Annotated in this window: 53 protein-coding genes, 3 tRNA genes and 4 other annotated features (1 of these 60 running past the window's edge); of the genes, 7 read left to right on the plus strand and 49 right to left on the minus strand. The window is 30.9% G+C overall.

The features are described from left to right. Positions 1-269: 269 nt before the first annotated feature. Genes RIN63_RS07585 through RIN63_RS07600 form a run of 4 tightly spaced genes read right to left on the minus strand, consistent with a single transcriptional unit; the run spans position 270 to position 4,873 of the window. Positions 270-1,181 carry a bifunctional enoyl-CoA hydratase/phosphate acetyltransferase gene (locus RIN63_RS07585; protein ID WP_310444113.1) on the minus strand — a complete coding sequence of 304 codons (912 nt, stop codon included), beginning with the start codon at positions 1,179-1,181 and terminating at the stop codon, positions 270-272. Positions 1,182-1,207: 26 nt separating this feature from the next. After that, the gene (locus RIN63_RS07590; RefSeq protein WP_310444114.1) at positions 1,208-2,335 is read right to left on the minus strand and encodes a tetratricopeptide repeat protein; all 1,128 of its coding nucleotides are present in this window, start codon (positions 2,333-2,335) and stop codon (positions 1,208-1,210) included. A gap of 15 nt (positions 2,336-2,350) precedes the next feature. Continuing rightward, on the minus strand, positions 2,351-3,103 hold the full coding sequence (locus RIN63_RS07595) for a hypothetical protein (RefSeq protein WP_310444115.1): 753 nt from the start codon (positions 3,101-3,103) through the stop codon (positions 2,351-2,353). Further along, positions 3,104-4,873, minus strand: a complete 1,770-nt coding sequence (locus RIN63_RS07600) for a DUF4080 domain-containing protein (RefSeq protein WP_310444116.1) — start codon at positions 4,871-4,873, stop codon at positions 3,104-3,106. It lies immediately after the preceding gene. 153 nt (positions 4,874-5,026) lie between these two features. On the opposite strand from RIN63_RS07600, the gene RIN63_RS07605 reads away from it, so the two are divergent. Then, positions 5,027-5,221, plus strand: coding sequence for a hypothetical protein (locus tag RIN63_RS07605; RefSeq protein WP_310444117.1), 195 nt, complete (start codon positions 5,027-5,029; stop codon positions 5,219-5,221). 14 nt (positions 5,222-5,235) lie between these two features. Here RIN63_RS07605 and RIN63_RS07610 read toward each other — a convergent pair whose 3' ends face one another. The 16 genes from RIN63_RS07610 to pepV all read right to left on the minus strand — a co-directional run bounded on the left by RIN63_RS07610 (position 5,236) and on the right by pepV (position 25,191). Continuing rightward, the gene (locus tag RIN63_RS07610) at positions 5,236-6,195 is read right to left on the minus strand and encodes a hypothetical protein (RefSeq protein WP_310444118.1); all 960 of its coding nucleotides are present in this window, start codon (positions 6,193-6,195) and stop codon (positions 5,236-5,238) included. 4 nt (positions 6,196-6,199) lie between these two features. Further along, positions 6,200-7,900, minus strand: a complete 1,701-nt coding sequence (gene argS / locus RIN63_RS07615) for an arginine--tRNA ligase (RefSeq protein WP_310444119.1) — start codon at positions 7,898-7,900, stop codon at positions 6,200-6,202. A gap of 41 nt (positions 7,901-7,941) precedes the next feature. Beyond that, positions 7,942-8,146, minus strand: a binding site (T-box leader). A gap of 144 nt (positions 8,147-8,290) precedes the next feature. Continuing rightward, entirely contained in the window at positions 8,291-8,899 is a 609-nt protein-coding gene (locus tag RIN63_RS07620) for a hypothetical protein (protein WP_310444120.1), read from the minus strand. 113 nt (positions 8,900-9,012) lie between these two features. Beyond that, the gene (locus RIN63_RS07625) at positions 9,013-10,230 is read right to left on the minus strand and encodes a MerR family transcriptional regulator (RefSeq protein ID WP_310444121.1); all 1,218 of its coding nucleotides are present in this window, start codon (positions 10,228-10,230) and stop codon (positions 9,013-9,015) included. Between the two features lie 237 nt (positions 10,231-10,467). Beyond that, positions 10,468-12,846 (minus strand): endonuclease MutS2, encoded by a 2,379-nt coding sequence (locus RIN63_RS07630; protein ID WP_310444122.1) that lies wholly within the window; start codon positions 12,844-12,846, stop codon positions 10,468-10,470. Between the two features lie 13 nt (positions 12,847-12,859). Further along, a complete protein-coding gene (locus tag RIN63_RS07635; protein WP_310444123.1) occupies positions 12,860-15,274 on the minus strand; it encodes a DUF3656 domain-containing protein in 2,415 nt (804 codons plus the stop codon). Between the two features lie 4 nt (positions 15,275-15,278). Continuing rightward, positions 15,279-15,848 carry a cell division protein ZapA gene (zapA, locus tag RIN63_RS07640; protein ID WP_310444124.1) on the minus strand — a complete coding sequence of 190 codons (570 nt, stop codon included), beginning with the start codon at positions 15,846-15,848 and terminating at the stop codon, positions 15,279-15,281. A 101-nt stretch (positions 15,849-15,949) separates the two neighbouring features. After that, the gene (gene pheT, locus RIN63_RS07645) at positions 15,950-18,343 is read right to left on the minus strand and encodes a phenylalanine--tRNA ligase subunit beta (protein WP_310444125.1); all 2,394 of its coding nucleotides are present in this window, start codon (positions 18,341-18,343) and stop codon (positions 15,950-15,952) included. A gap of 20 nt (positions 18,344-18,363) precedes the next feature. Further along, positions 18,364-19,386, minus strand: a complete 1,023-nt coding sequence (gene pheS / locus RIN63_RS07650; protein WP_310444683.1) for a phenylalanine--tRNA ligase subunit alpha — start codon at positions 19,384-19,386, stop codon at positions 18,364-18,366. Positions 19,387-19,503: 117 nt separating this feature from the next. Further along, entirely contained in the window at positions 19,504-20,307 is an 804-nt protein-coding gene (gene rlmB, locus RIN63_RS07655; protein WP_310444126.1) for a 23S rRNA (guanosine(2251)-2'-O)-methyltransferase RlmB, read from the minus strand. A 1-nt stretch (position 20,308) separates the two neighbouring features. Then, the gene (locus tag RIN63_RS07660; RefSeq protein ID WP_310444127.1) at positions 20,309-20,965 is read right to left on the minus strand and encodes a TrkA family potassium uptake protein; all 657 of its coding nucleotides are present in this window, start codon (positions 20,963-20,965) and stop codon (positions 20,309-20,311) included. Between the two features lie 15 nt (positions 20,966-20,980). Next, the gene (locus RIN63_RS07665) at positions 20,981-22,324 is read right to left on the minus strand and encodes a TrkH family potassium uptake protein (RefSeq protein WP_310444128.1); all 1,344 of its coding nucleotides are present in this window, start codon (positions 22,322-22,324) and stop codon (positions 20,981-20,983) included. Between the two features lie 129 nt (positions 22,325-22,453). Beyond that, a complete protein-coding gene (rplT, locus tag RIN63_RS07670) occupies positions 22,454-22,804 on the minus strand; it encodes a 50S ribosomal protein L20 (RefSeq protein WP_310444129.1) in 351 nt (116 codons plus the stop codon). A gap of 32 nt (positions 22,805-22,836) precedes the next feature. Then, positions 22,837-23,028, minus strand: a complete 192-nt coding sequence (gene rpmI, locus RIN63_RS07675; RefSeq protein ID WP_310444130.1) for a 50S ribosomal protein L35 — start codon at positions 23,026-23,028, stop codon at positions 22,837-22,839. Between the two features lie 16 nt (positions 23,029-23,044). Continuing rightward, positions 23,045-23,584: a translation initiation factor IF-3 gene (gene infC / locus RIN63_RS07680; protein WP_310444685.1), complete on the minus strand. Its 540-nt coding sequence runs from the start codon at positions 23,582-23,584 to the stop codon at positions 23,045-23,047. Then, positions 23,577-23,715: a sequence feature (ribosomal protein L20 leader region), on the minus strand. Its footprint overlaps the gene before it by 8 nt. Before the next feature lie 78 nt (positions 23,716-23,793). Next, a complete protein-coding gene (pepV, locus tag RIN63_RS07685) occupies positions 23,794-25,191 on the minus strand; it encodes a dipeptidase PepV (RefSeq protein WP_310444131.1) in 1,398 nt (465 codons plus the stop codon). Positions 25,192-25,328: 137 nt separating this feature from the next. Between pepV and ftsH the strand changes: the two genes are divergently transcribed. Further along, positions 25,329-26,885, plus strand: a complete 1,557-nt coding sequence (ftsH, locus tag RIN63_RS07690) for an ATP-dependent zinc metalloprotease FtsH (protein ID WP_310444132.1) — start codon at positions 25,329-25,331, stop codon at positions 26,883-26,885. 51 nt (positions 26,886-26,936) lie between these two features. Here the strand turns inward: ftsH and thrS are convergent, their stop codons facing one another. The 5 genes from thrS to RIN63_RS07715 all read right to left on the minus strand — a co-directional run bounded on the left by thrS (position 26,937) and on the right by RIN63_RS07715 (position 32,864). After that, positions 26,937-28,847 (minus strand): threonine--tRNA ligase, encoded by a 1,911-nt coding sequence (gene thrS / locus RIN63_RS07695; RefSeq protein ID WP_310444133.1) that lies wholly within the window; start codon positions 28,845-28,847, stop codon positions 26,937-26,939. Between the two features lie 63 nt (positions 28,848-28,910). Next, positions 28,911-29,107 (minus strand) — a binding site (T-box leader). A 71-nt stretch (positions 29,108-29,178) separates the two neighbouring features. Next, on the minus strand, positions 29,179-30,492 hold the full coding sequence (gene hisS, locus RIN63_RS07700; protein ID WP_310444134.1) for a histidine--tRNA ligase: 1,314 nt from the start codon (positions 30,490-30,492) through the stop codon (positions 29,179-29,181). Between the two features lie 108 nt (positions 30,493-30,600). Next, positions 30,601-31,452, minus strand: coding sequence for a putative sporulation protein YtxC (locus tag RIN63_RS07705; RefSeq protein ID WP_310444135.1), 852 nt, complete (start codon positions 31,450-31,452; stop codon positions 30,601-30,603). 66 nt (positions 31,453-31,518) lie between these two features. After that, positions 31,519-32,259 (minus strand): DUF6873 family GME fold protein, encoded by a 741-nt coding sequence (locus RIN63_RS07710; RefSeq protein WP_310444137.1) that lies wholly within the window; start codon positions 32,257-32,259, stop codon positions 31,519-31,521. Between the two features lie 59 nt (positions 32,260-32,318). After that, positions 32,319-32,864, minus strand: a complete 546-nt coding sequence (locus tag RIN63_RS07715; RefSeq protein WP_310444138.1) for a GNAT family N-acetyltransferase — start codon at positions 32,862-32,864, stop codon at positions 32,319-32,321. Positions 32,865-33,187: 323 nt separating this feature from the next. Here RIN63_RS07715 and RIN63_RS07720 point away from each other — a divergent pair, with 323 nt between their 5' ends. Then, complete coding sequence (locus RIN63_RS07720) at positions 33,188-33,397, plus strand: hypothetical protein (RefSeq protein WP_310444139.1); 210 nt, start codon at positions 33,188-33,190, stop codon at positions 33,395-33,397. Between the two features lie 12 nt (positions 33,398-33,409). After that, the gene (locus RIN63_RS07725) at positions 33,410-33,724 is read left to right on the plus strand and encodes a spore coat protein (RefSeq protein ID WP_310444140.1); all 315 of its coding nucleotides are present in this window, start codon (positions 33,410-33,412) and stop codon (positions 33,722-33,724) included. A 152-nt stretch (positions 33,725-33,876) separates the two neighbouring features. On the opposite strand, the gene RIN63_RS07730 is transcribed toward RIN63_RS07725, so the two are convergent. From RIN63_RS07730 to RIN63_RS07795, 14 genes are all read right to left on the minus strand, one after another. Continuing rightward, positions 33,877-34,200, minus strand: coding sequence for a putative ABC transporter permease (locus tag RIN63_RS07730; protein WP_399324572.1), 324 nt, complete (start codon positions 34,198-34,200; stop codon positions 33,877-33,879). A gap of 449 nt (positions 34,201-34,649) precedes the next feature. Beyond that, positions 34,650-35,012, minus strand: coding sequence for a hypothetical protein (locus RIN63_RS07735; protein WP_310444142.1), 363 nt, complete (start codon positions 35,010-35,012; stop codon positions 34,650-34,652). Between the two features lie 503 nt (positions 35,013-35,515). Continuing rightward, positions 35,516-35,589, minus strand: a tRNA-Cys gene (locus tag RIN63_RS07740). 18 nt (positions 35,590-35,607) lie between these two features. Beyond that, positions 35,608-35,682, minus strand: a tRNA-Gly gene (locus RIN63_RS07745). Between the two features lie 13 nt (positions 35,683-35,695). After that, a tRNA-Phe gene (locus tag RIN63_RS07750) sits at positions 35,696-35,771 on the minus strand. A gap of 90 nt (positions 35,772-35,861) precedes the next feature. Beyond that, the gene (hslO, locus tag RIN63_RS07755) at positions 35,862-36,737 is read right to left on the minus strand and encodes an Hsp33 family molecular chaperone HslO (protein ID WP_310444143.1); all 876 of its coding nucleotides are present in this window, start codon (positions 36,735-36,737) and stop codon (positions 35,862-35,864) included. Positions 36,738-36,761: 24 nt separating this feature from the next. Continuing rightward, entirely contained in the window at positions 36,762-37,523 is a 762-nt protein-coding gene (locus tag RIN63_RS07760) for a methyltransferase domain-containing protein (RefSeq protein ID WP_310444686.1), read from the minus strand. Position 37,524: 1 nt separating this feature from the next. After that, positions 37,525-37,710: a small, acid-soluble spore protein, alpha/beta type gene (locus RIN63_RS07765; RefSeq protein ID WP_310444144.1), complete on the minus strand. Its 186-nt coding sequence runs from the start codon at positions 37,708-37,710 to the stop codon at positions 37,525-37,527. 49 nt (positions 37,711-37,759) lie between these two features. Beyond that, the gene (locus RIN63_RS07770) at positions 37,760-38,668 is read right to left on the minus strand and encodes a type II CAAX endopeptidase family protein (protein ID WP_310444145.1); all 909 of its coding nucleotides are present in this window, start codon (positions 38,666-38,668) and stop codon (positions 37,760-37,762) included. 71 nt (positions 38,669-38,739) lie between these two features. Further along, a complete protein-coding gene (gene hpt / locus RIN63_RS07775) occupies positions 38,740-39,264 on the minus strand; it encodes a hypoxanthine phosphoribosyltransferase (protein WP_310444146.1) in 525 nt (174 codons plus the stop codon). 164 nt (positions 39,265-39,428) lie between these two features. Then, positions 39,429-40,103, minus strand: coding sequence for a single-stranded DNA-binding protein (locus tag RIN63_RS07780; RefSeq protein ID WP_310444147.1), 675 nt, complete (start codon positions 40,101-40,103; stop codon positions 39,429-39,431). A gap of 204 nt (positions 40,104-40,307) precedes the next feature. After that, complete coding sequence (locus RIN63_RS07785; protein WP_310444148.1) at positions 40,308-40,940, minus strand: hypothetical protein; 633 nt, start codon at positions 40,938-40,940, stop codon at positions 40,308-40,310. Positions 40,941-40,960: 20 nt separating this feature from the next. Then, positions 40,961-41,731: a polysaccharide deacetylase family protein gene (locus RIN63_RS07790; protein WP_310444149.1), complete on the minus strand. Its 771-nt coding sequence runs from the start codon at positions 41,729-41,731 to the stop codon at positions 40,961-40,963. 173 nt (positions 41,732-41,904) lie between these two features. Continuing rightward, complete coding sequence (locus RIN63_RS07795; protein WP_310444150.1) at positions 41,905-42,999, minus strand: polysaccharide deacetylase family protein; 1,095 nt, start codon at positions 42,997-42,999, stop codon at positions 41,905-41,907. Between the two features lie 203 nt (positions 43,000-43,202). Between RIN63_RS07795 and RIN63_RS07800 the strand changes: the two genes are divergently transcribed. Together RIN63_RS07800 and RIN63_RS07805 are read left to right on the plus strand one after the other, a co-directional pair. Next, on the plus strand, positions 43,203-43,415 hold the full coding sequence (locus RIN63_RS07800; protein WP_310444151.1) for an alpha/beta-type small acid-soluble spore protein: 213 nt from the start codon (positions 43,203-43,205) through the stop codon (positions 43,413-43,415). Between the two features lie 100 nt (positions 43,416-43,515). Next, positions 43,516-44,064: a DUF4364 family protein gene (locus RIN63_RS07805; RefSeq protein WP_310444152.1), complete on the plus strand. Its 549-nt coding sequence runs from the start codon at positions 43,516-43,518 to the stop codon at positions 44,062-44,064. On the opposite strand, the gene RIN63_RS07810 is transcribed toward RIN63_RS07805, so the two are convergent. The 4 genes from RIN63_RS07810 to pgsA form a co-directional block, all read right to left on the minus strand. Further along, on the minus strand, positions 44,056-44,985 hold the full coding sequence (locus RIN63_RS07810; RefSeq protein WP_310444153.1) for a hypothetical protein: 930 nt from the start codon (positions 44,983-44,985) through the stop codon (positions 44,056-44,058). The two genes, RIN63_RS07805 and RIN63_RS07810, sit on opposite strands and share 9 nt — an antisense overlap. A gap of 76 nt (positions 44,986-45,061) precedes the next feature. Then, the gene (locus RIN63_RS07815) at positions 45,062-46,354 is read right to left on the minus strand and encodes a folylpolyglutamate synthase/dihydrofolate synthase family protein (protein ID WP_310444154.1); all 1,293 of its coding nucleotides are present in this window, start codon (positions 46,352-46,354) and stop codon (positions 45,062-45,064) included. Positions 46,355-46,368: 14 nt separating this feature from the next. Next, positions 46,369-49,020, minus strand: coding sequence for a valine--tRNA ligase (locus tag RIN63_RS07820; RefSeq protein WP_310444155.1), 2,652 nt, complete (start codon positions 49,018-49,020; stop codon positions 46,369-46,371). Between the two features lie 45 nt (positions 49,021-49,065). Then, positions 49,066-49,279 (minus strand) — a binding site (T-box leader). Between the two features lie 34 nt (positions 49,280-49,313). Further along, the gene (gene pgsA / locus RIN63_RS07825; protein ID WP_310444156.1) at positions 49,314-49,862 is read right to left on the minus strand and encodes a CDP-diacylglycerol--glycerol-3-phosphate 3-phosphatidyltransferase; all 549 of its coding nucleotides are present in this window, start codon (positions 49,860-49,862) and stop codon (positions 49,314-49,316) included. Between the two features lie 105 nt (positions 49,863-49,967). Between pgsA and RIN63_RS07830 the strand changes: the two genes are divergently transcribed. After that, entirely contained in the window at positions 49,968-50,969 is a 1,002-nt protein-coding gene (locus RIN63_RS07830) for an ABC transporter substrate-binding protein (RefSeq protein ID WP_310444157.1), read from the plus strand. A 67-nt stretch (positions 50,970-51,036) separates the two neighbouring features. Here the strand turns inward: RIN63_RS07830 and RIN63_RS07835 are convergent, their stop codons facing one another. The 6 genes from RIN63_RS07835 to RIN63_RS07860 form a co-directional block, all read right to left on the minus strand. Next, positions 51,037-52,674, minus strand: a complete 1,638-nt coding sequence (locus RIN63_RS07835) for an ABC transporter ATP-binding protein (RefSeq protein ID WP_310444158.1) — start codon at positions 52,672-52,674, stop codon at positions 51,037-51,039. Between the two features lie 2 nt (positions 52,675-52,676). Next, positions 52,677-53,888, minus strand: coding sequence for an ABC transporter permease subunit (locus tag RIN63_RS07840; protein WP_310444159.1), 1,212 nt, complete (start codon positions 53,886-53,888; stop codon positions 52,677-52,679). Beyond that, positions 53,872-54,795, minus strand: a complete 924-nt coding sequence (locus tag RIN63_RS07845) for an ABC transporter ATP-binding protein (RefSeq protein WP_310444160.1) — start codon at positions 54,793-54,795, stop codon at positions 53,872-53,874. Before RIN63_RS07845 ends, RIN63_RS07840 begins: the two co-directional genes overlap by 17 nt. A gap of 9 nt (positions 54,796-54,804) precedes the next feature. Then, a complete protein-coding gene (locus RIN63_RS07850) occupies positions 54,805-56,046 on the minus strand; it encodes a hypothetical protein (protein ID WP_310444161.1) in 1,242 nt (413 codons plus the stop codon). Between the two features lie 490 nt (positions 56,047-56,536). Further along, positions 56,537-56,722 carry a hypothetical protein gene (locus RIN63_RS07855; RefSeq protein WP_310444162.1) on the minus strand — a complete coding sequence of 62 codons (186 nt, stop codon included), beginning with the start codon at positions 56,720-56,722 and terminating at the stop codon, positions 56,537-56,539. 167 nt (positions 56,723-56,889) lie between these two features. Further along, positions 56,890-57,671, minus strand: partial view of a radical SAM/SPASM domain-containing protein gene (locus RIN63_RS07860; protein ID WP_310444163.1) — the 3' portion only. 538 nt of this gene lie beyond the right edge of the window; 782 of the gene's 1,320 nt are visible here — the last part of the coding sequence; its start codon lies beyond the right edge, outside the window; it ends in the stop codon at positions 56,890-56,892.

The following is a 57,671-nucleotide window of genomic DNA, read 5'->3' on the forward strand; positions in this document are numbered from 1 at the left end:
TTTGCTGTCAACTGTTTTTTTAAACTTTTTTTAAATCGTTTTTGATTTAAGTTTGTTTAATGTCTCAGCCGACTTTTACTATAATACTCTCTTTTCTTACTAAAGTCAACTGTTTTTTTGAACTTTTTAAAATCTTTAATCTGATTTGTTTTGCTCAATGTCGCAGCCGACTTTTATTATAATACATGTTTTTTAATACAAAGTCAATACCTTTTTCAAAAAAGTTTACAGCTTTAATCCACCATTCACTTTACACTACTAGTTATTCATTATCTTACATTTGCTGCTACTGCACTTCCTAGGGCTATAGAATATAGTTTTGTTTCATGATCATCTGCTCTTGATACTAAAACTATAGGAGCTTTAGCACCCATTACTATTCCTGCAGATTTACCCTCAGCAAAATAAGTAATACTCTTACCAATTCCATTACCCATTTCAATATTTGGAACTAAAAGAATATCTGCATCTCCTGCTACTGGAGATTTATATCCCTTAATTGCAGCAGAGGCAGAAGATACTGCTAAGTCTAATGCCATTGGTCCATCAACTATAGTTCCTTCAGAGAATTTGCCATTTTCACTCATAATCTTTAATTCATTTGCTTCTACTGTGGCTATCATCTTTGGGTCTACCTTTTCCTTAGCTGCCAAACAAGCTACTTTAACTTCTTCTCTTCCTAATGACTTTACTACTATAACAGCATTCTCTATAATCTTAACCTTATCTTCTAATGTTGGTTGTAAATTCATCCCACCATCTGTTAAACATATTAACTTCTCATAGTTAGGTATCTGATATACCATTACATGAGACAGTAGGGAGTCAGTCCTAAGTCCCCATTCCTTATTCAATACTGCTTTTAATAGTATAGATGTATCTACTAATCCTTTCATTATAAAATTAGCTTCTCCATTAGAAACCATTTTAACCCCAATTTCTGCTGCCAAATTTAGGTCTTTTTCATCTATTATTTTGAATTCACTAATATCCAATCCTTTTTCACGAGCAATTGCAATAGTCTTTTCCTTGTCTCCAATAAGTATAGGCTCTGATATTCCCAACTTACAGCTCTCCACCACTGCTTCAAGCACTTCTTCATCATGAGAAGCTACTACTGCTAGTTTCATTTTTCCTTTGTTTTTTAATTCTAGTAATTCTTCCAATCTTTTAATTGTCATAATTGTCCCTCCAAATAATAATATTATTATAATAATTCCTCTAATCTTTCCTTTTGAATGATCATGTTCTCATCCTGTGGATTTAAGGTGACTGCTTTACTTATATCTATATAAGCATTCTTTAATTGCCCTAACTGCATATATCCTAGTCCTCTATTAAATAAAAGCTTATAATCATCGGTAATATTCTCAATTCCTTCAGTAAATACATCAATTGCTTTATCTATATCCCCTATTGAATAGAGGCAAATACCCAACTCATTATAAATATCAGATACTTCTTTATTAAGTTCCAATGCCTCATAGAAATAATCAATAGCAATCTCGTAATCAGCAAGACCTTTATAACAAGCACCTATAAAATACTTAAGTTCCCACCATTTATTGTAACTAGGCAATAGTTTTAAAAATACTTCCAAAGCTTTGTCAAATTGACCATGAGATAAATAAGTAAGCCCCGACTCTATTGCTACATCATTTTCTATAAGATCGATCTCTTCTCTTATTTCTTGTAGTCTAAGCTCGTCCTTATCTAAAGTCAAATACTTTGTCCATATAAGTTTTGCTTTCAAATATTGCTCAAAAAACCTATAATGATAGCCTAACTTATAGTAAGCCAATGGATAGCTATTATCTAAATCTAATATAGTTTCTAATTCCCCAGTGGATTTATTCAAAAATTCAATGGCCTCTTCCTCTTCTTCCTTCTCAAAATATTGCTTTGCTATTTCTTCTAACGCAAGAGAATAATTAAATATTCCATTAATATTCTCAGGATTAATAAATTTTAGTGCTCTAAACAAAACAGCACCATTATCATAATCATTATTATCTAATAGCCTAATCCCTTGATAAAATATATATTCTTCAACATTATGGGTGAACGCCATAAGTATATCCTTATACTCTTCTATATGAAGAAAGTCTTCGTCTACACCCATCAAATAAATAATCCCATCTATTATATGAGTTAAATTGATTTCGTCTTCTAGATTCCCTTCTTTTATTTCACTAACAAGGACATCAGTTAATATAGGTAAAGGAATAAGCTTATCTCTAGGATATCCTTTAATATCTACTACTGCTTCCTCCTTTAATTCAACAAAAGTAACTTTATCTGTTTTCTTTTTAAAATAATCATTAATAATATCCATATATCCACCTTCTATTTAAAATTTATTCATATACATTCTTTTTCTTCTAGTACTAGTACTTAAAAGCTTATACAAATGCCCTCTATAAATCATTAGGAAAGAAAATATTCCTTGCCCTAATAAATACTTTATAATGCCTACTATATCTAAACTAAATGCTGTAAATATATGAGTAGCAAATAAATCCGTTATAATGCTGCCAGTCAGAAAAAACAAAGCTATATATAGTACTACATTGGGTATCAACCAGTTTAACCAATTTTCCTTCATAAAATCAACTGCATACATTATACTATCCATAGGTTCTAAAGTCTTTAAATACAGCGTCTCTGGCAAAGCATTCAGTATAACTAATACTGAGATACTAACGATTATACTTAGGTAAACGCCATTTGGTCCTAAAATTCTAGTAACAGTATCTAATAAGAAGCTTCCTATCCAAGCAAAGAAAAATATCGTATATATCTTTCTAAGAAAATATTTAAATCCATCTTTAAAATCTTGAAATGTTATTTTATTATAATTTATTATATTAAATAGTAGATATAAATAGTTGGAAATCATACTTGCACTAAATATAGCTAAAATGATTCCAGCAAATATGGATAATACCCCTGTAAACAAAGTCAAGACAACTCTATATATAACAAGATTTATTGCTATATATACGATTCCAGTAAGAATAATAGGCAAATTACTTAATAGACTAGTGATTGTCTTCTTTATAGTTTTTTTATTGATTAATAAAAAATCTTGTAAAATTTCCAATTAAATCAGCTCCTTTATTATATGGCTAATATCATAGGTCTTACATCTATTTATTACTCCCTTTTGATAATGGAATAATATATTTACTTGATTATCTTCATCCTTATAATTATAGCCATTATTAATTATTTTAAAAATGTCAACTTCAAATGTTCCAAAAGCTACATTCTTAATTACTTTTTTAGTTGGTATGTCTTCGTACTCTTTCAAATATTCTCTAATTACTCTTTCATCCTTTAATATTTCATGAATACTCTTTTGATCTAAATCTCCTTCAACAGGCTTCATACCTATAGGCATTTTAGAATCTTTATTGTTTTTAATAAAATCAAACCTTAACAGTTCAATAAATACATTAAGATCATGAAACTCTTTATGTTTATAAAACTCTATTAATATTTCATATAATCTATTTCTACTGTTGGAAACTTTATTATATTCATTTGCTTCCCAGAACAAAGAGAAATCCTCATAGAAATCAAATGCATTGTCATAATGATTAATGACTATATATTCTAAAGAATTTTCAAAATACCCTTCATTATAATATTTATCTACTAAATCTTCTATAGATTTTAATTTAAGTATATCCATATATTTTATAAAATCATTCTCTAATATCTCATATGGTGGCTTATCTAAATACATAAATCCATATTTGTCTTGATCTTTTCTTAGGCCCGAACCCTTTAGTAATTTTAAAAATCCTAATTGTATCTTCTCAGGTCTAATTTCATATACATCATTAAATGATTTCTTAAATGAACTATATCCTTCGTAAGGAAGTCCAGCAATTAGGTCTAAATGTTGATGAATGTTTTTATATGATTTTATCTCCTTAGTGATTTCTCTTAGTTTATTAAAATCAGTAATTCTCCCAATTGCCTCTATTGTGTCCACATTAGTTGACTGCACACCTACTTCAAATTGAAATAGGCCTTCCTTTACAGTGGATAAGAAGTCCATCATCTCTCGATCCAGTAAATGTGCTGTGACCTCGAAATGAAAATTAATATTTTCTGGATTCTTATCTATAATAAAATTCATTATCTCTATTGCATATTCCTTATTTGCGTTGAAGGTTCTATCTACAAATTTGACCTGCCTTACTTTAGCTTCTATTAAATTGTTTAACTCTTCCTTTACTCTCTCTATTTCAAAATACCTTACCCCTTTAATGGTTGATGATAAACAAAATTCACAATTGAAGGGACATCCCCTAGAGCTTTCAAAGTATATTATTTTGTTTTCAAATTCATTACCTAAGTCTTTATAGGGTGATGGTAGTATATTTAAGTCCTTAATCAAAGGTCTTGGAGAGTTTTTAATAATTCTATTCTCTTGATTATAAATTAATCCCTTTATATTAGCATAATCTTCATTATTATCCATCAGATTCCCTATTAATTCCCTAAAGGTCTCTTCTCCCTCACCATATACTATAAAATCAACAAAGGGATTGTCCTCAATAATCTTCTCCCCATCAAAAGAAACTTCTGGTCCACCTAGCATTATCTTTATCTTAGGATTCACAATTTTTAAGGTTTGTGCTATCTCTAAAGTCTCTGATAAATTCCATATGTAAGTAGAGAACCCTATAATATCTGGATTGCTCTTATATAAATCTGAAACTATAGAATCTAAGCTTTGATTTATTGTATATTCTTTTATTTCTGCTTCAATTATATCAGAAACAAATTCCTTTAAATATCTAATGGCTAAACAAGAGTGAATAAATTTGGAATTCAATGTAGTTAATATTACATTCATCTATATACCTTCCTTTTTTTGTATTAAATACATTATAACACTACTTTTTAGTCTTATACACCATAAAATAAGTAAATATTTAGATTAACCATTGAACTTTTGACAAAATTCTTATAGAATAGATTGTATAATACAAGAGGAAGGAGATAATCCATGAGAGAGTTTGATAAGATTTCTATTCAAGAAATGTCTAAGGATGATATGCTTTTAATTATTGAGGCCTTGGAGTATACAGGCAACAATACTAAAATAGATGATTTTTTAGCTTTAAAAGATAGTATAGTTGAGGAGCTAAGTTCTTTGGCGGAAATTGGCGAAAAAGATTTCCTAGAATATTTAAAGAAATAGACCCATATAAGGGTCTATCTTTTAAATAAGTACATACCAGTTTTTGTCTGGACTAGAGAAGTAAGGCTATTGCCCTTTACTTCTTTTTTTATTACTTTTGTATCACCAAGTAAGGAATGAAAAAATATCTCACCCTCAGTATAAGAAAAAACATCTGGCAAAATATATTCCTTTATTACCAATTGAGCAGGGTCTATTCTAGACTTTCGTAGTCTTAAAACATAATTTCCAAGATTAGTATAAAACTTCGGAATATCATATTCTCGATTTTGCAAATACATAAAATCATATAGGATGCTACCTATAAAAGTCTCTAGCTCTACCTTGTTCAACACATCTATGCAATCTTCTAAATATACAAATCTATTGCTTTTAATTCCATTTAGAGTATTTAACAAATGTATTCTTTCTTTTTCAAATTCTATTTTAAATTTTCCTGGATAATCTAATATTTCAATTCTATAATACTTTTTATATTTATCTATAAACTCTCTTTGAGAAAAGCCAATAGCATTTTCCTTAAGCTTGTCTATTATATTTTCTTCCTTATTAAGGACTAAATATAGTAAGTATCCAGTATATATTGAATCAAAAAGACTTTGCAAATTCCCTGTTGAAAACATTACATTTTTTATTACTTCTTCCTCAATTACCCTATATTCCTGATTTACTAATACCAATGGTATTATCCTACTAATGATTGAATCATCTTTTTCTTTCCAATATATATCGGGATTTACTCTTCCTTGTGTATTCAGCAAGGAAGAGTTCTCACCATTCCTGTAACTTACCCATAGCTTTAATTCTTCTACAAATCTAGTATAGTCTATCCTAATTCCATGTTCATCTACCATAGGCATTAATGCCTTTATTGCAATTACAGTTAATTGTGATATATAACTATATCTCTTATTTCTATTAAAGTCTTCTTTAAATACATTTAACAACAATTGTTCTAGATCTATTATTTCCATATATCTACATTCTTTCTGGTGCTTTCATCCCAAGTAAGTCTAATCCTGTCTTTAAAACAGTTTTAGCTGCAAAGGATAACATAAGTCTTGCTTTCTTTAATTCTACATCCTCTACAATTATTTGGCATGCATTATAGAATTTATTATAAGCCTTTGCTATTTCAATTATATGTCTAGTAATAAAATACGGTTCATTCTTTTCCATAGAATCTACTACTACCCTTGGGAAATCATATAAAAGTCTAGAAATATTTATCTCTTCTTCAGTACTTAAAAGGCTATAGTCCACATTGTCATCTATATTAAACTCTCCTCTTTCAAGAAGTGAATTTATCCTTGCATGAGTATATTGAACATAAGGACCAGTTTCACCTTCAAAACTTAAGGTCTTATCCCAAGAGAATACATAATCTTTAATTCTTTGATTAAATAATTCTTGGAATATTACTGCACCTATACCGACTTGTTTTGCTACTTCATCTTTATTTTCTAGTTTTGGATTTCTTTCATTTATTATATTGAGGGTATTATTGACTGCCTTATTTAGGACATCCTCCAGGAATACAACTCTTCCTTTTCTAGTAGATAAAGTCCCATCTTCTAGACTTACCATTCCAAATGGAATATGGATACAATCTTTTGCCCATTCATGCCCCATAAGTTCTATTACTTTCATCCAAGCTTTAAAATGAAGATTTTGTTGAGAAGCTACTACATATATGTTTTTATAGAAATCATATGTTTTCTTCCTGTAGAAAGCAGCTGCAATATCCCTTGTAGTATATAATGTAGATCCATCACTCTTCATTATAAGCGCTGGTGGCATTCCATGCTCTTCCAAATCTACTAAATATGCACCATCTGATTCTTTTAACAGATTTTTTGATTTTAATTCTTCGATTACTGCAGGCATTTTGTCAGAATAAAAGGATTCACCAGCATAGGAATCAAATTTAATATTCAACATATCATATACCTTATTGAATTCTTGTAAGCTTATCTCTCTAATCCATTCCCATAATGCTACTGCTTCTTCATTGCCATTTTCTAATTCCTTAAACCAGTATCTAGCTTCATCTCTTAGTTCTTCCTTTTCTTCAGCTTCTGCATTAAATCTAACATATAGTTTTAATAGTTCATTTATAGGATCAGCTTCTATTGCTTTCCTATCGCCCCATTTCTTATATGCAGAAATAAGCATACCAAATTGAGTACCATAATCCCCTAAGTGATTAATAGCAACTGTATCAAATCCAAGGAAAGTATATATCTTATATAAGGCATTTCCTATAACAGTTGTTCTAATATGCCCTATATGGAAGGGCTTTGCGATATTTGGTGATGAATACTCAACTATAACAGTTTTACCATTTCCCATATCAGAAGAACCGTACTTAGTCTGTTTTTCCTTAATCTCATTTAAAGTACTTTCAGTAAGTTTATCTTTATTAATAAAGAAATTTAGATATGGTCCATTATTTTCTATCTTTTCAAAGTACTTATTATCCCCAAATTTTCCTGCTAACTCCTCAGCAATAACTGGTGGTGCCTTTCTAAAAGCTTTTGCTAACCTAAATACCGGAAAAGCGTAATCACCCATATCATATGATGGCGGCACTTCTATTAAAGAAGATATTTCTTCTTCTGTAAGAGCATCTACTTCAGACTGAATTAATTTAACAACTTCTTCTCTAAAATTTAACATCTTCCCAACCTCCTTAAAATAGTAAAGCTCCCGTCTCTAAAATAAGAGACGAGAGCTAACCCGTGATACCACTCTTGTTGGCATAATATATGCCCACTCGAAATTTTAACGCTACTAGCGTAATATCCTACTCATTTCAGATATATTCTCCTGAGTTCTCTTCAAATATTTCCTATGTACTGGCTTCCACCAACCCAGCTCGCTTTTCCACGGTAAATACCTTACTCTCTCAATCTACGAATTGTTATATAATTATTACTATATAATATACAATATTAGATAGATAAATACAAGGTTTATTTAAAAATATTCTATTAATATATACTTTTTAATACTATTGCTATTCACTCACATCCCAAAACAACAATTTCCCTTATTTAATTTACCTAACTAATTGTCATATTGGTGATTATTAAGTCTTTTGTTATGAATCACTGTAAATACTATTCGACCTACACCCATACATAGAATTGTCATAGCATTAAATGCAACTATTATAGACTTGTATTCTTCAGGCATACCGATTAAGAACAGCATATAAAAAAGTCCAACAAACAATCCAAATACAAAATAGAGTGGTCTCAAGATTGCTTTTGATTTTGCTATTACTTCCATATCGCTCACTAAATAAACATTACCTATAATAAGATAACTTACAGCTTCACCTAAGTGTAATGTTAAAAATTGATGCAAAAATAAACCAATATAATAGTTTTGATTTATCCTTTGCAAAATAAGAAATGTAAGCATAGCAAAAATTAAATTAATCCCAATTCCTCCAGATGCAATAAAAATATTTTGTTTTCGATTTAGTAATCTTGCCTTTTCCATATCAACAGGTAGAGGCGTAGAGAAAAATAAATATGGCTTTACAGTTACCTGCCACCAGTTCTTCTTACATCCATATTTGTAATAAAGAAGTGCATGACCAATCTCGTGCAGATAAATCACTAAATACAATGCTAAATAACTTATAAAAATGCTAATTGACATTTTCAAACAATCTCCTCCCTTAGACTCCTCTACAACATCCTAAATAATAGTCAATAGCCCATGTCAATATCTTTTCTCATTCTTTTTATTTGTACATATAATTAAAGATAGGGTCAACCCTATCTTTTTCCATAATAAAAATAATAGTATACTTCTTCACCTTTTACAAAATAATCCTCGTATCTTCCACCCTTCTCTAAAGATCTGGATTGTTTATCATAAATAGGCTTATAGTCTAGATTTTTTATTTTTTCTTTTATATTATTTAGAATAAACTCTTTTTTGTATTTATCATCTATTTTACTATTTACACTGAAATTTTTAAATATTATATAAGAACCTATTAAACAGGCAATCTTTTTAACATAATTATCTATTTTGTTTAATAAGAAATGCTCATTATAGAATGCATAATTACTGCTTCCAGAAATATCAACAAGAACATCTATTGATTTATCTTGTATAGGAATTTTGGTAAAATCAGAACATATGAAAATTATATTCTTATTGCATTCTATAGTCTCCAGCATCCCTTTCAAAAACTTATGTCTGCCTAAATCATTATCAATAGCTATATAAATTGAATCCTCAGGCAGTTCATTATAAATATTTCTTAAGAAAAAACCAACACCAGATCCCAATTCTAATATTGTTTTATTTTTAAAATCATCAAAATCTATTTTTTTACAAACCAACTCTAAATTTTTATACATATTATCTAAATATTCAATATCCGTTGAGCTTATATATTCTTCTATATAATTAGAGTCAAATTGAAATCCATTATGATTTAACTCATCGTTAATTATCAATATCCCATCTTCAATATTATACTCCACTCCACACTTGCATTTTAAAACCCCATCAATTACTTTATTTTTATCTATATTTCCTTTTAAGAGAATTAAATCATCTTTGCATTGCAAACATTTAAATATATTCAAATTTCTAAAATCAATACCAATTTTATTTCTAGGTTTTTCTTTACAATTGTTTAACTCCTGTATTTCAAATTTAAGATTATCTCTAATTTCTTTAAGATTACCTATTTCCTGTTCTATACTCTTATATTTATTATCAAAAAATGTTTTATAATATTGATTTTGTTCATATGGAGTGAGATTTCCAAACCTTCGAAATATGAGTATAGCCTTTATTTCATTTAATGTAAATCTCATATCTTTTAGGTTCAAAATATCTTCTAGATCTGATTTGCATCTATCATCAAAATGATATTGTCCTCCCTGCATTTCAGGTATAATCAATCCCAACTCCATATAATGCCTAACAGTATCTATTGTAAGATTGTTACTTTCAGCGAATTTTCCTATTCTCACTAAATCACCACCTAATATTATAATAATATCATAAAATGGCAATTTATGTATCCCTAGTTTTGATATGAAAAAATGTATCAAAATACTATTTATAGATCCTTTAGCTTATCTGCCAACAATATTTATTGTATAGATAGATGAGCTATTTCAAAAGATAGTGTCTAAATAAAAAGATGCGCTTCATAACTGATTTATCAGTTATGAAACGCATCTTTTTTAAGACTTTTTATAAATCACTTATTTAACTTCAACTATTGTAACTCCGTCTCCGCCTTCACCATATACACCTAACCTAGATGTTCTAACATGCTTATGTCCTCTTAGATAACCTTTTATTCCATCTCTTAGGACTCCCGTTCCTTTGCCATGGATTATATTTATTTGCTTTAATCCAGCAATATATGCATTATCCAAGTATTTATCCAATTCAAGGAAAGCTTCATCTAGGTTTTTTCCTCTTAAATCAATTTCTGTACTTATGTCCTTAGATTTGGAGCTCATTATTGTTTTGTTAGATCCGCGAACTCTCTCCTCTTCATCTGAATTTGCTCGCCTTAAGGTAGTTATATGAGCTGTTATTTTCATTATACCTACCTGAATTCTAACATTCCCATTATCATCAGGGTCTTCAAGAACTGTTCCCTTTTGACCAAAAGTCAATACCTCTACAGTTTCACCAGCCTTAAGATTCTTCGGTGGTTTTTTGGCTTTTACATTTAAAACATTAGCAGATACTTCTCCCTCTGCTATATTTAATTTGGCCTTTAACTTATCCTGTGCTTCCTGAATCTTTTTATTTCTATCCTTTTCAATTTCAGATGATATTTCTCTTAGTTCGCCTACTAAAGAGTCAGCATCTTCTTTTGCTACTCTTAGGATGTTTCTTGCATCTTCCTTAGCTTTTTGAAGAATCTTGTCTCTCATTTCCTTTGTTTTATCTTTTTCTACAGCTAAGTCTTCCTTTAGTCTTGCAACTTCTAGTCTATACTTTTCAGCCTCAGCTCTATTTTCCTCAGTAGCTAATCTATCCTTTTCCATAGCCTGTAGTACATCTTCAAATTCTACATTTTCATTGGAAATTAACTCCCTAGCATAGTCTATAATATATTCCTGTAATCCAAGCCTCTTAGATATTTCAAAGGCATTTGACTTCCCTGGCACTCCAATAAGTAATTTGTAAGTAGGGCTTAAAGTCTCTACATCAAACTCTACTGATGCATTTCTCACCTTTTCAGTAGTTAGTGCATATATCTTTAATTGGCTATAGTGAGTTGTAGCAATAGTTCTAACGTTTAACTTTAATAAACGGTCCAATATTGACATGGCAAGAGCTGCACCCTCAGTTGGATCAGTTCCAGCACCAAGTTCATCAAATAATATTAAACTATTATATTCAACCTTATCCAATATGTCCACAATATTTACCATATGGGATGAAAAAGTTGATAGGGATTGCTCAATACTTTGCTCATCTCCAATATCTGCAAATACTTGATTAAATATAGCTATCTCAGAATTAAAATCAGCAGGAATATGAAGTCCAGATTGAGCCATCAAGGTAAGCAAGCCTACAGTCTTTAGTGTAACTGTTTTACCTCCAGTATTTGGTCCTGTGATTATTAGAGAATTAAACTCTTTTCCCATATATACATCTATTGGCACAACTTTCTTTACATCCAATATAGGATGTCTGCCTTTTTTAATATTTATATAACCCTTCTCATTCAAGATTGGTCTAGTGGCTTTCATATCTAGAGCTAATTTTCCTTTAGCAAAGATACTATCTAAGTCCTGAAGGATTTTTTGATTATTTAATATACTTTCAGCTTCCTGTGCTACTAAGTTTGATAGTTCTCTAAGAATTCTCTCTATCTCTTCTCTTTCCTTTAATTCTAGCTCTTTAAGTTCGTTGTTTAAATTAACTATAACCATAGGCTCAACAAATATAGTTGCTCCACTTGAACTCATATCATGAACTAATCCAGGTACTTGCCCTCGGTTCTCGGATTTAACTGGTATTACATACCTACCTTCACGCATGGTTACGATATTATCTTGTAGGTATTTTTTATTGGATTGAGAATTTATTATAGAGTTTAACTTGTCTTTTATAGACTCATTTTTACTGATTATTTGTCTTCTTACATTTCTCAATGTAGAGCTAGCATTATCAGATATATCGTTCTCAGATATAATAGCATTATTTATTTCATCTTCAATATGTTTAAATATCCTAAGATCCTCTACTAATCCTTCGATTATAGGAAATGCTGAAGCTTTATCATCCTTTGACTCCTTAATATATCCTTTCAAGCCTCTAGACACCCTCAGAGAATCCGATACCTTAAGTAATCCTCCCGGACTAAGGGAACCACCTATTTCTACCCTCTTAACCTCAGGAGCAATACTGTGAATACCATAAAGAGGAGGATTACCTCTCTTAAGCATAAGAGAATATGCCTCTTCTGTTTCTCTTTGAAGATACTCTATTTCTTCAATATTAGTTAAAGGTTCTATTTCTTTTATCTTATCCTTACCTAATTGTGATTCTGCTTTTCCAATTAGAATTTCAATAATCTTATTATACTCTAATGCCTTTAAAGTCTTTGCATTCATATATTCACCTCATTTACATTACACCTCTAAAATAGTGGCCATTTGTAATACTTGTATTTTCTCTAAAACTTTCTATAAATTCTCTTGCAGCATTATCATCTATTACACCCTTACTATAGTCATAGAAGGCTCTTTGTATATTTCTAATGTTTTTTGACTCCATGGTAAAATCTAATCTTGCCATGGATATTCCGTTATTGTAAATCTGTTTTAAACTATCTAGTACCATTAGTGGAACAGAGTTGTAAATATTTGTAAATCCATCTCTTCTATCCATCTTAAATGTAACATTCATTCTATCTTTTATTCCATATCCCTTAGCATACTGGCAGCTTCCACAAGCCTTATCATTTTTACATCCCTTAACCAAAGACATAGGACAGTGCTTTGTAACCATAACTGGTAAATATCCATAGACAATAGCTTCAGTTAAAGCAGCTGAATCTTCGTTAATCTTCTTAATTTGATTTAGATTTAATTCTGGCGATAATGTTATACTGCCAAGACCAATTTTCTCAAGATAATCTAATGTAAAGTTATTAAATACATTAAGCCCAATGTCTCCATGAATCTTTAAATCAAATCTATCTTGCATATATTTTAGACTTCCAAGATTTGAAACAGATATACCATCAATTTCTTTCTCTACAGTCTCAATGATTTCACCTAAATTGTCTAATCCCTCTTGATATAGTATTTTATCAGTCCAGATATAAATTTCTTTATCCTGTTCTTTTACTTTATTAACTGCCTTTTCTAAATTTTCATAGAAAGCTAAATATACTCTATCTAATTTATCTAGATCAAGTTGATTAAATTGATCCATACTATTAACTCTTACGCTGATTTTATTATCCGTATCTTTCCTATCCTTAGTGAATTTAAAAAAGCTTTTCTTTTTCTCTTCATACTCCTTAGAGTCTATAGCTTTTCTATGATTAGTCTTTTCTACTAGTTTATCTAATTTTTCAATAGCATCTCGTCTTAGGAGATTCAGTGTAGATACTGGAAGATATGCTCCTTCATCAAGATTAATACTTATATTATTTAGGCTATAAGTAGTATCACCCAGCTTTGATAATTGTTCAATTACCTTTTCCTTTGTAAGAGATACCCTTTCAGATCTTTCTACTTTGGATTCTGCAATGGCAGTAACCATCTTTCCCCTATACATAATCATTAATTTTGGATTTTCATCTATGTTTATATTTATTTCCATATCTATAGGATTTTTTATTCTTTCTGCTTGGTAACTCGCCTTAGAATCATTTAATAGCTTTACACTGGAAGTCTTATATACTAAAGAATCATTTAATATATATCCAGGTTTTTCTATTTTCATTGTAGTACCCTTTTTCCCAGAGAATGGAGCCTTTATACCTTTATATTCACCATTTACAGTGATAAATTCCATTCCATCTCCTTCATCTATGTCCTCTTCAAGCAAGATAAATACATTATATTTATCTGCCCTAGAAACTTTGCCTAATAAGATCCCTCTGTTATCAGGTCTATCTACAGTGACTAAATTTCTACCAAAGTCCCCAAACATCAAGCCTTTAGTAAATCCTCTATTAAATATTTGTTCTACATCTTTCTTATCCTCAATTGATAAGTTTTTACTACCCTCATCTAATGCTTTTCTATAGTTTTTTACAACAGTAGCCACATATTCCGGTCTTTTCATTCTACCTTCTATTTTTAATGATATTATCCCACTTTCAACTATTTCTTCAATATCTTCCAATGTATTTAAATCCCTAGGACTAAGTATATGTTTCTTATCCCATTCTTTAATAACATTGCCCTTATCATCCACTAAAGTAGATGGCATCCTACAAGGTTGTGCACATTTTCCTCTGTTTCCACTTCTTCCACCAATCATACTACTCATTAAACATTGGCCAGAATAAGAAACACAAAGAGCCCCATGAATAAAAGCTTCTAGCTCAATTGGGGTGTTCTTGTGGATATATTTAATTTCATTTATAGGTGTCTCCCTAGCCAATACTACCCTAGTGAAGCCCATATCATGAAGAAACTCTGCGCCAGGCAAATTGTTTATGGTCATTTGGGTACTTCCATGGACATCTAGTCCTGGAAACAATTCTAGTATAAGATTGGCAAGACCTAAGTCCTGCACTATTATTGCATCAACATCTATTTCATAAAGAAATTTTATATAATCTATTACCTCTTCTATCTCAGTATTATCCATCAATATATTAGAAGTCACATATACTTTAACTCCTCTTAAATGGGCATAACTAACAGCAGCTTTTAGCTCTTCAAAATCAAAATTTGATGCATAATGTCTAGCGCTAAAAAGCTTTCCTCCTAAATACACAGCATTTGCTCCATTTTGTATAGCAGCATGGAGAGATTCCATACTACCTACAGGAGCTAGTAATTCTATATTATTATTCAATGGCTTAAACTTCCTCCTTGGCAAAAATATTTTTCTCATTATCTAATCGTCTTATTACTTCTCCTAATTCCTTCTTCGTTTCAATTAGTTCAATCTGATTATTAAATACTTTATCTTGTAAAGTCTTTATCATCTTTTGACTATCCGCAAGTTCTTTTTCCTTTAGTTCTAATGCTTGCTCATATTCAATTGCTTCTTTAGTAATATACTCAGTATCCATTTTTGATTTAAGTAGATCATCTTTATACATTTGACATTGCTTCTCTAGACTTTCAATAGTAGATTTTGCATCTCTTAATTCATCTATTGCACTTCCGTATTTTTCCATGGGATCCTTTGACTGATCTTCTAATTCTTCTAATTTTGATTTGATCTTATGCAGTTCATCTGCTATGTTTAACGCTGCTAAAGTAGCTGACATTGTTTGACAAAGTCTGTCATTCTTAGATGATAAATCTTTTATCTTCTTATCCACATAAACAGCAAGAGTTCTAACATAATCTTCATTATCAGATCCCACTACTGTAAAGTTACGACCATCTATTAATATGTTAATCTTCTTTTTTTCTGTCATAACTTATTCATCCCCCTTATAGTTTATAATCTATATATTCGACATAACTTCTGTTTTTCCTTCTTTTTTTGGAAAAAAGAGTAGATAATTCTACTCTTTTTTTATGATCTAAGCTTAGCGTCAAAACTATTTTCTAGATCATCTATGATAGCCTGTTGGATAATATTAACTTCCTCTTCCCTTAAGGTTCTATCAAAAGATCTATAAGTAATAGAATATGCTACACTCTTCATACCATCTGGTATTTGATCTCCAGTATATATGTCGAATAATTCAATTTTCTCAATTAATCCCTTCCCATGCTTTGAGATAGTCTTTTGAATATCTCCTACTAATACATCCTCCTTCATTACCAATGCCAAATCTCTAAGCATTGATGGATACTTAGGTAGTGCCTTGTATTTAATTTCAGTATTGGTTAATTCAACTATCCTATCAAAATCAATATGTCCAATATATACTCTATCTTTAATATTGTAATTTTGTGCAACATCTATATGGACTTCACCAATGGTACCTAATTCCTTACCAGCTAGGATTAACTTAGCTGTTCTTCCTGGATGGAAAATAGGATTATCCTCTTCTCTAATATACTCAACATCTTTTATTCCCAATCGTGCCAAAACAGTATTAACAGCTTCCTTTAATGAGTAAAAATCTTTTTTACCATATATACCAAAGGAAAGCACCTTTTTCTCTACAGGCAATTCAACTATTGGAAATTCTTTTCCTAAAAATATATTCCCTATTTCATATAAGTAGGCTTCTTCCACTCCACGACTGTAGTTTCTACTAAGTAGCTCCATCATATTTGAAATTAAAGTGGTCCTCATTACTGAATAGTCTTCTCCCAATGGATTCAAAAGCCTAATATACTTTCTCAAAGGACTATCTTCTGGCAGATTAATTTTATCATATGCCTTTGGGCTAATGAAAGAATAAGTCATTACTTCATTAAATCCTAGGCCTTGTAGGATTGATTTAGTTTTATCTTCAATTCTCTTTTCATATGGCTTTTCACCTCTGGTAAGCACACCTACTAATGGTTTGCTTTCTATATTATGAAAACCATAAAGTCTACCAATCTCTTCAATTAAATCTACTTCTGACTCGAGGTCAAGTCTAAATGTTGGTATTACAACATTGATTAAACCACCAAGGACCTCAGATTTCAATCCCAAACCATTTAGATAATCAACCATAGCATCAGTAGATATTTCAATACCTAATAGTTTATTAACTCTAGATGGTCTTAGGGTTATTGTACTCTCTTCTCTTTTTTCCTTATATAAATCAATATTTCCAGAAACAACTGTACCAGCACCAATTAGTTCAATTAATTGACAAACTCTGTCAACTGCTGTTTTTCCTAGATTTGGATCAATTCCTTTTTCAAATCTTGTAGATGCTTCTGACCTTAAACCGAATTTCTTTGATGTAAGTCTGATACTCTTCCCATTAAAATTAGCTCCTTCTAACAGAACATACTTGGTATCTCTAGTGATTTCACTATCCAAACCACCCATCACTCCTGCAATACCAATAGCTTTTACAGCATCAGCAATAACCAAGTCCGATGGACTAAGTTCTCTCTCAACTTCATCTAAGGTAATTAGTTTTTCCCCTTCATCTGCCTGCCTTACAATAATCTTTCTACCTTCTACTTTTTCCAAATCAAAAGCATGTAAGGGCTCACCATATTCCAACATAACAAAGTTTGTTATATCTACTACATTGCTTATAGGCCTTATCCCAGCTTCCATAAGCCTTGTTTGCATCCAAAGTGGGGATGCTTGAATACTTACATCCTTTACAACCTTTGCATAATATCTATTACAATTATCAGATGCTACTTCTATAGAATCTAAATATTTATTTATTTCTTCTACTTCATTTTCTATTTTAATCTCTGGCTCTTTAAGTTCTACCTTAAATGTAGCTGCTGCTTCCCTTGCCATACCAATGATACTTAAGCAGTCTGGCCTATTTGGAGTAATTTCAAATTCAATAACATCTCCATCTAACCCCATAACATCTACTATGGAAGATCCCAATGGGTACTCTTTATCTAATATGAAAATACCATCTCTTACTTCCTTTGGAATAACACTGTCACTATATCCAAGTTCCTTTAAAGAACATAGCATTCCATAGGAATCCACTCCTCTAAAGTTAGTTTTTTCAATAGTAACATCTCCTGGTAATTTGGAGCCAACTATGGCTACAGGAATATAGTCTCCTACATTTACATTTGTAGCTCCAGTAACTATAGTTAACACTTCATTACCTACATCTATTTTACATATCTGAAGCTTATCCGCATCTTCATGTTTTTCTAATGCCAAAATCTTTCCTACTATGATATTTTCTATTCCTTTATTCAAAGGTATTATTGACTCTACATGGGATCCAGAAAGTGTAAGCCCATCAGCCAAAGTTCTAGAATCATCATTAGAATTTATATAGTCCTTTAACCACTTTATTGGTAATAGCATCTTCTCACTCCTCTTTCCCTCTAAAATTGTTCCAAAAATCTATTGTCATTTTCAAATAATAAACGAATATCTGTTATACCATATTTAACCATTGTAATTCTATCAATTCCCATACCAAATGCAAATCCACTATATTTTTCAGAATCAATGCCACAATTCTCTAAAACCTTTGGATGAACCATACCACAGCCTAGAAGTTCCATACTCCATCCTGTTTGATTACATGCAGGGCAACCCTCTCCTCTACATTTCAAGCAAGTTACATCTACCTCAGCAGATGGCTCGGTAAAAGGGAAATGATGTGGTCTATATCTAGTTTTCATATCAGCACCAAATAACTCCTTTATAAATATATCTAAAGTATGAATCAAATTAGCCATATTAATGTTTTCATCTATAACCAAGCCTTCTAGTTGATGAAACATTGGTGAATGTGTATCATCTACATCATCAAATCTAAAGGTTCTTCCAGCTGATACCATTCTAAGAGGAGCTCCTAACTCCTTCATAGATCTTATTTGTACAGGTGAGGTATGTGTTCTAAGAAGGATATCATCTGTTATATAAAAAGTATCTGAAAAATCTCTAGATGGATGGTTTTCTGGAGAATTTAATAAATCAAAGTTATTCTCCACTGTCTCTATTTCAGGACCATGAATAACAGAAAATCCCATGGAGATAAATAAGTCTTCCAGCTCTTCTACTGTAGCTAAAAGTGGATGTCTGTGACCTAATTTTTCTTTATGTACATCCATAGTTATATCTATCTTTTCCTTGCTCATCTTAGCTTTCTTTACTTCATCATTGAGTCTAGACTTCATAGATGAAATGGCCTCTTCTAATTCATCCCTAATTTCATTGGCTATTTGCCCAACTATAGGTCTTTCCTCTGCAACTAATTTGCCCATATCTCTTAAAACTGATGTAAGTTCACCCTTTTTCCCTAGGAATCTTACTCTCAATTGTTCAATATCTTCTAAGCTAACTACATCATTTATGCTGTTCAATGCTATTTCTTTGATTTCAAGCAACTTCTCTCTCATATTTTCCTTCATATTTATTACTCCTTTGCAGTAAGATAAAAAACAAGACCTTTTTCGTAGAACAAAGGTCAGAATCTCAAAGTATTTATTCAATTATAGCACCTAGTATTTCAAAACTCAAGAATTATTCACTCTTTGCTTCATTACTTCATACATTATTATAGAAGCCGCTACTCCTGCATTTAATGACTCTGCCTTCCCAGGCATTGGTATCTTAATTAGTTTATCTGACATAGAAAAAACTTCTTCACTAACACCCTTTGACTCATTTCCAATTACAAGAACAAATCCATTATTAAAATCAGCATCATATATTGGTATACTTCCATCTAAAGATGTTGAATATACTTGTATATTCATATCTTTAAGCTTCATTAACTCATCCATACTATCAGATATATAAAATAATGGAACCCTAAATATGGACCCCATAGTAGCCCTTACAACCTTAGGATTGTAAGGATCTACGCACCCCTCTGTAATTATTATACCATCTGCATTAAAAGCATCAGCAGTCCTGATTATGGTACCCAAGTTTCCTGGGTCTTGTACACCATCAAGAAATAACAAGAATGGCCTTTCATTATCGCTAATTTCTTCAATATTCTTATATTCAAATCTTCCAATTCCTAATACTCCTTGAGGATTTTCCGTATCTGAAATTTCCTTGAAAACATTATCTGGCACATATACTAAATTGTCCAGTAGCTTGATCTTTTCAAAAAACCCTGTTCCATCTTTAGTATTTAGTAGTTGATCTGTATATACTATATTTTGAACATGATAATTATAATTTATTGCTTCTTCAAGCATCTTTATGCCTTCAATAATAAAAGATTTATTTTTCATTCTTTCCTTTTTTCTATATAAGGATTTTATTTCTTTTATTAAAGGATTTTTAACACTAGTAATTTCCAGCATATTATTCACCAGCTTTTTTCTCTATTGTTTTAATATCATTTGTGCTTCCTATGACAACTAAAATATCATCTTTTTCTATTACAGCCTCACTATTTGGAGAAACATTTATTGTATTCCCTCTCTTTATTGCCATTACATTTACTCCATATTTTGTAGATAATTTTAACTGAGCCAAAGATCTATTTTCCCATTCTCTAAGGGCATTTACTTCTAGGATGCTATAATCTGGTGATAGTTCAATAAAATCAAGAATATTAGCAGAAGCTAGATTATGAGCTAGCCTAAGTCCCATATCTCTTTCCGGAAATATTACTCTATCAGCGCCTATTTTAGTAAGAACCTTTCCATGGATATCAGATAATGCCTTTGCTACTACTTTCTTAATACCTAACTCCTTAACAACTAGTGTTGCCATTATTGATGCTTCAATATCAGAACCAATAGCTACTACAGCAACATCAAAATTTCTTAGTCCTAAATCCTTTAATACCGTTTCATCCATTACATCTGCTTGAGCTGCATGAGTCACTTCATCAGATATTTCTTTAATAATATCTTCTGATATATCAATGGCTAAAACCTCATAACCTAAACTATATAAGGTTCTTGCAACAGCTCCTCCAAACCTTCCACATCCAATGATTGCAAATGATTTCATTCTTATAGCTCCTTTCTATCCCACCATTATATTTCCTTCAGAATATCTAAAGTTACCAGCCTTACTTCTTCTAGCAAAAACATACGCCATAGTTAGAGGTCCAACTCTACCTATATACATAGTTAAAATTATCATGACCTTCCCAAAATATGTAAGGTTTGGTGTAAGGCCTCTTGTTGATCCTACTGTTGCAAAGGCTGATGTTGTCTCAAATAAAACATCTAAAAAATTGGCTGGCTCTGTCACTGTTAAAACAAAGGATACCAAAAGTACTATAATCATTCCCACAGTGGTTATAGCAATGGATCTATTTATCACATCATAGGATATTCTCTTTTTAAAGGCCACAATATCCTTATCACCTTTTATCACTCCGATAGTAGTTAGTATAATAGTGCCGAATGTTGTAGTCTTAATACCTCCCCCTGTGGAACCAGGAGAACCTCCTATAAACATTAAGATTATCATGAGAAATACAGTTGTATCATAAAGTCCTGCTAAATTAACAGAATAATACCCAGCTGTCCTAGGAACTACAGATTGAAAAAATGATGCAATAAGTTTTTCAGAAATACTCAAGGGTTTTAAAGTAAGGGGGTTATTATACTCTATTAAAAGAATTATTATCATTCCGCCTAGCAGTAGAACGCCAGTAATTAGTAAAACTAATTTTGAATGTAGACTAAGTTTTTTAAAGTTTTTGTTTTTAGAAATATCTATATATACAGTGAACCCAAGTCCTCCTAAAATTATTAAAGCTGATATAGTCATATTGATAGTAAAATCTCCTACAAATGGCACAATACTGTCCCCTGTAAGGTCAAAACCAGCATTACAAAATGCAGATATAGAGTGAAATATAGAGAACCATATTCCCTTTGCCCCTCCATATATAGGTATGAATCTAGTTGCTAATAGCAATGCTCCTATGCCTTCTATTAGAAAGGTAGAAAGAACAACATATTTAGTCAATTTAACTAATCCAGACATAGTTTCCTGATTCAATTGTTCTTTTATTATTAACCTTTCTTTCAATGTAATTTTCTTTCCAATAATCAGAGCTCCAATAGTGGCTATAGTCATAAATCCTAATCCCCCCATTTGTATAAGAAGGATTATTACAATTTGACCAAATAAAGACCAATAAAAGCCTGTATTCACCACTACTAGTCCTGTAACACATACTGCGGATGTCGAAGTAAATAAAGCATTGATAAAACCGATGCTTTCCCCATTCTGTGTAGCCAAAGGTAAATTTAGCAATATAGCTCCAATAAATATCAGGCTACCAAATCCCAACGCTAAAACTCTTGGAGGATTTAACTTTAATCTCGCAAGTCTTCTTTTTATAAAATTCATGAAAACTCCTCCCAATTACATACCTATATACCCTTATTATTGCCTAATCATTACAAACTATTAAATAAAACAAAATAAAAGTCCCCTTACGGAACTTTTACTGTAATTTAACCTATAGTAGTTTTCTGATTATATACCTTTTGCAATTTCTACTAATTTTGCGAAGCCTTCTGCATCATGTATAGCCATTTCTGACAACATTTTTCTATTTACTTCAATATTCGCCTTTTTAAGACCACTGATGAATTTGCTATAGCTCATTCCATTTAATCTTGCAGCAGCATTAATTCTTGTAATCCAAAGTTTTCTAAAATCTCTCTTTCTTAGTTTACGTCCAATATATGCGTAGTTTAATGATTTCATAACAGCTTGATTAGCAGTCCTGAATAACTTAGACTTCGCTCCGTAATAACCTTTGGCTTGTTTCAATACTTTCTTATGTCTTTTCTTGGCATTTACAGCTCTTTTTACTCTTGCCATCTATAGTACCTCCCCGTATTCCAATTTAATTTTTATGGTATCATTGAATCTATTCTTTTTTGGTCACCTTTACTAACAAGAGTACCTTGTCTTAAGTTTCTAACTCTTTTAGCTGATTTCTTTCCAGTTTTATGGCTCTTATATGCCTTAAATCTCTTAAGTAAACCTGTACCAGTTCTTTTAAACCTTTTTGCTGATGCTCTATGAGTTTTCATTTTTGCCATGATGTTACCTCCTTCATTACTCCGATTTTGGTGTTAAATGCATTACCATATTTCGTCCTTCTAGTTTAGCAGCTTTTTCTACCGTTCCAACTTCAGAAATCAGTTTTACAAAATCATCTAATACTTCTCTTCCTATTTCAGTATGACCCATTTCTCTTCCTCTAAATCTAACTGAAACTTTAACCTTGTCTCCATCCTTTAAAAATTCATTAGCTCTTTTAGCTTTTACTTGCAAGTCATGAATCTCAATATTTGGAGTTAGGCGAATTTCTTTTACATTGATAATCTTTTGATTCTTTCTAGCTTCTTTTTCCTTCTTTGCTAATTCATACTTATACTTACCATAGTCCATTATCTTGCACACAGGTGGCTTAGCAGTTGGAGCAATCATAACTAAATCTAGTTTTCTTTCCTCCGAAGTTTCCATAGCCTGTTTAATAGATACAACACCTAATTGCGATCCATCAGAATCAATTAATCTTACCTCTTTTTCCCTGATTTCCTCATTAATCTGAAGCTCTTTGATATTACAGCACCTCCCAATTTTTTTAAATATAAAAAAGCGGGCATAGAATACCCGCTTAAATCCACAGAAATATAAATCTTATATAATAAGACTATTTCATAATTTATTAACCTTAAGAGCAAAAGCTATAAGGTGAGAAGCGGACACTTCTACTTAAACCCATTATTAAGTTTACCACATAATTATACATTAGCATCTGTCTTTTGTCAAATATAATTTTTCTAATTATTAATTCACTACTATTTTGCTAATTCATATAGTGCTTGTGCATATATTTTTGTTATTTTCATCAAATGCTCAATGGAAATATACTCATCTTTTTGATGTACTACATCTAATTGTCCTGGAAACATTGGTCCAAAGGCTACCGCATTATCCATTGCCCTAGCGTATGTTCCTCCACCAATTGTAATTGGTTCACTATCTATATCACCAGTCTGTTCTCTATATACTTTCATTAATTTTTCAACCAAGAAATTATCCTTCGGAACATATAAAGGCTTAGTATCACCATTGCCTTCAATCAATTGAAGTTTTGTTCCTTCAAGATTTTTTCTAATTCCATCATATACTTCCTTGGAGCTACTCTTTATAGGATATCTAACATTGATAGTTAAAGTAATCTTATCTCCTGCTAGTTTTATCAACCCAGGGTTGAAATTTAATTTACCAGAGACATCATCTTCAAAACCACAACCAATACCTTCACCATAATGCTTAAACCCTATTCTTTCATTGTATATTTTAATGAAATCACAAAGGTCACAGTGCCCACTTAGGCAGTTGGATAAAGCATCCATTAAATAAGAAATAGCATTTTCTCCCTTTTCTGGGGTACTACCATGAGCTGAGATACCTTTAGCCGTCAATTTAACAGTATTATCTTCAATATGAATATGAACTGGATAGTCTTTTTCTTTCATATAAGACTTATAATTATTCTCAAAGCTTCTTATATCCTGTACTTCTAAAGTTGCCTCTGCAAAATCAGGCACCATATTAGCTGCATTACCGCCTTTTATTTCTTTAAGCACAGTACCACAACAAGGATTTGATTCTAATTTTTGCTCTAAGTTAAATACTATTATTCCCTTTTCCCCATGGATGACAGGAAAATCTGCATCAGGAGTAAAAGCCATGGTAGGTGGCTTTTCATGTTTGAAATAATAATCCATGCAACCCCAACCTGTTTCCTCATTGGTGCCAAGTATTACCCTAATTTTTCTATTAAGTGCAACCCCTGATTCTTTTAGGGCTTTCATAGCATAAAGTGTAGCTATGGCAGGCCCCTTATCATCTATTGTACCCCTACCAAATATCTTTCCATCATGAATTTCTGCAGCATAAGGTGGATAGCTCCATCCTTCTCCTTCAGGTACAACATCTAGATGAACTAAGACTCCAACTGTTTCTTCTCCTTTACCAAACTCTGCATAGCCTGCATAACCATCCAAGTTTTTAGTTTCAAATCCCATTTCTTTTGATAATTCTAGTGCATATTCTAGAGCCTTATATGGACCTTCACCAAATGGCATATTTAATTTTTCATTCTCTTCCACACTTTTAATTCTTACTATTTCTTGAGTTGATTGAATTATTTTTTCCTGATAGCTGTCAATTAAATTTAAGAAATCCATTTAATTCACCTCTCCTTTCATATCTATCCATATTATACCTTTATTCATATTTTCATACAACTTTAATATTTTTCTTTTATATAAATTCAATTAAATGGTTACACTAACTTTAGAAAAAAAAATAAGGTGGGGATAAATTGAAAAAGAAAAAAATAATATTCTTTTTTCTGGTACTAGGGTTTATATTCTCATTTATACTTGTCTACGACACAATATTTCCAATGACTAAATTCCTGAATTTTAAGTTAGGAGATAAAGTGACAGTATGGATGATTACTCTAATACTTTGTATTCTTTATATCAAATCTGATACCAAACCACAGCTAGTCCCCTCTGTTTTATCTATTGAAAAAGATACAGGGAGGGATAGGGATAAGTCTGATGTATCATTTAAAGATGTGGCAGGGTTAGATGAGATAAAAGAAGAACTGCAGGAAACTATTGATTTTATTAACAACTCCCTAAAGTATAAAAAAATGGGTGCTAAAATACCTAAGGGAATTTTATTTCACGGACCACCAGGTACCGGTAAAACATTACTAGCAAAAGCAGTAGCTGGAGAGACAAATTCTACTTTTCTCTACGCCTCAGGATCAGAATTTGTAGAAAAATATGTGGGCGTTGGTGCTAAAAGAGTTAGAACACTTTTTGAAAAGGCAAAAAAAGAGGCACCAAGTATTATCTTTATAGATGAGATAGATGCCATAGGCACAAAACGAAATCTAGAATCCAATAATGAAAAGGATCAAACACTGAACCAACTTCTAGTAGAGATGGATGGATTTAGCACCAACGAAACAGTCATAGTAATCGGGGCTACCAATAGATTAGACTTACTAGATGAAGCCCTGCTAAGACCTGGTCGATTTGACAGGCATATATTTGTAGGCAATCCAAATGTACGAGCAAGAGAACAAATATTGGAGGTACACACAAAGAATAAACCATTAGATAAGACAATAGATATAAAATCCATTGCAAAGAAAACTACTGGCTTATCAGGAGCAGAATTAGCCAATATAGCAAATGAAGCGGCTATTATTGCTGTTAGAAAAAATAAAAATATAATATCTTCATCAGAATTTGATGCAGCCATTGAAAGAGTATTGGCAGGACTAGAAGTAAAAAATCCAACAGTTCTACGCAAAGAAAAAGAAACTGTAGCAATACATGAAGCAGGCCATGCATTAGTATGCAAAATGTTAGAGACTGATATAGTACAAAAAATATCAATAGTCCCAAGAGGTCAGGCCCTAGGTTATGTACTAAAATTCCCTGATGAAGAAAGATATTTAATGACCCAGTCAGAGCTAGTAAATAGAATAACTGGATTGTTGGCTGGTAGGGCCGCTGAAGAAATAGTCTTCTCTGATATCACTACAGGGGCCAAAGACGATTTAAATAAGGCTACGGATATAGCTAGGGCAATGGTATGCAACTATGGTATGAGTGCTTTAGGAACTATGGCTTTAGATGAGTCATACATTAAGTATAGCTCTGAAATGATTCGAATTGAGATAAAAAAGATCACAGATGAAAGATATATTGAAGCACTTAGAATAATCGAAGAGAACAAGAAGATACTACATCATATTGCCAATACATTGTTGGAAAATGAAACCATAGATAGTGAAGAATTAGAAAAAATCTTCAAAATATACGAGAAGCCATTGCCTGCAATTCAGGCAAATTAAAATAAGTTTGGATTTTGGTGCCAGGCACCAAAATCCAAACTTATTTGTTTATTATCTTTTTTCTTGGATTTCTTTTGTAATTTGATTTACAAACTCTTCAACTTTTACTTGACCAAGATCTCCATTGTCCCTTGATCTAACTGATACCAACTCTTCTGTTACTTCTTTTTCACCTACTACAAGCATATAAGGAATTTGTTGTAATTGGGCCTCTCTGATTTTATATCCTACTTTTTCAGATCTAGCATCCACTTCAACTCTAATACCTTTATTAGCCAATTGCTTTTTAACTTCATATGCATAATCATTGAATTTATCTGAAATAGGAAGGATAGTTGCCTGTATTGGAGCAAGCCATGCTGGGAATTTACCTGCAAAATGTTCTATTAATATTCCCATAAATCTTTCCATACTACCATATATAGTTCTATGAATCATAACAGGTCTTTTCTTTTCATTATCATTGCCAACATAAGTCATATCAAATTTCTCTGGTAATTGGAAGTCTAATTGAATTGTACCACATTGCCAAGTTCTTCCGATAGCATCTTCTAATTGGAAGTCTATCTTTGGTCCATAGAATGCTCCATCACCTTCATTTAATATATAATCTATTTCTTTTTCCTTCAATGCTTCTATTAAACCATTTGTTGCAATTTCCCATTGTTCTTCAGTTCCCATAGAGTTTTCAGGTCTAGTGGATAATTCAATGTGGTACTTAAATCCAAATACATTATACATCTTATCTGCTAATTCTATTATTTTAACCAATTCTTCTTTTATTTGAGATGGTAGTACAAATAAATGAGCATCATCTTGAGTAAATGATCTAACTCTCATCAATCCGTGTAGTGCTCCGGATAACTCATGCCTGTGAACTAATCCAAGTTCTCCCCATCTTAGAGGAAGATCTCTATAGCTGTACATTTTAGACTTATATACTAAAATAGATCCTGGGCAGTTCATTGGTTTAATAGCATAATCACCATCATCAATATTTGTAAAATACATATTTTCCTTATAGTGATCCCAATGTCCTGATTGATGCCATAGAGCTTCATTTAAGATTAGTGGAGTTTTTATTTCCTCATATCCTGCCCTAGTATGCTCTTCTCTCCAAAAGTTTTCTAGTATATTTCTTAGTACCATTCCCTTTGGATGGAAGAATGGGAATCCTGGTCCTTCTTCATGGATACTATACAAATCTAATTCTCTACCTAATTTTCGATGATCTCTTTTCTTAGCCTCTTCCAACATATGAAGATATTCTTCTAATTCCTTTTTCTTTTCAAAAGTTGTTCCATAGATTCTTTGAAGCATTTTGTTCTTTTCATCACCACGCCAATAAGCTCCTGCAATACTTAACAACTTAATAGCTTTAACTTTCTTAATATCATATAAATGTGGGCCTGCACAAAGGTCTGTAAACTCTCCTAAAGTATAGAATGAAATTATCTCATCCTCTGGCAAATTCTCAATTAAATCAACCTTATATACTTCATCTTGTTTACTAAAATATTCAAGAGCTTCATTCCTCGGCATAACAAATCTTTCTACTACATGGCCTTCTTTAACTACCTTAGCCATTTCAGCCTCAATCTTCTCTAAATCCTCTGGAGTAAATCTATGCTCAGTATCAAAATCATAGTAGAAACCATTGTCTATAGCAGGTCCAATGGCAAATTTAACTCCTGGGAAAAGTTTTTGTACTGCAAGGGCCATTATATGAGCTGAAGTATGCCAAAATATAGCCTTTCCTTCTTTATCTTCAAATTTAACTACTTTAAATGTTGAATCTTCATCTATAGTCTCTTGCATACCCTTTGTATCTCCATTTACAACTGCACCAAGGGCAACTCTTGCTAATCCTTCTGAAATATCTTTAGTCACATCATATACAGTAACACCTTTGTCATACTCTCTAACAGCACCATCAGGTAAAGTAATCTTTATCCTTTCCATTTTCATTCCTCCTTAAATTAACCTTAAAATAAAAAATAAACCTCTCATCACTACATATTCCTATGTAGGGACGAGAGGTTAAGCTTCGTGGTTCCACCCTAATTGCTTCTCAAATTAAATAACGCTAAATAGCGGAAATCCTTCATTTGGATTCGGTTCAGGGTTAGTTTTCATATATCTTTTCCTTAAGAAGACTTTCAGCCACGATCTTCTCTCTCTACAAGTACATAATATATTACTCTTCCCATCTACACCATAATATTAAATTAAAATTCATATTACCACAATATTAACCACTTGTCAATATGTTATTAATATTTATACCACCAATTTATGATTTTAAACATTCTAATACTTCATCAATTGAAATATTTTTCTGTTCACCTGTTTTCATATTTCTAAAGGAATAGGTGTTATTAGTTGCTTCATCTTGACCTATTACTATTACATAAGGAATTTTTAGTTTATCTGCATAGTTAAATATCTTCCCTATCTTCCCTGATTCAAGGTATATTTGACTATGTATTCCTTCATTTCTTAAAATATTCGCAGCATAAACTCCATGATCCACAAAACCATCCATAGGAATAATTAACACCTTAGTTAGGGAATTTTCTTTAGCTTCAATTATTTTGGCCTCTATTAGTTGATAAAATAATCTAGATAAGCCAATAGACATCCCCACTCCTGGCAATTTTTGCTTAGTATAATATCCTGCTAGATTCTCATATCTACCTCCACCACAAATGCTTCCAAGAGAAGGATAATCGTCTAATACAGTCTCGTATACAGTTCCAGTATAATAGTCAAGCCCTCTTACCATAGATAGCTCAATTTTATAATATTTTTCTGGTACTCCAAATAAATCAATGTATTTAATAACTGTAGATAGTTCATCTAAACCCTCTTTAAAGGTTTCATCTACTACTCCTAATGCCTCAAGCTTATTAATTATTTCTTTATTGCTTCCTTCAATACTAATTAATTCTTTAATTCTGTTGATAATGGCTTCGTTGAATTCTAAACTCAAAAGTTCTTTCTCTACTCCATCAATTCCTATTTTATCCAGCTTATCTACAGCTCTTAAAACAAAAGTCGCATCATCTATGCCTAGGCTTTGAAAAAATCCCTTTAACATCTTTCTATTATTAATTTTAATCGTAAATGGACCAAAATCTAAATCCCTAAAAGTAGAATATATTAGCGAAGGTATCTCTGCATCATTGATAATATCTAAGGATCCGTTTCCAATAATATCTATATCACATTGATAAAATTCTCTAAATCTACCCTTTTGATTTCTTTCGCCTCTATATACCTTACCAATATGATATCTCCTAAAAGGAAAACTTAGTTCTGAATAGTGTTGTGCAACATATCTAGCTAAAGGAACAGTCAAGTCAAATCTCAAAGACATATCTGTGCTGCCTTTTTCAAATCTATAAATTTGTTTTTCAGTTTCTCCTCCGCCCTTAGCTAAAAGAACTTCTGACTTTTCAATAACAGGTGTATCTATAGGAAGAAATCCAAATTTTTCATAATTCGCTCTAATAGTATCTAACATCTTATTAAATAATATCTGATCTGTTGGTGTTAATTCCAAAAACCCTGGTAAAATTGATGGTTTAACAATATTGTTACTCATACTACCCCTCCATATGTATCTTTTTCTATTATAATAACAGATTTCCTCTTAATTTCCAATCTATTATAAAAAACACTGAATAAAAAGAAGTTGTTTTACCAACTTCTTCTACTTACCTTTCTTCAGTTTTGCCTTTACTTTACAAAGATCGCATCCTCTACAAAATTCTACTTTATCTTTAAAAACTTGAGAAACTACAGTGACCAATTCTTGCTCTTCTCCCTCTTCTATATGCATTATCAGTTTCAATGGAGAAAGCACTATTAGAGAACTAATTAGTAAATCAGATTTGCTAATATCTTCATAAATAAAATCCTCCACCATATCATTCAATAAACCATTTTCTATTATATTATTTTTTTTATCTAATAAATAATAGTCATTATTGTTAACTATTACATTTACTAGTTCAGATTTTGGTTCTTGAATATCCACAAAATATTGAAGCATACTTAAAAACTCCAGGTATTCCTTTTCTACCTCTATATCTCCTATTGCTTTCTCTATGGAAATATCAATTATATATAAAAACCTTCTTAATCTAAAATTTATATATCCATCTATTAATAAAATGTTATTTTCAATTAAATAATTAACTATATCTTCTTTAACTATATTTTTTTCTCGAATATAATAGTTTTCATTCATTATTGTAGAGTGGGTTGATACAATTATCTCTTCCTTTTCGGATAATGAATAATCACTACATATTTTATTTACTCTATCTTTTATAATTTGTTTAATATATATTTCTAAAATAAGATCTTGAATTAAATTTGCTATTGTATTATACAGAGCTATATCTTGAAAGTCTTTTTTCTTTTCTAGGGAAAATGAAAAGACAAACCTTTCATCATAATATTCTTCTTCAATTTTTACATTAGAATCAGAAAAATATCTTTCTACTATATGTTTTACTTCATCTTTATTTTCATTACTACCAATCTTAATAGCTTCCATTGTATCACTCCCTTCTTTTAGTAGTATGTACTTAAGAAATAGACATATACGAGATAAAGACTGACTTTATTGGCAATATAGAGTAATAATTGTACCAATATCTAGTATTTTTTTTTGAGATAAAAAATTTAATTTTATTTTATTTTCATCAAAAAATCTTAATATTTCTTCCTTATTAGGATGCTCATTTAAGCTTCCTGAAATCATGGATTCTCCATTACAATTACTACCATTAGTTCCACCAATAAATCCATATTTTTGACCTTCTAGTTCTATATGTCCAGGCTCTATTATCAATATCTTGTAACCCAAAGAAACTAATTTTTTATACATTTGATAATCGCTTGTAATGCCACTATCCTCTCCTACCACTGCTAGGGAACATTTTGTATATCCTTGATTAACATTTATAAAATCCAATCCTTCTTTTTTTAGATAAAACTTTAGGACTTCATCTGTATACTTGAAATTATGAATTGCTATTCCTGAAAGCCTCCCTACATTATATGCAATGTCATCAGGATATTTACAATCTAATATACTCTCACCTTTAATTAAATTTATACCCATCCCATATAACTTGTCTTCATAATAATCAAAAACATTTGGAGCTATAACTAAGGAATTGTGGCTTATTGGGTGAATTACAATATCTGGATGATATGCAATGCTTTCACCAACATCTTCACATTTAATAGTCTTTATTATCTTCAAACCTAATTCTTTTAAATTATTTTCTATTTCCTCATCTATTCTTCCATCCACTATTGCTAAATTAGCATTCTTAAAAGGAATAAAAGGATTCATAAAATCACCTTCTAAATTTTTATCTTCTTCTAACCATCATTTACATAACAAATTTAAAACTACAATGATTTACTTAATACTACACTATTATAATTTACTGCATCCCATTTAATAGTTTCTATATATTTATATCCTCTTTTTTTATAATAGTTGATTAAATGGTGAGCTGTTTCGGCAGTGTCTAGCGCAAGCTCTCTTACATTCATTATACCCCTTGCCTCTTCTTCAGCAATATCCATCATCTTGCTTCCAATCCCATACTTTTGTAATTCAGGTACAACGGCAAACTGTCCTACCTTGGCTACAAACTTCTTGTTATACCAGCTACTATTATCCGAAGAACTTGGGGTATAGAGAGATATGGTTGAAACAATCCTATTTTTATATATACCTATATAACATTTATAGGCATTATTTGATCTCTTTAATGTTACACTTTGATCCTGGGTAGCTGCTACATAATTTAGTCCCATATCAGCTAAAACCTTATAAGATTTGTTCAAAAGCTGTGTTAACTCTTCAATTGAATCCTCACTTGAAAGTAACCGAAACTCTATACACTCACCGTCATTAAAATTATAGGAAAACAAACTTTTTTCTAGCATCTAATCCCCCCACTTATCTTCTCTGAATTTAGTAGTATATATAATAATTCTACTACAGTTTACTTACATGGAAATTATAGCATATTTATTATATTTTCAATACAATATTACTTAATTTTAAGGCCATCTTTGTAAGACATCAAGGATTATAATGTATACTCAACTGTGATTCAAATAAATGAATTCAAAAAATCTACTGCTCAAACATTTAATTGGGTAGTAGATCAATCTAGAAAGTATTTAAGATAAACCTATTTTCTCTTTTTACTAGTCTTGTATAAATAGATGTTAATATATCCATAATATACATGGAGGTGATAAAAATGAATGATAATAAAACATTAGCGCCACATGAAACGATTCAATTACGCGAGTTAATGGGCAATTCAATATTAGGCGTTAAAAACCTTAATGCAAGTTTAACCATGGTTAATAATCCTGAATTAAAAAGCTTTATGACTAATGCATTAAGTGCTAAAAAATCTAGTATTGAAGAAATGTATAACTTTGTTAATAAAATAGATATGGAATAGGAGGAGATAATAATGGCATGGTTAGATGATGTTTTTGGAATGAACGGTACAGACATTAGTGATGATACAAGTACTTTGGACGATAGAGACCTAGCTTTGAACTTGCTAGCTTCCTCTAAGGCGGGCGTAGGAATGTTATCTGCAGCAATAGTAGAAACTACAAACCCACAATTAAGACAAATGCTAACAGCTCAACTTACCGCTGGAATAAATGGTCACTTTCAATTATCTGATATGGCTATAGAAAATGGATGGTATAACGCATACGACGAACCAAAAGAACAAATAAACATAATATCTAAAGAAACACAAAACATAATTAAATAGCATTGAATTAGACTTGGATTAAGTTCCTTGTCTAATTCAATGCTATTTACAAAGATAATAAATATACTCTGGAATTTATCAATGAATCTTTGCTGTCAGAACCTATTGTAAGTGATCGATGTCAAGGGAGGAGGGCTTATGTTCTCCTCCTCTTAAATTAATTTGTAATCAGGTTTTTCTTCTCCAAATAACCAATATCGTATATAATCGTAAAATACAATAGCTGGTAAAGATAGAAAAAACCAAAATATGCTATACTTTAAACATATTTGCCCCAGAAAGTTAAATTTCAAATTACTATAATCCCATACATCTAATTTTAATACTATATTTAAGACTAATCCAAAGACCAATTCTAATATTGTTATAACTAAACAAGATATACCTTGATATATTAAGAATGATCTCTTGGATGTAGAATAATATCTGCTTATTGAGCCTATTAATACAAAGCATAAACCTCCTAGAATAAACATTCCTATATGAGAGTATCCTCTCCATAAAATTTCAATAAAGTAGTAAGATATACCGCCAATCATAAATAAGATTGCATGTTGAATAACTTTCTTCAGTCATATCACCCTCTACACCTTTTTGAATAGTAATTTTCTACTATATAGTGTAAGAGCATTTTTGTTAATTATTCATCTGATATCTTTCCACTTTTTTCTCAAAAAACAGTTTTAGGAAACAAAAAAAGATCAGGTATTTTAATCCTGATCTTTTTTTGTTCGATAACCATTAATGCTCATTGAACATCTTTAATTATTGTTTTTCAGCATATGTTTTATTTTGTTGCAAGAATTACTGTTATTACCATTGCAGCTATACCTAATATACTGGTTATTGATAAAGAAATTATAAATTTATTATTATTATTATTTATTAATAAATCTTACTATTCAATCTCAATTTGATAATTATATTAAATTATAGGACATAAAGAAACTCTAACTAGAACTAGACGATCAGTTGCATTTTCAACATCGAACACCAAGTATGCATTTTCTCCTACTACAAAAGCACAAATAAGATTTACATCTATTCCTGGAGTTGGAGTTGGAATTGTATCTACTATTTGGCAACGCATAACTCCTGATGCTACTAAGGCTGCTGCTTGTGCTGCTGTTATTTCAAATATAATTACTTCTTCTATTTCACTGCCTATAACATCTATTTCTATTTCTATAAGCAAAAAAAATCTTCCATCTATTTGTGCTACACATGTTGCACCTATTTCAATTGGTTCGTTTTGCATTTGTGTTTTTGCTAATTGATTATAATCCATATTTTCGCCTTCCTTATTTAGTATTAGAATAGCTTTATTGCTCTTCTAATACTAGTATATTATGGACTTGTACATGTGTTACTATAGAATAAAAAAAAACTGGGCTCTTTTACACCCAGTCAATTTAAATATGGTTATTCTATTTTCCTCTGCAGCTCACTTGCAAAATTAACTACAATCATTGCTTACCATACTGGACTAAGGCAAGGAGAAATATGTGCTCTAAGATGGGAAGATGGTAGACTCCTAACAGTCAAGAAATATCCAAAAGGCTTAGACACTCAAGGTTATTCACTACAGTCGATATATACATCTATGAAACTGAAAAAATAAAAAAATCTACTGCTCAAATATTTAATAAAGCAATAGATTCATCTAAATAATATTTATGATAAACTCCTTCTCGCCAAGGAGTCTATTTTTTTGTAGGACGACTATTTCCCCCAAAAACAGTTTTAGGACAGATTGAGTATTCTCAAACTGTCCTAATCTTTGTATTTCTATGGAGGCGGCACCCAGATTTGAACTGGGGGTAAAGGTTTTGCAGACCTCTGCCTTACCACTTGGCTATGCCGCCATATTTATAGTACATATTTGGAGCGGAAGACGAGATTCGAACTCGCGACCCTCGCCTTGGCAAGGCGATGCTCTACCACTGAGCCACTTCCGCATCAAAACTGTAATGGTGCCCGAAGCCGGAATCGAACCAGCGACACGCAGATTTTCAGTCTGCTGCTCTACCGACTGAGCTATCCGGGCATTGTATATGTACGCCCATAGATTAGCTATCGGGCGAAACAGAACAATTTTTAGTATATATCAAATCCAGTTAAATGTCAACTATTTTTGTTAATCTTTTATTAGTTTTTCTAATTCTTCTTCAGAAAAATGATATTTTGTATTACAGAAATGGCATACAACTTCAGCTTCTCCATCTTCTTCAATCATATCTTCAATTTCTTTTTTCCCTATACTTAGTAATACTCTTTCTATTCCATTTCTAGAACAATCACATAGATATTTAACTTCTATTTTATCCAATATCTCCATTTCAAATCCATCTAATAGCTCATGCATAATATCTTCTGGTGATAATCCCTTATCTATTAGTGTGGATACAGGCTCAATCTTTGATAAAGCTGTTTCTATTCTATTAATATCTTCATCAGCCACTCCAGGTAATAATTGAATGATATATCCACCTGCAGCTCTAACAGAAATATCAGTATCCACTAATACACCAAGACCTACTGCGGATGGTTGTTGTTCTGAATACATATAGTATGCTGCTAAATCCTCAGCTATCTCTCCTGATATTAGATTGGACTGCCCAATATAAGGCTCCTTAAGGCCTAAATCCATAGTAGTGGTAATAGTACCATTTGATCCAACAACTCTACCAACATCAAGCTTTCCATCTGCTCTACTAGGTACATCTGCATGTGGATTATCTACATATCCCTTAACCTGCCCATTATTTCTTGCAACCATGATAATATTTCCCAATGGCCCTCCACCAGAGATCTTTAGTGTAAGCCTGTCTTGTTCATTCTTCATCATAAATCCCATCATTGTAGCAGCTGTTAGACTCCTTCCAAAAGCTGCAGTAGCAGTTGGTGATGTATCATGGGCCAGTCTAGCATCTTCAACCATATTAGTAGTCGTAGCCACAAATACTCTTATACTTCCTGATTTATCTATACCTCTTATTAAATAATCTTTCATCTAAATCCTCCAAGTGAATTACAATCATTTTATTGCAACAAAATTTATCCTTTCGGTTTTGTCTATTGGTTTTTCAAAAGCAAAGGCTTCATAATAATGAATATCTTTAAATCCTGCTTCTTTTAGTAACTCTATTATTTCCTCAATCCTATAAGCTCTTTCCTGGTGTTCCTCGTCAAATCTCTGAAAGTCTTCTCCGTCTTCACTAGTGAAAAAAGTCAAATAAAACTCGCAAATATCCCTTTCTTCATCATAGTAGTTCTGCCAAGTATAGAATACATTTTCTTGATCTTCTATAAAAGTATTATTACCTATGATATATTTTAGCTTGTAATATGAATTTATATCAAATATAAATATACCATCTTCTTCTAAATGATTCCATACATTCTTAAAAGTTTCAAATAAATCTTCCTTTTCACAAATGTAATTTATACTATCACATATAGCAATAACAGAATCAAATTTTTGATTTAAATTAAAATCAATCATATCTTGTTCCATTATCTTTACATTTTTATACCTTCTTAACTTGTCATAGGCTTTAGAAAGCATGTCTGATGATAAATCAAAGCATGTTAAATTATATCTCTCTTTTGCAAAATAATAAGAGAGATTTCCTGTTCCACATGCCATTTCAAGTATTTTCTTAGGATTTTTATTATATCTTTTAAAGATCTCTTCTATATAATTAAACCAATTCTCATAGTTGAAATCCATCATTAGTTGATCATAAATGCCTGCAAATCTATTATAAGTGTCTATAACACTCTCCCCCTTTGTTATTTCACTCTTCTTTTGTTTTCATTTGTTTTTTTCTTACAGTAATTAAACCGCCAATTCTGCCAGACTCCTTTGCAGTTAAGCCTGCCCAACCTACTTCCTTAATCTTGTCAGTCAAACCTAATTCCTCAGCTATTTCAAGTTTTAATTTATCAGCTATTGTTTCTACTTTTTCCTTCTTTTTTGCCATGTATAATCCCTCCTATGTATATTATTAGGAAGGACCCCTTTTATTATTCTTAAATGAACAAATATTTAGTGTTTATTACAACAAATAAAATTACAATCCCAATCAAAGGGATATAATGAGTAAGTTTAACATCTTCTTCAATGATTTCCTGTTCTACTACTTCATTACCTTTAGGTAATCTCTTGATTAATCTTACTAGAATAGCCAAAGATAATAAAGCTAAAACGCTAAACCCAGCTAATGCTATTAATAATTGCAATTGATATGATATCTCGTAAGCAGGAACTTCATCCATTGCATTTTGTGCATTCAATGCAAAATATCCAATTGTCATAGCAATTCCATTGTTTAATACATGCCCAATCATTGACGCAAAAATTGAATTCGTCTTATATACAGTAATACCAAATATTATCCCTAAAAAAGTTGGACCTATGAAATTTTGAAGATTTAAATGAAAAAGCCCAAATAATACTGCAGAATAAATAATTGCTTTCTTTTTCCCCACACTGCCATAAGCATGCATTATAGTACCTCTGAACATTACTTCCTCACAAATTCCTGGTGCTAATGCTATAACAAACAATGCAAAAAAGTACATTGCTGGATTATCTGGAATAGGTACAGCACTAGGAACAGTCTCCCCGAAGAAACTAAGAATAGTCAACATTAAAGTATTTAGAAATATTGCTATGGGGTAAGAAAAAATGGTAATTAAAATTATGTACCATACTTGCTTAAAGCTAATTTTATTGAGCCTCAATATGTTCTTTATAGATAATCCCCTTAATTTCAAGTAAATCAAATTAGGCAATAGAATTATTATGTACTCCGTAATAAGCAATCCAGAATATATTTCTCTACTTTGTACTAAAGACCCTAGTACAAACAATGCAATCCCAATTAACAAGTATAATATATTTGTTTCAAATATAGAACTTTTCTTCAATTCCTCCATTACACACCTCTCCCCTGAAATTTAAATAGCAATACAAATACACCTACAGAGAATCCTCTGTAGGTGAAATTTTAATCAAATGTAAAAATATAAGGAATATTCCTGTAATAATCTCCATAATTAAGACCATAACCAACAATAAATACATCGGGAATACTAAATCCTACGAAATTAGGTTCTAAATCTACCTTTCTTCTACTAGGCTTATCTAGCATAACACAGATCTTAACAGAATTAGGGTTTTTTGATTCTAATAAATCTTTAACCTTCTTCAAAGTATAACCAGAATCCATAATATCATCTACAATTAAAATTTCTTTCCCATCCACTTTAGTTCTAATATCATGTACTATTTCCACATTTCCAGAAGATATTTCATCATGACCATAGCTAGCAGTGGTCATAAAGTCAATTTCAACAGGAATAGATATTTCTCTAACTAAATCTGATGTAAAAATAAAGCTTCCTCTTAGCAACGACACTACCAAAAGTTTTTTTCCTTCGTATTCTTCACTAATGATCTTGCCTAACTCCCTAACCCTAGTACTTATATCTTCTCTGCTGTATAGAGTTCTCTCTTTCTTGCTACTTTCCAAGCTAATTCTCTCCTTTCATCTTAAGTTAATATCGTTTGGATTTTTAATTAATAATTTTTTAATTTCTCTAAGTTCTCTCAAAATATAATTTAGTGTATATTGAATGCTAACTAATATAATCACTATTATAACACTAATTATCATTTTTGTATCCATAAATTATCTTATCCTTCCAGTTCGTATAATTCCATCCTATTATTGTCGTTTTCAACATATTCAAGCTTGGAAACTGATACCTCAAAAGCAATTCTCGTGTCCACTTCTCCTGAATGATGTTTCTTTTGATATTCCCTACTTTGAATTCTACCCCATAGTTTAATATGATCTCCTATAAGCATCTTCTCACAAAATCTAGCATTTCTGCCCCAGGCAATACATGGTATATAATCTGATTTATTGTAAGCTCTATTTACAGCTATTAATATATCCGTTATTTCTCTTCCAAAAGGAGTAGTTCTATAGATTGGTTTCTTACATATATACCCATCTAGATAGATTTCATTTGGCTTTCTCAAAACTTCTGTCAATTCTTCTTCATTTGGTATGTATACATTTTTAGCAAATATAGTTAGAACCAGTTTGTTGCTGTTTTCAATATACCTATTATATGATCTTAGCTGCCCTTCAATTATAACATATTGCCCTACAAATAGGTCCATGTCAACTATAATTCTTTCTGAAACAGTTATTGGCAGTAAATCTACAGAATCACTAAGCCTAGGCACTTCTAGATCAATGATATAAAATCCTTCTCCATACATTTCATGACTAAAAACCTTCTCCCTAGCTATTTTTCCAACTAATTTCACTGCATTTGTCTCAATAATCTTATCTGTCATTTTCATTATCCCCCTCTATTCCTATGTATTCTAATATATATCTAATATATTCTGATAATAAAAAAATATAACAAAAAACAAAAATAATAGATATAAATTTTTCATTTGCATATATCTATTATTAGACAAAAGTTTTAAAAATCCTTCTTTTTTTGAAAAATTTGTTAAATTATTTTCAATTATTTTTTTAACAAACTTATTTTACTACTTATTTGAATTAAATATGGTAAAAGGATTAACTGAAGATATATCTATTCCTAGTAATAACACTGATGCAATTACACCTAATGTCGAGTAAATATCAACCTTGTTTTGTGAATTTATCTTTACTGGCAATTCAAATGGTTCAATAATATCATTATTAATTGTTCGGATTTCTCTCTGTAAACATATATTAGCCTCTATTAAATCGTGAATATTATAACTAGAAGGATTGAGGGTGGCTTTGTTATTAAATCCATAAGTTATTACTAAAGATTCAATATTATCTTCTAATATTGAAGTCAAATTACATTCATCACAATTAACTATAATATGTTTTGAAGTTTTAAACATTTTCTTTAGTTTTTCATTTTCATATTCTTTTGGATGTAAAAAAGTATGGACAAGTATATTATATTCAATCCCTATATCCACTATGGAATTAAATATATTAGGTCGTATGTCCATTAGAATAATATTATTATTTTCTTTAGTTAATATTGCTATATTCTTCTCTTTGTTTTCATAGTAGATATTGTAATTGTACATAGTGAGTATTTCCTTCAATAATTTAAAAGTCATTCTTTCAATGGAATCTTCTACTATTCCTATAGATATTATCTTCTGTTGATTCACATTATCCCCTCAAATCATGTCTATTTAATCAATATCTGTCTTCCACTATTATCCATCATAAAATTTTCTTTATATATTAATTCTGAAATTGGAACAATTTCATAACCACTTTCTTGTAATCGTTCTATGACTATTGGCAAATATTCCTTAATAAACTTAGCATTATTATGAAACAGAACTATTGATCCATTCCTCACATTTCTCGTTACCCTATCAACTACTGATTCTACTCCTAGCTCCTTCCAATCTAAAGAGTCAATATCCCATTGTATTGTAAAATATCCATTCTCTCTAAGAGTCTGAATAAGCAAATCGTTATAATCTCCAAAAGGCGGCCTAAATAGTATAGGCTTTTTATCTGTAAGTTCCTGGATCTTATTCCCAGTAGTATTAATCTCTTCAAGGATTTTCTCTTTGCTTAGTTGACTCATATTAGGATGAGTGGTGGAATGATTACCAATTTCATGACCTCTAGCAACTATTTCTTTTACATGCTCTGGAAACTTATCTACCCAAAATCCAACTAAAAAAAATGTACTCTTAACATTGTATTTATCTAGTGTATCCAATATATCCTTTGTGTATTCATCACCCCAAGCAGCATCAAAGCTAAGAGAAATTTTCTTTTCTTCTATTTCTACACTATAAATGGGCAATTCTTTAGTAGGTGCAAATACAGCCACAATATTTTTTGTAGTCCTAACGGAAATATATACTAAGGCAACTAAAGCCACACATAAAACTATTAATAATCTAATAGTAATATTATTCTTATTATATTGATTTCTCATCTACATCTCCTCCCTTATATAATATAATTATTCAGAAATTGCATTTATATTACAGGAGAAAACCTTTGTTACAAAGTAAATAAATAAAAAAACAGATCCTTCTCTAGGCTTAGGATGATTTATATATCAGCCATAGAGTCAAAGGATCCTTTTATAATATATTTTTAAATATCTTATTCACCGTACAAATATAGTTCTTTTTCCTTCAATCTTTCTAAATCTATGGTTTCTTCTAAAGCTAAAGGAACAGTAATTACTTCCTTTACTCCATCAGAAATATATCTTTTCCCTGGGTTCTTATCAAAATACTCTAGCCAATTGTACAAGCCCACATTATCCACCTTGGTCTCAGATGCTCTAATTCTAGGTATGGATAAAGGATTAAATTTATTAGATATTGGGGACTGAGCTGGATTCCATCCAACATTTAATATTGCAATGTTCTCATAACTAATATTATTGTAGCTTCCTTTATGCAAATACTCCTCTAAAGATTTGTCCTTTGGCCTTTCTCCATAGCACAGGGCATATGTGTTTACATTATATTCAGGTAGTACCTTGTTTATGGCCTCTAGCTGCTTTGCTATAACTTCCTGTATTACTTCCTTATCATCTGCTGTTTTCATACCTCTATGGTCAATTGTATGATTGCCTATTTCATATCCATTTTCAAGTAAATAATTTAATTTATACTCTAAAAATTCTGGCTGTCTAAATGCATTAGTTCCAAATACAAAGAAAGTTGCTGTCGAATTAAAGTCTGGATATTCCTTCTTGAAATCTTCCAAAATACCAATGGCTGAATTAGGATCTATAATATCTTCTCCTTGGTCATTCTTTATCATTCTAAAGTTATTCTCATTGCCATCATCAAATGTAAGAACTACAGGTGTTAATCCCTGTTCTAAATCGATATTATTATTTATATAATCACTTAGGCTAATAGGTCTATATCCATTTTCATAAAGTGTTAATAAATCCTTTTTAAAATTCTCTGGTGTTCTTACCCATTCTGCTTCTTCTTCACCAATATTGTGGTACATTAAAATCATTACTTCTCCAGCCTCATTTGGCTTTAAGCTTAAATCAATTAATTCTTTTGGATCCTTTTCCTCTACTTCTTCAATAGGTTCATCTATATCCTCTGTTATTGAATCCACAGGGGTATTCACTACAAGATCATCCTTTGAGATATTCTTTGAACATCCTACAAAAGTTAGTGATAAAGCACAAGTCAAAATTAAAACACTCTTTTTCATGAATTTCATTTTTTTCATCCTCTGTCTAGTTTATTTTTTATGTATAAATTAATTATACATTAAAAAAGTCTTAAAAGAAATTCAAATTAGGATTATAATCAATAATGGTTATAATTATACATATTATAAGAAATTACCAGCATATTTATTTTCTAAAAGGTTATATTAATCTTACAACAACAAAGAAGTTGTTGAAAAAGGAGGTTTGTAAAATGGCTAATAATAGTGGTAGTAACAGAATAGTTGTTCCAGAAGCTAAAGCAGCCTTAAACCAAATGAAATTAGAAATCGCTAATGAACTTGGAATATCAAATTACGAAAATATGGATAAAGGTAATTTAACTTCTAGACAAAATGGGTATGTTGGTGGCTATATGGTTAAAAAATTAGTTGAATCAGCTCAAAACCAATTAGCTGGAAAATAGTTTTATAGAAAATTTATGTAAAATAAAGAAGTGGAATTCCACTTCTTTATTTATTGTGATATAATATAAGGATATAATACATGAAAAGAGGTGTAAAATTATGTTTATTGAGAACACTGAGGAACTGGCTCAGAGCAAATTGCTCCTATTATATCTAATAAAACATTCCAATACTACTTTTACTAATAGTGAAATTACTGAGTTTGTATTAGAAAAAAATTACATGAATTATTTTTTAGTTCAACAATATTTATCCGAACTAATAGAATCCAAATTTATAGAGACATCCAAAGAAACCGCTGGAGATGTGTATCTCATATCGGAAAAGGGTGAAATAGCATTATCATACTTTGAAGAAAGAATTCCAAATAGAATAAAACATGAATTAAATCATGAATTTAGCGAAATATTGAAGAAGGAAAAAGTTAGTGCTCAAGTAGTCTCAGAGTTCTTTGAAAAAGATAACAATCAATTCGTAGTAAACTTAAAATTAGTAGAGAACGATCAAACTCTATTTAGTCTATACCTTGATGTAGCCACTAAAAAACAAGTTGACTTAATTTGTCATAGATGGGAAGAAAATACCGAATCTATATATCAAAGTATAGTTAATCTTCTAACCAATGAAAAAACAACCCCTTTAGAGTAGGAGAATCCCATTTGGTTCATGTCCTACTCTAATTTTATTTATGATTTGATTATTAGATTCATCAATTATAGTTAATTCATCATTTAATATATCAACTATATACAGCTTTTCATTTCCATCCCACTTAATATTAATTGGCATCTTACTTAAATGAATCTTTGAAATATTAATTTCATCATCTAAATCTATCTTATAAATATATCCATCCTCCACATTGGAAAGATAAAATACATCCTTCCCCTTAATCTTGATGAAGTTGGAAAATATCCCCTTCAAATCGACACTCATAATAGTCTTGAAATCATCTAATTCCATTTCAGATAAATTACTATAATTAAGTATGCCATTATTTATATATGATAAAACAAACAATCGCTTACCCTCTATTTCAACCTTAATAGGTTGCTTACTTAAAGTTATAGATGTAACTTTTTCAGTAACTAAATCAAAAACATTAATCGTATAACAATTACCATTTGCAATAAAAGCCTTTAGACTATCTTCATCTATTTTAATATCCGTTGGTCTTTCTCCCATTGAAATATCCTCTATTAATGAAAATGTTTTTTCATCTATAATGGAAATTGAATTAGAATCACTATTTACAACATAAATCTTACCCTTATAGCATTTTATACAAGTTGGATTTCTTCCTACCTTTATGAATCCTAATAGCTTAATATTCTCCATATCTATCTTCATAATAGAATTATCATAGGAGTTTGCAATATATATCCATCCTTCTTCACTTAAGACCATATCAAATGGCCCTAATTGGTTGTTTTCCTGAGTTAAACCATCTTCTTCATCTTCTATAAGTTTGGATAAGTAAATGGTCTTAATTTCACACGAGTCAGCTAAACTAACTAAGGTTAAACTATCCTCTCCGGTATTAGCTACCAATACACTTTTATAAGCCAATATATCACCTCCCTGTATATAGTAATTTATGCAGGAAAGGATATATTGGTGAAATATAAAAACAACTGTAGCCAAGCTACAGTTGTTTTATTAAAGTCCTGACTTCTCCTATTAAATATAGTGAACCACCAAATACTATCATATCATCATTATTAGCTAATTCTAGAGTCTTCTCTATTGCATTCTTAATATCCTTCTCTATAAAAACATTTTTATTATGCTTAGATATTTCTTTTCCTAAGTCCTCAGCTGCTAATTTCCTTGGCATATTAACTTCAGTAACTACAATTTTATCTGCTAAAGGAGCTAACAATTCAACCATATGGGAAGAATCTTTATCCTTTAGTATTCCAAGACCTAAGATCAGTTTATTGTATTTAAATAAGCTAATTGCTTTTTTAAGCTGAGCTACACCCTGGACATTATGGGCCCCATCTATTAAGAAAATAGGATCTTTTTTCATGACTTCCAATCTACCAGGCCATTTAGTTTTCAATAGTCCATCTCTTATCTGTTCGTGTGAAATCTCTAAAAGTCCTTTGTTTGCCAATATTAGCAAAGTTGTCAAAGCTAATGTAGCATTATATATTTGATACTCACCAATCATGGAAATCTTTATATCTTTCATTACTAAGTCTCCATAATGAAAATCAAAAATAGCACCTGAATCAGATAATTCATTTATCTTGATATTTTCCATAGGACAAAAATTAAATTCAGCTTGCTTGTCTTCTGCTACTTCTTTTATTACTTTCAGTGCATCTGCTTCCTGAGGATAGGAAACTACTATGCTATTTTCTTTTATTATACCTGCTTTCTGATAAGCAATCTTTCCTAATGTATCCCCCAAAACATCTATATGATCATAGTCTATTGTTGTAATAACAGATATTAAAGGAGCTTTAATAATATTTGTACTATCAAATCTACCACCTAATCCAACTTCTAAGACAACATAGTCTACCTCTTCTTCTTTGAAATACATAAAGGCTATAGCAGTAACTATTTCAAAAGTAGTAGGATGTTCTAAGCCTTCTGCAACCATAATATTAGCTTTTTCTTTTATTAAAGATGTGATTCTCCCTAATGTTTCATCAGGTATATCTTCATCATTGATTTGAATCCTCTCATTAAATCGCTCAATATAGGGTGAAGTAAATAATCCTACCTTATAGCCTGCAGCTTCAAGGGTATGAGCCAAATAGGAAGAAGTAGAGCCCTTTCCATTGGTTCCACCTATATGGATGTATTTTAAATCATCTTGAGGATTTCCAAGTAAGCTCATTAATTTACCAATAGAATCAAGACCTAACCGAGAGCCAAATTTATCCTTATCATTTATATATTCTAAAGCCTCTTGATATTTCATTCTAGTATCCCTCTTTATCTGTTTGATTTTATGCTTTCTAATCTTTCAACTACCTTTTCAAGCATTTCTTCATATTTCTTTTGTTTTTCCTTTTCTTCTAATACTACTGCCTCCGGAGCTTTCTTGATGAATCCTTCATTGGATAGTTTGCCAACCACCCTCTTTATCTCTCCTTCAAGCTTTTCCTTTTCTTTTTCCATTCTCTCAATTTCCTTGTCAAAGTCAATTAAGTCTTTCAAAGGTAAGAATACTTCACATTTACTTAATACTATTGAAATATTATCATCCCCTATACCATCCTTAGAATCTATTATTTCAATTTCTTCAGCAGATGCCAGGTTCTTAAAGTATCTTTGACCATTTTCTATAATATCTCTAACTCTACTATCAGTAGTCACAAATATTTGATTGGATTTTTTAGAAGGTACAATATTCATCTCTGCCCTAGCATTTCTTATACCCTTTATACCCGTTTTTATAAACTCAATAGACTCTTCTGCATCAGAGAAATACAATTCATCATTAAACACAGGCCAAGAGCTTAGTATTAGTGGAGTTTCGTTTCCTGGCAGATGTTGCCAAATCTCTTCAGTAATAAACGGCATAAATGGATGTAATAGTCTTAATATATCCTTTAGAACAAACAGTAAAACTTTCTCTGCTGTTTCCTTGCTTTCTTTGTTCTCGCCATATAGTCTTGATTTAACCATTTCAATATACCAGTCACAATATTCATCCCAGATAAAATCATAGATCTTCTCAGCAGCAAAGCCTATTTCATATTTATTTAGATTATCTGTTGCCTCTTTTACTAAGGAATTCAATTTGGATAATATCCATTTATCTTCTTCCTCTAGATTTTCTAATGTAAATGTCTCTTTAGCTACATCTTCTTCTAAATTCATAAGAACAAATCTAGTAGCATTCCATAGTTTGTTTGCGAAGTTTCTATTTGCCTCTACTCTCTCAATGTAAAACCTCATGTCATTTCCCGGGGAATTTCCTGTAACTAAGGTAAATCTTAGAGCATCTGCTCCATATTCATCAATTATTTCCAATGGATCAATACCATTACCTAAAGATTTACTCATCTTTCTACCTTGAGAATCACGAATTAAACCTGTTAAAAATACATCCTTAAATGGAACTTCTCCCATCTGTTCAATACTTGAAAATACCATTCTAACTACCCAGAAGAAAATAATATCATATCCCGTAATTAGTACATCTGTAGGAAAGAAATAATCAAGGTCTTCTGTTTTTTCAGGCCAACCTAGGGTTGAGAAAGGCCATAAGGCAGATGAAAACCAAGTATCTAAAGTATCAGTATCTTGACGCAAGTTTCCGCTACTACATTTACCACATTTCTCAGGCTTGGTTCTAGATACAATAATTTCTCCACAATCATCGCAGTAATATACTGGAAGTCTATGTCCCCACCATAATTGTCTAGAAATACACCAATCTCTAAGGTTTTCTAGCCAATTCACATATACCTTACCAAATCTTTCTGGTATAAAGTTTACCTCACCATTTCTATAAGCATCTAAGGCTGGCTTAGCCAATGGCTCCATCTTTACAAACCATTGTTTAGATATAAGGGGCTCTACTATTGTAGTACATCTCTCACAATGACCTACTGAATTTTGATGGTCCTTTGTCTCTACTAAATATCCTTGCTCCTCTAAATCAGCAATTATTTTCTTTCTTGCCTCATATCTTTCTAGACCTTCATATATTCCACCATTTTCACTAATGCTTCCATCTTCATTCATAATAATATATTGGCCTAAATTATGTCTTTCTCCAACTTCAAAATCGTTAGGATCATGGGATGGAGTAATCTTAACTGCTCCAGTACCAAATTCCATCTCAACATAGCTATCAGCAATTATTGGAATCTCTTTATTCATTAGAGGCAGAATTGCAGTCTTACCAACTAAATTCATATATCGTTCATCATCTGGATTAACAGCAATAGCCAAGTCACCTAGCATAGTCTCTGGTCTAGTAGTTGCTATAACTATATGGTCATTACTATCCTTTATAGGATATCTGATATGCCATATATGACCTTCTGAATCCTCATGTTCAACCTCTGCATCGGATATAGCAGTTCTACAACTAGGACACCAGTTAATTATCCTATCTCCTCTATAGATTAAGCCTTTTTCATATAATTTTATAAATACCTCTTCTACAGCTTTGCTAAGTCCTTCATCTAAAGTAAACCTATCCCTTGACCAGTCACAGGAAACTCCTAGTTTCTTAAGTTGATTTTTGATTGTACTACCATATTTTTCAGTCCAATCCCAAGCCTCTTCTAAGAATCCTTCTCTCCCTAGCCCTTCCTTGGTCTTACCTTCTGATTTAATCTTGTTTACAACTCTAGCTTCAGTGGATATACTGGCATGATCTGTACCAGGCAGCCAAAGTGCTGAATACCCTTCCATCCTCTTCCATCTAGTCAAAATATCCTGTAGAGTATTGTTTAATGCATGCCCCATATGAAGGCTACCCGTTACATTTGGTGGTGGCATCATTATGGTAAATGGTTTTTTATTCTTATCAATTGTTGCTACAAAATGACCGTTATCATTCCAGTATTTGTAAAGTCTGTCTTCAAAATCTTTAGGGTCATAGGTCTTTGGTAAATTTTCTAACATTTCAATTCCTCCCTTAAAATATATTAAACCCTCCATCCTTATAATGCAAAGGACGAAGGGTAATTCGCGGTACCACCTTAATTCCATGGAAATTCCATGGCTCTTAAATAAATATAAGGGTTTAACCCTTCAAGCTTACTTATTTTCTGCTTGAATGCTCAAAAGCTACCTTCAGTAGATACTGGACTTAGGATCTCTCAGCGCACAATCCTTTCTCTGTATAGGGTATTTACCTACTCCTCTTTTTCAAAGCTTAATCTGAAATTATTTACTTAATTATATATTCATAAAATTTATTTGTCAACTACATCCTTATTAGTATTCTTCCTCAATCCAATAAAAATAATCAAATAATTTATAAATGCAATTATATTAAGTATAACTGTTAAAATAAATAATACCGTTGACACTATTTCCGGTAATTTAAATACTATAGATAAGGTAGCTGCATAGAAAGATAATGTTGCAATCTTTCCGTATTTATTTGAAGGCATTACTTGCTTTCCTTTAAATAAATATAGTACTGCTCCACCTGCAATCATCATAAGTTCTTTTACCCCTAGTGCAAGCAATATCCATGGGGGAATAATTCCTTTGGTAGTAAAGCTTATAAGTATGGTAAACATCATTAACTTATCTGCAATAGGGTCTAATACTATCCCTAATTTTGTAGATAAATCATACTTTCTTGCTATATATCCATCGGCTACATCAGAAATCCCCGCTAAGATAAAAACAATTCCTGCAAATAAAATATTATTATCTAAATCAGAATAAAAAAAGTATAGATACACTGGGATGAGTAATAATCTCAAGACTGTTATCATATTTGGTATATTCATTCTATCCCTCCCTTATAAGACTAATTTGTAACCATTACTTTATTGTAGAATATTATAACACTAAATAGAACTCTCGTATACCTATTTTATGTAAGGAGGGATATAATGTCAAAGGTTTTTAGAAAATTCTCTTTAATTTTAATTCTCATAATGGTACTATCACTATGTTTAGCAGGATGTAAAAAAGAAACGGACCTAGTACCTGTTAGGTTAATTGAAGTTACCCACTCATTATTTTATACCCCACAATATGTAGCTTTAACACAAGGTTTTTTTGAAGAAGAAGGATTAAAAGTTGAATTAACTAATGGAAAAGGTGCAGATAAATGCATGACTGCATTACTCAGCAACGAAGCTGAAATTGGTTTTATGGGACCAGAAGCATCTGTATATGTTTATAATCAAGGAAGAGATAATTATGCAATTAACTTTGCCCAATTGACACAAAGAGATGGATCATTCTTAGTAGGTAGAGAAAAAGATGACAACTTTACATTTGATAAATTAAAGGGCAAATCTGTACTTGGTGGCAGAAAAGGTGGCATGCCTGAAATGACATTAGAATATGTAATCAAAAATCATGGTCTAGTAATAGGCGAAGATGTTGAAGTAAGAACAGACATACAATTTGATGTATTGGCAGGAGCTTTTGTTGGTGGAGAAGGAGATTATGTAGCATTATTTGAACCTGTAGCAGCTACATTAGAGAAGGAAGGTAAAGGCTATGTAGTAGCTTCTATAGGTGAAGAAGGCGGATATATACCATATACTGCCTACTCTGCAACTAAGGAATACATCGAAAAGAATCCAGAAATAATCCAGAAGTTTACAAATGCCATTTATAAGGGAATGGTTTGGGTTCAAGAACATAGTAATGAAGAAATTGCAGATGCTGTAATGCCGCAATTCCCTGACACAGATAAAGATGTACTAATTTCTCTAATAGAAAGATATAGAAATCAAGACTCTTGGAAACCTGATTTGATTATTACTGAAGATGGATTAAATCATATGATGGACATCATGGAATTGGCTGGCGAATTAGATAAAAGAGCTGATTATGAGAAGATTGTAACAACTAAATTTGCTAAGAAAGCCATGAAGTAGAAAAGATACGGGCCATATTTGGCCCGTCTTTTATATTCATAAATAGTAATTAAGGAATGATAGTAACCTAAAATTCAATTATTTCATCATATGAATCGAAGCTTTCATGAGATATTATAAAAATTAGTTTTGACTTTCTATATTTATCAATCAACTCATAAAAGTTCTTTTTACTATCTGTATCCAATGCAGAAGTTGGTTCATCAAAAATCCAAATATCTGATGATGAAAGAAAAGTACGAACCAAAGCAATCTTTTGGCGTTCTCCACCAGACACTTCATCATTTACTGAATCAAGTTCGGTATCATATCCTTCTCTTTTTAAGTTTGCAATATTCGCGATATTAAACTTATCAAAGATGAATTCCTTATTAGTGTTCCTCTCCTCTGAATAACTTTCAGACCTACTCTTGCAAAATAGATTATCATTTAATGACTCACTTAAAATGAATGGTCTTTGCTCTACAATGGACATATTTGAAGACCTCACTTTTGAAAAATCTATATCTTTTAATGGGTAGTCATTAATAAAAATATCACCACGAAAATCCAAACCAAATAACCCAGCTAATAAATTTATAAATGTAGTTTTTCCACTTCCATTACTACCTTTAATCCAGTAAATTTTACCTTTTTCAAATCGTTTATTCAATTCAAATACAGTCTCTTTATCATAATTAAAGCTAACATTATCAAAATGGATACTATCTATAGAATTAATCTCTAATTTTCCATATTTGTACTCTACATGATTTGTATATTGCATTAATCTATCATAACTAGATTTTACATTCTGTAAATAAGTACCTAAATGCAAAAAGTAGTCTGTCGAACTTAATAATTTTGAAAAATAAGTAACTAAAACTACAAAAATACCTATACTCATGTTCCCCAGAAGTACCATATTCCCACCGTATAAATATAGAAAAACCTGAGCACTCATAGTTATTGCTGAAGTGAGAAAATCAAAGATATTTGATAATTTTATTTCTTTAACTAACTCATGTTTATAAGTCTCAAAAACTAAATTTTGCTTTTCAACGGTTCTAGAAAAAAAACCATTTATTTTAATAGACCTTAAATTGCCTAATAGGTTGTATAACTTACCGAAAAAGTTAGATTGCGTGTTTTTTACTTTTAGGGATTGATCATATAACTTATTCTTAAAGATATAATAAAGCACACTGTAACACATTACCAGAAAAATGAACATAATAGATAAAATAACAGATTGATTAAAAACAATAATAAAGACAATAAAAACAATAGCTAAATTTGCAAAAAAATCTCTAAATAATGTTATACAAAAAATCACAATTATATTGCAATCGTTATTTATCATCTGATGAAGTGATGATGGGTTAATATTGCAAATTTCCCTGTATGAAGCATTATATATCTTTTCAATGCTAAATATATTAGCCATATAACCTGATTCACTTTGTATATTAACATATTGTAAATTGGTGATATATGTTAATACAAATTGAATAAATATTAAAACTACAAAAGTTCCAACTAACTGTTGCAAACTCATCAATACATTTGTTCCAGTAATCAAATCTACAATTTGACCAGTTATTAAAGGTATGACAATACCTATTAAATTAATCAATAATGATAATATTATGTATAACACGAACCTATACTTATATTTATTAATAAATTTAAATCCAAAATTTAAAATGTTTTTAATATCTTTCATGTCTACTCCTTATAATTAATCCATATTAGATTAATAAAATATATAATTAAATTTGTTATAAAAAAAATACTACAAGCCCAAATCCACGAAAAGCTTAAAGCCCCTGTTAACAGACTATTTGTATCAATAAATTGTATTAAGTTAAATGCAGAATTTTTAACTTCCATAGGAACTAAAAAAGCAGCAGATAACATAACTATTCCTACCATAGAAAGAAGTATAGATATTTGTTGATTCTTAGATATATAAGATACAAAGTTTACTATTGCATATATAAAAAACAAAAACAATACAAATATAAATCCACTAAAAATTGCTAGTTTACTGACACTAGTTACTATATCATAAGCTTGCATGATTTCATTATCTGAAGCAAATCTACCAAAAGTATATAACGCTTGACTGTTTATTATCTTAAATCTATATATTCCTGACCCGTATTTATGAAAGCCAAAAGAGCACAGAATAATAATAGGAATCGTTACTAAAAATAATGTTAAAATAAATCTGGTGATAAATCTAGTATTAAAGACTTTTGTCTTACTAAAGGGAAGTGTGAAAATTAAGCGTAATGTTTCATTATCAAAGTCTTTTGACCATATATCAAAGTTTAAAAGAACAACTAATGCTATTATTAATACACTTATATAGCTTCTTCCATTTATTGAATCATCTAATAGGTACATCGCTGTTGGCTTTAAAGGATTAATGTCTAATTCTAATCCTGAGTCCTTATATTTAGCTAATAGAATCATTCTTTTATTCCAATCTCTTTCAATATCTCTATATAAACGAGTATCACCTGTTTCAATCTGCATTTTATTCACTTCAATTAAATTTTCATCTAATCTTTCTTCAACTCTTATGATTTTTTCCTTATTCTCAACTGGCTCTTTCCATAAGAAACTAAGAGTTGTTAAGTTTCTTAAATGATCTTTCCATGCTTGATCAACAAGTTCCGCCTCTGGAGTTTTTATGTGCCCAGGGAATTCTTCTTTAAGCCGTTCAAGACGTCTGGTATAACGCGCTGACCATACTGCAGCATTATCAATTTCATTGGATAACTCTTGCAAACGCTGCTGAGAGTATTTATGATATTGTCTTTCATAGGTTGTTCGAAAAATTAGAATCACTATAATACAGGATAGTATCAACAGAATAATATTTTTTCTAGAAAAAAACAATTTAATTTCATTTTTAATTAATCCTGTCATACTTATCACCATACACTTTCTTATAATAACTTTCTAGGTCATTGTGTTCCTTTCTTATGTCGAGAATATAAATATTATGCTGCGACAAAGTCATTATCAACTTCCCAAGAACCTTTTCTTCATTAGATGAAAAAGAAATCCACGAATCCTTTTCATCAAATGATAGTAAATTTATTTCTGGAATACTATTTATTAGCTTTATTGCTTCCTTTAATTCATTAACCAATACACTATATATTGCATTTGATATTAAGTCTTCTGGTAAAGGTCCATCAAACAATTTTTCACCTTTATTAATAAATATCACCCGATCAACTATCTTTTCAACTTCACCAAGTTGATGTGAAGAAAACAAAATAGAAGATCCTTCTTGACGGATAAATTCCATTTGCCGACGTAGATTAAACACAGCTTGTGGATCCAATCCATTTGTTGGCTCATCTAGTATTACCAATTTCGGCTTGTGCATAATTGACAGAGCTAACATCAGCCTCATTTTCATTCCCATGGAGTATTTGCTAGTCACTTTTTTTATTTGTATTCCTAATCCACTAAACTCCACCATTTCTTGCACCCTTTGCTTACCTATGCCACGCCAGTTTGCCATCATTTTCAGATGATCTATTCCTGAAAGTTCTGGATATAATGTAGGATGTTCTATGCTGACTCCCATATGAGTTAAGGCTTGTTGTCTCTCATTAACAATAGAATGACCGTTTATTTCAATATGCCCATTATTTGTATGGTATAAGCCACATATACATTTTAATGTGGTTGATTTACCACTGCCATTAGGCCCTAAAAATCCTACTATCTCTTGTTCCTTTACTGAAAAGCTCAAGTTTGAAATAATACATTCCTTTCCAAAATTCTTCTTTAAATTCTCAACTATTAATATATCTTTCATTGAATCCTCCTAGCCTACATAATCTCTTTTTTGATTTATGGCATAAAATATAATATGCATAACAACGATTGATATTAGCAGTATTACTACTGATTTAAACCATGTATATGAAGCTGCCCCTGTTGCAATATCCCATGACGAAGTAATGGCGAATGGGTTGAAATTTAATTTGTTTGAGAATCTTTGTGATACTAAATAGAGTAGTGAAGTTATAGGCAGCATGAAGGATGAAACCACGACATTTGAAAAACTAATTCCGATACCTACTCCTAATATCGTAAAGAAAACCATCTTTAATAAACTAATTCCTAAAGATAAAACCATAACTTTCCACAGAGGATAGACTGTAAGAACAGTTGCAGGAAGATATCCACCTTCAAACCATGGTCTGATTCCGTAAAACTTACCTAATCCATAATACCAGAAATCTTCAACATGTTTATAACCAGTAAATGAAGTAAAACTTTGTTTATAGACAAATGTTGGATTTTTAAGTCCCTCAAATCCATATCTGAATCCAAGGAATATTATTGGTAAAATAAATGTCATAATTAGAACACTTGCTACCGATATAAATGCAACTTTATAATAATATCTAATTATGTAACTTCTTTTTTCAGGCAACATTTCAATTAGTTTGTTGCTTCTGTTTCTCCGTCCCTCCAAAACAATGGCTCCGGTAAAGATTAATACAAGTATAGAAAGTAGTTGATATGAGAACCCTTCTAAGCCTATCTTATGGATATAGAATGTCCAAGGAGAAGCTATTCCTGAATGTAGTTGTTTTTCTCCTGATATTGCCAACTGAATTTTGGCTTTTAATATCTGTTTAAGTCCATTATATACATACTCACAAGTTTCTTCATCCCAACTATTGCTAATGTTTTTTTCTCTAGTGATATTATTTATAAGGTGAAGTTTTCCTGAATCAAAAGGATAGTTAATATCTAAATTCAATAATTTGAGTTCTTCCTTAAATACTTCATGAGCTAATGGCCTTCCTCTTTCAATATTAGCATTAGTATCCATATATGCCATAGTTCTCTCAATCTCATAATATAATTCGTCTCTCCATATATCAGTCAAAGGATTGTTTTCAAGTTTTTGAGCCATACTTTTATGTTTTTCTAGTTCCCATTCGTTGTATCTTAGATAGTTGTCCCACACTATTTTTTCATCATCCGTTAGATTTAAGAGTTCTATTCCAGCTCTCTCTGCCTTTATATTGTCTTCTTGTTTTATTACCATCAATTCATAGAAGGTAAATCTATTTTGATTTAATTCTTGTTCATTTTTTTCTAAACGAATAACAGTATAAATATTTAATATAATGAGAATAATAATAAACGTTGAGGTAATTTTACTTTTAAAAATTGATTTTATTGAGTATTTAATAGCAATTCCTCCTCTTTTTGCTATTTTATTGTAAAGATTCTACTATTTTAATCTTAATCAGAAACTACTTTAATTTTGAGTTATAATTTTGGATTTATTCCTTCTGGGCTTATTTTAGCTCCTGTAGGTGTAGTACATACTTCAAAAGTACCACAATAAACTGTACACTTATTTCATCTATAACATATGTTATTTCCACCGTGTATCATACAAACACAACCAACTAATGGTGAAACTAGTTCCATTGGATTAATTATATATTTCATATCAATTCCTCCTCTATTTGCTATTTTTTTGTAGAGATGCTGCTATTCTAATCTTAATCAGAGATTACTTTAATTTTGAGTTATAATTTTGGATTTATGCCTTCTGGGCTTACTTTAGCTCCTGTAGGTGTAACACATACTTCAAAGGTACCACAATAACCTGAACATTTAGTACATTTATTACATGAGTCATTTGCATAGTTTATCCCACAAGTACAATTACCTAATGGTGAAACTAGTTCCATTGGATTAATTATATATTTCATATCAAAACCTCCTCTTTTATATTTATCATTTATTATAACATTTGACATCATCACTAATTTAAAGTTGTTTCCTACTACAATTGTATAACTTCAAAGTGATTATCTAATATTCTTTACTCTGATTATTTAAAAATAGCAGCATCGTTACTACCATAATAATGTTTAATCTAACTATTAGCTGTAATTGATTTATAACTTTTCACTACTGAGCTAGTGACATTTTCAATGTATTGTTCGCAGTTTTCTATTTTATCACGACTTCTTCTTAATGGACATCCTCCACCCATACACACTGGTAAGATATTACAATTACTACACTTTTCTAATAATGTGGGATCAAATAACATATAATCATAATAGCGTTCTGGTAGATTCATTACAGTATTAATACCTACTTGACCAATACAAGCATCAGTGTCTCCAATTTCCTCCCAACATTTATACATGTTTCCATCTGGCCCAATAACACTAGAGTTAATCCTATCACATACACATGCAGCATTAACTCTCTTTGGATAAAACAAAGTATTACTAATCTGAAATCCTTCTGACTTACAGAGGTCAATAAAATCATTTTTAACCCCGATATACTCTTTAAGTGTTAATGTATATGAGTGTTCAACATCCATAGGGTCATATACAGCTGCAACATCAAGCACAATAAATTTGGATAAAGGACTATCAGATATATCTTTCAATAGCTTAAATGCTTCCTCTTTATTATGTTGATCAACATTGATTCTTATATTTATGCGTGGTAATTCTTCCTTCTTTTCTTTGTATAAATCAACTAATGCATATAAATTACCTACAATCTTTCCGAAAGTCTTGCCTCTATTTTTAAGATACCTTCGCTTATCATGGGTTTCTTCAGTCCCATCCAATGTTATTTGGATAGTTTTCACTTTATTTTTAACAAGCATTAGAAAATTATCTATAGTTAACAAAT

The organism is Tissierella sp. (assembly GCF_031460495.1).
GTDB lineage: Bacteria > Bacillota > Clostridia > Tissierellales > Tissierellaceae > JAVKTS01.

Excerpts from the sequence above, each read along its gene's own strand:
- RIN63_RS07585 (WP_310444113.1), bottom strand. The coding sequence starts at position 1,181 with ATGACAATTAAAAGATTGGAAGAATTACTAGAATTAAAAAACAAAGGA.
- RIN63_RS07590 (WP_310444114.1), bottom strand. The coding sequence starts at position 2,335 with ATGGATATTATTAATGATTATTTTAAAAAGAAAACAGATAAAGTTACT.
- RIN63_RS07600 (WP_310444116.1), bottom strand. The coding sequence starts at position 4,873 with ATGAATGTAATATTAACTACATTGAATTCCAAATTTATTCACTCTTGT.
- RIN63_RS07605 (WP_310444117.1), top strand. The coding sequence starts at position 5,027 with ATGAGAGAGTTTGATAAGATTTCTATTCAAGAAATGTCTAAGGATGAT.
- RIN63_RS07610 (WP_310444118.1), bottom strand. The coding sequence starts at position 6,195 with ATGGAAATAATAGATCTAGAACAATTGTTGTTAAATGTATTTAAAGAA.
- argS (WP_310444119.1), bottom strand. The coding sequence starts at position 7,900 with ATGTTAAATTTTAGAGAAGAAGTTGTTAAATTAATTCAGTCTGAAGTA.
- RIN63_RS07630 (WP_310444122.1), bottom strand. The coding sequence starts at position 12,846 with ATGAATGCAAAGACTTTAAAGGCATTAGAGTATAATAAGATTATTGAA.
- zapA (WP_310444124.1), bottom strand. The coding sequence starts at position 15,848 with ATGACAGAAAAAAAGAAGATTAACATATTAATAGATGGTCGTAACTTT.
- pheT (WP_310444125.1), bottom strand. The coding sequence starts at position 18,343 with ATGCTATTACCAATAAAGTGGTTAAAGGACTATATAAATTCTAATGAT.
- pheS (WP_310444683.1), bottom strand. The coding sequence starts at position 19,386 with ATGAGAGAGAAGTTGCTTGAAATCAAAGAAATAGCATTGAACAGCATA.
- rlmB (WP_310444126.1), bottom strand. The coding sequence starts at position 20,307 with ATGCTGGAAATTACTAGTGTTAAAAATCCTTTAATAAAAGAAATAAAA.
- RIN63_RS07660 (WP_310444127.1), bottom strand. The coding sequence starts at position 20,965 with ATGAAATCATTTGCAATCATTGGATGTGGAAGGTTTGGAGGAGCTGTT.
- RIN63_RS07665 (WP_310444128.1), bottom strand. The coding sequence starts at position 22,324 with ATGAATTTTATAAAAAGAAGACTTGCGAGATTAAAGTTAAATCCTCCA.
- rplT (WP_310444129.1), bottom strand. The coding sequence starts at position 22,804 with ATGGCAAGAGTAAAAAGAGCTGTAAATGCCAAGAAAAGACATAAGAAA.
- rpmI (WP_310444130.1), bottom strand. The coding sequence starts at position 23,028 with ATGGCAAAAATGAAAACTCATAGAGCATCAGCAAAAAGGTTTAAAAGA.
- pepV (WP_310444131.1), bottom strand. The coding sequence starts at position 25,191 with ATGGATTTCTTAAATTTAATTGACAGCTATCAGGAAAAAATAATTCAA.
- thrS (WP_310444133.1), bottom strand. The coding sequence starts at position 28,847 with ATGGAAAGGATAAAGATTACTTTACCTGATGGTGCTGTTAGAGAGTAT.
- hisS (WP_310444134.1), bottom strand. The coding sequence starts at position 30,492 with ATGAGTAACAATATTGTTAAACCATCAATTTTACCAGGGTTTTTGGAA.
- RIN63_RS07705 (WP_310444135.1), bottom strand. The coding sequence starts at position 31,452 with ATGGAAGCTATTAAGATTGGTAGTAATGAAAATAAAGATGAAGTAAAA.
- RIN63_RS07710 (WP_310444137.1), bottom strand. The coding sequence starts at position 32,259 with ATGAATCCTTTTATTCCTTTTAAGAATGCTAATTTAGCAATAGTGGAT.
- RIN63_RS07715 (WP_310444138.1), bottom strand. The coding sequence starts at position 32,864 with ATGCTAGAAAAAAGTTTGTTTTCCTATAATTTTAATGACGGTGAGTGT.
- RIN63_RS07720 (WP_310444139.1), top strand. The coding sequence starts at position 33,188 with ATGAATGATAATAAAACATTAGCGCCACATGAAACGATTCAATTACGC.
- RIN63_RS07725 (WP_310444140.1), top strand. The coding sequence starts at position 33,410 with ATGGCATGGTTAGATGATGTTTTTGGAATGAACGGTACAGACATTAGT.
- RIN63_RS07730 (WP_399324572.1), bottom strand. The coding sequence starts at position 34,200 with ATGTTTATTCTAGGAGGTTTATGCTTTGTATTAATAGGCTCAATAAGC.
- RIN63_RS07735 (WP_310444142.1), bottom strand. The coding sequence starts at position 35,012 with ATGGATTATAATCAATTAGCAAAAACACAAATGCAAAACGAACCAATT.
- hslO (WP_310444143.1), bottom strand. The coding sequence starts at position 36,737 with ATGAAAGATTATTTAATAAGAGGTATAGATAAATCAGGAAGTATAAGA.
- RIN63_RS07765 (WP_310444144.1), bottom strand. The coding sequence starts at position 37,710 with ATGGCAAAAAAGAAGGAAAAAGTAGAAACAATAGCTGATAAATTAAAA.
- RIN63_RS07770 (WP_310444145.1), bottom strand. The coding sequence starts at position 38,668 with ATGGAGGAATTGAAGAAAAGTTCTATATTTGAAACAAATATATTATAC.
- RIN63_RS07780 (WP_310444147.1), bottom strand. The coding sequence starts at position 40,103 with ATGACAGATAAGATTATTGAGACAAATGCAGTGAAATTAGTTGGAAAA.
- RIN63_RS07790 (WP_310444149.1), bottom strand. The coding sequence starts at position 41,731 with ATGAGAAATCAATATAATAAGAATAATATTACTATTAGATTATTAATA.
- RIN63_RS07795 (WP_310444150.1), bottom strand. The coding sequence starts at position 42,999 with ATGAAATTCATGAAAAAGAGTGTTTTAATTTTGACTTGTGCTTTATCA.
- RIN63_RS07800 (WP_310444151.1), top strand. The coding sequence starts at position 43,203 with ATGGCTAATAATAGTGGTAGTAACAGAATAGTTGTTCCAGAAGCTAAA.
- RIN63_RS07805 (WP_310444152.1), top strand. The coding sequence starts at position 43,516 with ATGTTTATTGAGAACACTGAGGAACTGGCTCAGAGCAAATTGCTCCTA.
- RIN63_RS07815 (WP_310444154.1), bottom strand. The coding sequence starts at position 46,354 with ATGAAATATCAAGAGGCTTTAGAATATATAAATGATAAGGATAAATTT.
- RIN63_RS07820 (WP_310444155.1), bottom strand. The coding sequence starts at position 49,020 with ATGTTAGAAAATTTACCAAAGACCTATGACCCTAAAGATTTTGAAGAC.
- pgsA (WP_310444156.1), bottom strand. The coding sequence starts at position 49,862 with ATGAATATACCAAATATGATAACAGTCTTGAGATTATTACTCATCCCA.
- RIN63_RS07830 (WP_310444157.1), top strand. The coding sequence starts at position 49,968 with ATGTCAAAGGTTTTTAGAAAATTCTCTTTAATTTTAATTCTCATAATG.
- RIN63_RS07835 (WP_310444158.1), bottom strand. The coding sequence starts at position 52,674 with ATGAAAGATATTAAAAACATTTTAAATTTTGGATTTAAATTTATTAAT.
- RIN63_RS07840 (WP_310444159.1), bottom strand. The coding sequence starts at position 53,888 with ATGACAGGATTAATTAAAAATGAAATTAAATTGTTTTTTTCTAGAAAA.
- RIN63_RS07845 (WP_310444160.1), bottom strand. The coding sequence starts at position 54,795 with ATGAAAGATATATTAATAGTTGAGAATTTAAAGAAGAATTTTGGAAAG.
- RIN63_RS07855 (WP_310444162.1), bottom strand. The coding sequence starts at position 56,722 with ATGAAATATATAATTAATCCAATGGAACTAGTTTCACCATTAGGTAAT.